The 55,618-nt window shown below is 68.7% G+C and carries 59 protein-coding genes and 1 tRNA gene (1 of these 60 cut by a window edge); 25 read left to right on the top strand and 35 right to left on the bottom strand.

Annotated elements, in window-relative coordinates; genetic code table 11:
- Window positions 1-1,257, top strand: partial view of an ATP-binding protein gene (locus ON30_RS08180; protein ID WP_040705456.1) — the 3' portion only. Its footprint begins 228 nt before the window's first position; the window shows 1,257 of its 1,485 coding nt (coding positions 229-1,485); its start codon lies beyond the left edge, outside the window; the stop codon is at window positions 1,255-1,257.
- 49 nt (window positions 1,258-1,306) lie between these two features.
- Here ON30_RS08180 and ON30_RS08175 read toward each other — a convergent pair whose 3' ends face one another.
- The 5 genes from ON30_RS08175 to ON30_RS08155 form a co-directional block, all read right to left on the bottom strand.
- On the bottom strand, window positions 1,307-1,660 hold the full coding sequence (locus ON30_RS08175; protein WP_040705482.1) for a DUF6086 family protein: 354 nt from the start codon (window positions 1,658-1,660) through the stop codon (window positions 1,307-1,309).
- Window positions 1,660-2,787, bottom strand: coding sequence for a hypothetical protein (locus tag ON30_RS38915; RefSeq protein ID WP_157183657.1), 1,128 nt, complete (start codon window positions 2,785-2,787; stop codon window positions 1,660-1,662). Before ON30_RS38915 ends, ON30_RS08175 begins: the two co-directional genes overlap by 1 nt.
- A 120-nt stretch (window positions 2,788-2,907) precedes the next feature.
- Complete coding sequence (locus tag ON30_RS08165; RefSeq protein ID WP_245553975.1) at window positions 2,908-4,257, bottom strand: hypothetical protein; 1,350 nt, start codon at window positions 4,255-4,257, stop codon at window positions 2,908-2,910.
- Window positions 4,258-5,561: 1,304 nt separating this feature from the next.
- Window positions 5,562-6,221, bottom strand: a complete 660-nt coding sequence (locus ON30_RS08160; RefSeq protein WP_040705452.1) for a YdcF family protein — start codon at window positions 6,219-6,221, stop codon at window positions 5,562-5,564.
- 13 nt (window positions 6,222-6,234) lie between these two features.
- Window positions 6,235-6,999, bottom strand: coding sequence for a GntR family transcriptional regulator (locus ON30_RS08155; RefSeq protein ID WP_040705450.1), 765 nt, complete (start codon window positions 6,997-6,999; stop codon window positions 6,235-6,237).
- Window positions 7,000-7,165: 166 nt separating this feature from the next.
- Between ON30_RS08155 and ON30_RS08150 the strand changes: the two genes are divergently transcribed.
- The 12 genes from ON30_RS08150 to ON30_RS08100 all read left to right on the top strand — a co-directional run bounded on the left by ON30_RS08150 (window position 7,166) and on the right by ON30_RS08100 (window position 14,383).
- Entirely contained in the window at window positions 7,166-7,600 is a 435-nt protein-coding gene (locus ON30_RS08150) for a hypothetical protein (RefSeq protein ID WP_040705448.1), read from the top strand.
- A 2-nt stretch (window positions 7,601-7,602) separates the two neighbouring features.
- Window positions 7,603-7,839 (top strand): hypothetical protein, encoded by a 237-nt coding sequence (locus ON30_RS08145; RefSeq protein ID WP_157183656.1) that lies wholly within the window; start codon window positions 7,603-7,605, stop codon window positions 7,837-7,839.
- A gap of 2 nt (window positions 7,840-7,841) precedes the next feature.
- Window positions 7,842-8,729 carry a DUF2637 domain-containing protein gene (locus ON30_RS35980; protein WP_051029074.1) on the top strand — a complete coding sequence of 296 codons (888 nt, stop codon included), beginning with the start codon at window positions 7,842-7,844 and terminating at the stop codon, window positions 8,727-8,729.
- Between the two features lie 31 nt (window positions 8,730-8,760).
- On the top strand, window positions 8,761-8,967 hold the full coding sequence (locus ON30_RS08135) for a hypothetical protein (RefSeq protein ID WP_157183655.1): 207 nt from the start codon (window positions 8,761-8,763) through the stop codon (window positions 8,965-8,967).
- Window positions 8,967-9,227 (top strand): hypothetical protein, encoded by a 261-nt coding sequence (locus tag ON30_RS08130; RefSeq protein WP_157183654.1) that lies wholly within the window; start codon window positions 8,967-8,969, stop codon window positions 9,225-9,227. The genes ON30_RS08135 and ON30_RS08130 overlap by 1 nt, the downstream gene beginning before the upstream one ends.
- Entirely contained in the window at window positions 9,224-10,591 is a 1,368-nt protein-coding gene (locus tag ON30_RS08125) for an FtsK/SpoIIIE domain-containing protein (RefSeq protein WP_051029073.1), read from the top strand. Before ON30_RS08130 ends, ON30_RS08125 begins: the two co-directional genes overlap by 4 nt.
- Window positions 10,588-10,836 carry a hypothetical protein gene (locus ON30_RS08120; RefSeq protein ID WP_040705440.1) on the top strand — a complete coding sequence of 83 codons (249 nt, stop codon included), beginning with the start codon at window positions 10,588-10,590 and terminating at the stop codon, window positions 10,834-10,836. Before ON30_RS08125 ends, ON30_RS08120 begins: the two co-directional genes overlap by 4 nt.
- Complete coding sequence (locus ON30_RS08115) at window positions 10,833-11,039, top strand: hypothetical protein (protein ID WP_040705439.1); 207 nt, start codon at window positions 10,833-10,835, stop codon at window positions 11,037-11,039. The genes ON30_RS08120 and ON30_RS08115 overlap by 4 nt, the downstream gene beginning before the upstream one ends.
- Window positions 11,036-11,212: a hypothetical protein gene (locus ON30_RS08110; protein ID WP_157183653.1), complete on the top strand. Its 177-nt coding sequence runs from the start codon at window positions 11,036-11,038 to the stop codon at window positions 11,210-11,212. The genes ON30_RS08115 and ON30_RS08110 overlap by 4 nt, the downstream gene beginning before the upstream one ends.
- A 152-nt stretch (window positions 11,213-11,364) precedes the next feature.
- Window positions 11,365-13,035, top strand: coding sequence for a replication initiator (locus tag ON30_RS08105; RefSeq protein ID WP_040705436.1), 1,671 nt, complete (start codon window positions 11,365-11,367; stop codon window positions 13,033-13,035).
- 11 nt (window positions 13,036-13,046) lie between these two features.
- Window positions 13,047-13,220, top strand: coding sequence for a helix-turn-helix domain-containing protein (locus tag ON30_RS40060; protein ID WP_169334890.1), 174 nt, complete (start codon window positions 13,047-13,049; stop codon window positions 13,218-13,220).
- Window positions 13,220-14,383, top strand: a complete 1,164-nt coding sequence (locus ON30_RS08100; RefSeq protein WP_040705434.1) for a site-specific integrase — start codon at window positions 13,220-13,222, stop codon at window positions 14,381-14,383. Before ON30_RS40060 ends, ON30_RS08100 begins: the two co-directional genes overlap by 1 nt.
- A 98-nt stretch (window positions 14,384-14,481) precedes the next feature.
- On the opposite strand, the gene ON30_RS08095 is transcribed toward ON30_RS08100, so the two are convergent.
- Window positions 14,482-14,554: transfer RNA gene (locus tag ON30_RS08095), tRNA-Asn, on the bottom strand.
- Window positions 14,555-14,795: 241 nt separating this feature from the next.
- Here ON30_RS08095 and ON30_RS08090 point away from each other — a divergent pair.
- Window positions 14,796-15,041, top strand: a complete 246-nt coding sequence (locus ON30_RS08090; RefSeq protein ID WP_040705432.1) for a hypothetical protein — start codon at window positions 14,796-14,798, stop codon at window positions 15,039-15,041.
- Between the two features lie 55 nt (window positions 15,042-15,096).
- Here ON30_RS08090 and dnaG read toward each other — a convergent pair whose 3' ends face one another.
- The 4 genes from dnaG to ON30_RS08070 form a co-directional block, all read right to left on the bottom strand.
- A complete protein-coding gene (gene dnaG / locus ON30_RS08085) occupies window positions 15,097-17,010 on the bottom strand; it encodes a DNA primase (protein WP_040705430.1) in 1,914 nt (637 codons plus the stop codon).
- Between the two features lie 19 nt (window positions 17,011-17,029).
- Window positions 17,030-18,292, bottom strand: a complete 1,263-nt coding sequence (locus tag ON30_RS08080) for a deoxyguanosinetriphosphate triphosphohydrolase (protein WP_040705428.1) — start codon at window positions 18,290-18,292, stop codon at window positions 17,030-17,032.
- Between the two features lie 6 nt (window positions 18,293-18,298).
- Window positions 18,299-18,919, bottom strand: coding sequence for a YdcF family protein (locus ON30_RS08075; protein ID WP_040705426.1), 621 nt, complete (start codon window positions 18,917-18,919; stop codon window positions 18,299-18,301).
- A 136-nt stretch (window positions 18,920-19,055) separates the two neighbouring features.
- Window positions 19,056-20,204 (bottom strand): serine hydrolase domain-containing protein, encoded by a 1,149-nt coding sequence (locus tag ON30_RS08070; RefSeq protein ID WP_040705424.1) that lies wholly within the window; start codon window positions 20,202-20,204, stop codon window positions 19,056-19,058.
- 109 nt (window positions 20,205-20,313) lie between these two features.
- On the opposite strand from ON30_RS08070, the gene ON30_RS08065 reads away from it, so the two are divergent.
- Together ON30_RS08065 and ON30_RS08060 are read left to right on the top strand one after the other, a co-directional pair.
- Window positions 20,314-20,724 carry a VOC family protein gene (locus tag ON30_RS08065; protein WP_040705422.1) on the top strand — a complete coding sequence of 137 codons (411 nt, stop codon included), beginning with the start codon at window positions 20,314-20,316 and terminating at the stop codon, window positions 20,722-20,724.
- A gap of 176 nt (window positions 20,725-20,900) precedes the next feature.
- Complete coding sequence (locus tag ON30_RS08060) at window positions 20,901-23,297, top strand: ATP-binding cassette domain-containing protein (protein WP_040705420.1); 2,397 nt, start codon at window positions 20,901-20,903, stop codon at window positions 23,295-23,297.
- A gap of 45 nt (window positions 23,298-23,342) precedes the next feature.
- Here the strand turns inward: ON30_RS08060 and ON30_RS08055 are convergent, their stop codons facing one another.
- The 4 genes from ON30_RS08055 to ON30_RS08040 all read right to left on the bottom strand — a co-directional run bounded on the left by ON30_RS08055 (window position 23,343) and on the right by ON30_RS08040 (window position 25,890).
- On the bottom strand, window positions 23,343-23,636 hold the full coding sequence (locus tag ON30_RS08055) for a hypothetical protein (RefSeq protein ID WP_040705418.1): 294 nt from the start codon (window positions 23,634-23,636) through the stop codon (window positions 23,343-23,345).
- Window positions 23,633-24,259 carry a 2OG-Fe(II) oxygenase gene (locus ON30_RS35975; RefSeq protein ID WP_051029071.1) on the bottom strand — a complete coding sequence of 209 codons (627 nt, stop codon included), beginning with the start codon at window positions 24,257-24,259 and terminating at the stop codon, window positions 23,633-23,635. The genes ON30_RS08055 and ON30_RS35975 overlap by 4 nt, the downstream gene beginning before the upstream one ends.
- A complete protein-coding gene (locus ON30_RS08045; RefSeq protein WP_051029070.1) occupies window positions 24,256-25,128 on the bottom strand; it encodes a GlcNAc-transferase family protein in 873 nt (290 codons plus the stop codon). The genes ON30_RS35975 and ON30_RS08045 overlap by 4 nt, the downstream gene beginning before the upstream one ends.
- 84 nt (window positions 25,129-25,212) lie before the next feature.
- Window positions 25,213-25,890 carry an MBL fold metallo-hydrolase gene (locus ON30_RS08040; RefSeq protein ID WP_040705416.1) on the bottom strand — a complete coding sequence of 226 codons (678 nt, stop codon included), beginning with the start codon at window positions 25,888-25,890 and terminating at the stop codon, window positions 25,213-25,215.
- 50 nt (window positions 25,891-25,940) lie between these two features.
- On the opposite strand from ON30_RS08040, the gene ON30_RS41685 reads away from it, so the two are divergent.
- Both ON30_RS41685 and ON30_RS08030 read left to right on the top strand, forming a co-directional pair.
- Complete coding sequence (locus tag ON30_RS41685) at window positions 25,941-27,902, top strand: TPM domain-containing protein (protein ID WP_040705414.1); 1,962 nt, start codon at window positions 25,941-25,943, stop codon at window positions 27,900-27,902.
- Window positions 27,903-28,447: 545 nt separating this feature from the next.
- The gene (locus ON30_RS08030) at window positions 28,448-29,779 is read left to right on the top strand and encodes an AAA family ATPase (RefSeq protein ID WP_157183652.1); all 1,332 of its coding nucleotides are present in this window, start codon (window positions 28,448-28,450) and stop codon (window positions 29,777-29,779) included.
- 233 nt (window positions 29,780-30,012) lie between these two features.
- Here the strand turns inward: ON30_RS08030 and ON30_RS40055 are convergent, their stop codons facing one another.
- The gene (locus tag ON30_RS40055) at window positions 30,013-30,522 is read right to left on the bottom strand and encodes a hypothetical protein (protein WP_169334889.1); all 510 of its coding nucleotides are present in this window, start codon (window positions 30,520-30,522) and stop codon (window positions 30,013-30,015) included.
- Window positions 30,519-31,787, bottom strand: a complete 1,269-nt coding sequence (locus ON30_RS08020) for a phthiocerol/phthiodiolone dimycocerosyl transferase family protein (RefSeq protein WP_245553974.1) — start codon at window positions 31,785-31,787, stop codon at window positions 30,519-30,521. Before ON30_RS08020 ends, ON30_RS40055 begins: the two co-directional genes overlap by 4 nt.
- Window positions 31,788-31,849: 62 nt before the next feature.
- Here ON30_RS08020 and ON30_RS08015 point away from each other — a divergent pair, with 62 nt between their 5' ends.
- On the top strand, window positions 31,850-32,458 hold the full coding sequence (locus tag ON30_RS08015) for a TenA family protein (RefSeq protein ID WP_040705408.1): 609 nt from the start codon (window positions 31,850-31,852) through the stop codon (window positions 32,456-32,458).
- A gap of 51 nt (window positions 32,459-32,509) precedes the next feature.
- On the opposite strand, the gene ON30_RS08010 is transcribed toward ON30_RS08015, so the two are convergent.
- Complete coding sequence (locus ON30_RS08010; protein ID WP_174387427.1) at window positions 32,510-33,910, bottom strand: glycine--tRNA ligase; 1,401 nt, start codon at window positions 33,908-33,910, stop codon at window positions 32,510-32,512.
- A 166-nt stretch (window positions 33,911-34,076) separates the two neighbouring features.
- On the opposite strand from ON30_RS08010, the gene ON30_RS08005 reads away from it, so the two are divergent.
- The 3 genes from ON30_RS08005 (at window position 34,077) to ON30_RS35970 (ending at window position 35,942) form a co-directional block, all read left to right on the top strand.
- A complete protein-coding gene (locus ON30_RS08005) occupies window positions 34,077-34,427 on the top strand; it encodes an ArsR/SmtB family transcription factor (protein WP_040705407.1) in 351 nt (116 codons plus the stop codon).
- A gap of 3 nt (window positions 34,428-34,430) precedes the next feature.
- Complete coding sequence (locus ON30_RS08000; RefSeq protein WP_040705405.1) at window positions 34,431-34,868, top strand: Fur family transcriptional regulator; 438 nt, start codon at window positions 34,431-34,433, stop codon at window positions 34,866-34,868.
- An 84-nt stretch (window positions 34,869-34,952) separates the two neighbouring features.
- Window positions 34,953-35,942, top strand: a complete 990-nt coding sequence (locus ON30_RS35970) for a hypothetical protein (protein ID WP_051029069.1) — start codon at window positions 34,953-34,955, stop codon at window positions 35,940-35,942.
- A gap of 66 nt (window positions 35,943-36,008) precedes the next feature.
- Here the strand turns inward: ON30_RS35970 and ON30_RS07990 are convergent, their stop codons facing one another.
- Entirely contained in the window at window positions 36,009-36,989 is a 981-nt protein-coding gene (locus ON30_RS07990; RefSeq protein ID WP_040705403.1) for an ABC transporter permease, read from the bottom strand.
- A 106-nt stretch (window positions 36,990-37,095) separates the two neighbouring features.
- Here ON30_RS07990 and ON30_RS07985 point away from each other — a divergent pair, with 106 nt between their 5' ends.
- Complete coding sequence (locus ON30_RS07985) at window positions 37,096-37,710, top strand: TetR/AcrR family transcriptional regulator (protein WP_040705401.1); 615 nt, start codon at window positions 37,096-37,098, stop codon at window positions 37,708-37,710.
- Window positions 37,711-37,712: 2 nt separating this feature from the next.
- On the opposite strand, the gene ON30_RS07980 is transcribed toward ON30_RS07985, so the two are convergent.
- The 4 genes from ON30_RS07980 to ON30_RS07965 all read right to left on the bottom strand — a co-directional run bounded on the left by ON30_RS07980 (window position 37,713) and on the right by ON30_RS07965 (window position 40,522).
- Entirely contained in the window at window positions 37,713-38,129 is a 417-nt protein-coding gene (locus ON30_RS07980; RefSeq protein ID WP_040705399.1) for a YbjN domain-containing protein, read from the bottom strand.
- A 14-nt stretch (window positions 38,130-38,143) separates the two neighbouring features.
- Window positions 38,144-38,965, bottom strand: coding sequence for an isoprenyl transferase (locus ON30_RS07975; RefSeq protein ID WP_085999292.1), 822 nt, complete (start codon window positions 38,963-38,965; stop codon window positions 38,144-38,146).
- A gap of 37 nt (window positions 38,966-39,002) precedes the next feature.
- Window positions 39,003-39,761, bottom strand: a complete 759-nt coding sequence (recO, locus tag ON30_RS07970; RefSeq protein WP_040705397.1) for a DNA repair protein RecO — start codon at window positions 39,759-39,761, stop codon at window positions 39,003-39,005.
- A gap of 170 nt (window positions 39,762-39,931) precedes the next feature.
- Window positions 39,932-40,522, bottom strand: coding sequence for a helix-turn-helix domain-containing protein (locus tag ON30_RS07965; protein WP_040705395.1), 591 nt, complete (start codon window positions 40,520-40,522; stop codon window positions 39,932-39,934).
- A gap of 84 nt (window positions 40,523-40,606) precedes the next feature.
- Here ON30_RS07965 and ON30_RS07960 point away from each other — a divergent pair, with 84 nt between their 5' ends.
- Entirely contained in the window at window positions 40,607-41,569 is a 963-nt protein-coding gene (locus ON30_RS07960; RefSeq protein ID WP_051029078.1) for an NAD(P)/FAD-dependent oxidoreductase, read from the top strand.
- 80 nt (window positions 41,570-41,649) lie between these two features.
- Here ON30_RS07960 and ON30_RS07955 read toward each other — a convergent pair whose 3' ends face one another.
- Both ON30_RS07955 and ON30_RS07950 read right to left on the bottom strand, forming a co-directional pair.
- Complete coding sequence (locus tag ON30_RS07955; protein WP_040705393.1) at window positions 41,650-42,249, bottom strand: TetR/AcrR family transcriptional regulator; 600 nt, start codon at window positions 42,247-42,249, stop codon at window positions 41,650-41,652.
- On the bottom strand, window positions 42,236-43,102 hold the full coding sequence (locus tag ON30_RS07950; RefSeq protein ID WP_040705392.1) for an alpha/beta fold hydrolase: 867 nt from the start codon (window positions 43,100-43,102) through the stop codon (window positions 42,236-42,238). The genes ON30_RS07955 and ON30_RS07950 overlap by 14 nt, the downstream gene beginning before the upstream one ends.
- Window positions 43,103-43,275: 173 nt before the next feature.
- Here ON30_RS07950 and ON30_RS07945 point away from each other — a divergent pair, with 173 nt between their 5' ends.
- Window positions 43,276-44,730, top strand: a complete 1,455-nt coding sequence (locus ON30_RS07945; protein WP_083911223.1) for an amidase — start codon at window positions 43,276-43,278, stop codon at window positions 44,728-44,730.
- An 18-nt stretch (window positions 44,731-44,748) separates the two neighbouring features.
- Here ON30_RS07945 and era read toward each other — a convergent pair whose 3' ends face one another.
- The 11 genes from era to hemW all read right to left on the bottom strand — a co-directional run bounded on the left by era (window position 44,749) and on the right by hemW (window position 55,095).
- A complete protein-coding gene (era, locus tag ON30_RS07940; protein WP_040705390.1) occupies window positions 44,749-45,675 on the bottom strand; it encodes a GTPase Era in 927 nt (308 codons plus the stop codon).
- Window positions 45,668-46,024, bottom strand: coding sequence for a cytidine deaminase-like protein (locus ON30_RS07935; protein ID WP_040705388.1), 357 nt, complete (start codon window positions 46,022-46,024; stop codon window positions 45,668-45,670). The genes era and ON30_RS07935 overlap by 8 nt, the downstream gene beginning before the upstream one ends.
- Entirely contained in the window at window positions 46,017-47,399 is a 1,383-nt protein-coding gene (locus ON30_RS07930) for a hemolysin family protein (protein ID WP_040705386.1), read from the bottom strand. Before ON30_RS07930 ends, ON30_RS07935 begins: the two co-directional genes overlap by 8 nt.
- Window positions 47,396-47,950, bottom strand: coding sequence for an rRNA maturation RNase YbeY (gene ybeY, locus ON30_RS07925; RefSeq protein ID WP_040705384.1), 555 nt, complete (start codon window positions 47,948-47,950; stop codon window positions 47,396-47,398). The genes ON30_RS07930 and ybeY overlap by 4 nt, the downstream gene beginning before the upstream one ends.
- A 71-nt stretch (window positions 47,951-48,021) precedes the next feature.
- Complete coding sequence (locus ON30_RS07920) at window positions 48,022-49,113, bottom strand: PhoH family protein (RefSeq protein ID WP_051029077.1); 1,092 nt, start codon at window positions 49,111-49,113, stop codon at window positions 48,022-48,024.
- Between the two features lie 144 nt (window positions 49,114-49,257).
- Window positions 49,258-49,998 (bottom strand): 16S rRNA (uracil(1498)-N(3))-methyltransferase, encoded by a 741-nt coding sequence (locus ON30_RS07915; RefSeq protein WP_040705380.1) that lies wholly within the window; start codon window positions 49,996-49,998, stop codon window positions 49,258-49,260.
- A 4-nt stretch (window positions 49,999-50,002) separates the two neighbouring features.
- Window positions 50,003-51,157: a molecular chaperone DnaJ gene (gene dnaJ / locus ON30_RS07910; protein WP_040705378.1), complete on the bottom strand. Its 1,155-nt coding sequence runs from the start codon at window positions 51,155-51,157 to the stop codon at window positions 50,003-50,005.
- A gap of 181 nt (window positions 51,158-51,338) precedes the next feature.
- Complete coding sequence (gene hrcA, locus ON30_RS07905; RefSeq protein ID WP_040705377.1) at window positions 51,339-52,370, bottom strand: heat-inducible transcriptional repressor HrcA; 1,032 nt, start codon at window positions 52,368-52,370, stop codon at window positions 51,339-51,341.
- Between the two features lie 217 nt (window positions 52,371-52,587).
- Window positions 52,588-53,406 (bottom strand): alpha/beta fold hydrolase, encoded by an 819-nt coding sequence (locus tag ON30_RS07900; protein ID WP_051029067.1) that lies wholly within the window; start codon window positions 53,404-53,406, stop codon window positions 52,588-52,590.
- Between the two features lie 183 nt (window positions 53,407-53,589).
- A complete protein-coding gene (locus ON30_RS07895; RefSeq protein ID WP_040705375.1) occupies window positions 53,590-53,799 on the bottom strand; it encodes a hypothetical protein in 210 nt (69 codons plus the stop codon).
- Window positions 53,800-53,886: 87 nt separating this feature from the next.
- Entirely contained in the window at window positions 53,887-55,095 is a 1,209-nt protein-coding gene (gene hemW / locus ON30_RS07890) for a radical SAM family heme chaperone HemW (RefSeq protein ID WP_040705373.1), read from the bottom strand.
- Window positions 55,096-55,618: the final 523 nt, after the last annotated feature.

The following is a 55,618-nucleotide window of genomic DNA, read 5'->3' as shown; positions in this document are numbered from 1 at the left end:
GTCGCCGAATTCACCGGCACCGAGGTGCCGATTTCGTTCCAGAACTGGGATCACGCGATCACCTACCTGTTCGGCTCGGCCGCGCGTGAACGCGCGAACGAGCCGCTACTCGTGGTGATCGATGAGTTCCCCTATCTGGTCAAAGCGGTCCCGGAACTCCCGTCGTTGCTGCAACGGGAGATCGACCGGTATCAGACGGAGCCGAGCGGAATCCGTTTGCTGCTCTGCGGATCCGCGATGTCGGTCATGGGCGGCCTGCTGGCCAGCAACGCGCCCCTGCGCGGGCGCGCCCAGCTCGAGATGGTGGTCCGTCCGTTCGGGTACCGCGCCGCCGCGTCGTTCTGGGGTGTCGCAGCAGACCCGTCGTTGGCGGCGCAACTGCATGCGGTGCTCGGGGGGACTCCCGCGTATCGGCGGCAATTCCTCGCCGACGACGTTCCCACTTCGCTGGACGATTTCGACGCGTGGGTGTCACGTACGGTGTTGTCGCCGCTCAGCCCGTTGTTCCGGGAGGCTCGCTACCTGTTGGCCGAGGAGGCCGAGATCCGCGATACCGCGCTGTACCACTCGGTCCTCGCCGCGGTCGCGCAAGGCAACAACACCCGCGGCGGAATCGCCGGCTACATCGGCCGCAAGGCCGTGGACATCTCCCACCCGCTCACCGTGCTGGAGGACTGCCACCTGCTGGTGCGCGAGCAGGATGTGTTCCGGGCCGGCAAATCCGTCTACCGAATCACCGAACCGTTGATCAATTTCTACGAGGCCGTCATGCGTCCCGCGTGGGCGCGCCTCGAAAGCGGTCAGGGCCGGCAAGTGTGGGCCAGGTCGAAAGAGCGGTTCGCCTCGCAAGTCGCCGGACCGCACTTCGAGTCGATGTGCCGAGAATACGTCCTGGATGACGGTGACGAACTACTCGGCCCGACCGCACTTTTCGGCGAAATCGGCTGCGGTGTCGTCACCGATCCGAAGGCTCGCAAACAGATCCAGATCGATGTCGCCGTCACTCACCCCGGCGACGGCGGGCGCAGCGCGGGCGTCCTGTTGATCGGCGAGGCGAAATGGGGAATCACCATGGGCATCGGCCACCTGGACCGACTCGCCCGCGCCCGTGAAGTATTGAGCGAGGGTTCGTTCGACACCTCGGCCTGCCGCCTGGCCTGCTTCAGTGGAGCGGGATTCAGCGACGCCCTGCGCCGACGGGCAGACCAAGACCCCGACGTATTGCTGATCGGACTCCCGCAGCTTTATGCCCGGTAGCCGGCTTCCACGATCGAGAATCGCACGCACCTCACGGCATCGACCAGCACTACCTGGGCATACGGAGGTCATTCGCCCAGGAGATGAAATCGCCTTCTTCGTCGGACCTCGGGATCAGAGGACGCTGACAGTAATTGAGGATATTGACCGCTGGGCCCAGCGTTGCACCCAGCATCGCCTTGAAAGTGGCATTCTGGGACGATGAGTATTCGTTGAAGATGACCATCGTCGCACGTTCGAAGACCTCGATATCTATTTCGTACATATCGCTGGCGATCGCTGTCAAGCCGGTTGCAGTACCCAATACCGAGCAAGTGTCGGTATGCATGCGTACGAACAGGTCGCCTACTCGCAACGACGGACTCCATACCGTCTTGTCGCCGACCTCGAATGCGTAACTCATCATGCCCACTCTACTAGGATCTGGACGCCTGGATTGTCGGCACGCATCTTCTCGACTGCAGCCTCCACCTGCGCTCGGAAACCAGGATCGACGCCCCGGGTCGTGAACCGCAGTCCGATGGGAGCCTGCTCATAACCATCGATATACTGTCGAGCCTCGATGTAGGAACCCAACTTCTTTTCCACCTGTTTCGCAACCCATTTTTCGACATCGGCGGCGTTCGTGGCCGACTTCTCCTCCCATAGAACTCCATTCTTGACCTCATCGATATCAGTGATTGTCTTGGATGTGTCGTTCGGATTGTCGATCTGCACTTCTCGATCCCCATCCTGCACATGATATTTCCCATCGCTACCCAGATGAGGTCGGCGTGGATCAGTGAACGTGACATCCTCTGTCGGGCTCGCTGTAGTGAGGAGTATCGGCAGCTCTACAATGCTCAGCAGCCCGCCGGTCGTGAGGACCGGCACGGAAAAGGTGAATCCGCCGAGCTTGGCGAGGAACGTGTTGGCGGGACCAGCCAGAGCTCCGGCAGCCTGATCAAGGAAGTCGATCTCTTCTCGGCGATCGTTGGATGTCTTCTTCTCGTGCGGTGTCTTCTGCTTGGCCTGCGGCTCTTCGACCCGCACCATCGAATGCCCGATCTGAATGGCGGTAACGACCACCACCATGGCGAATTGGGTGTTCATGTCCGAACGCATCGTGGTCAAAGCGACGTTGTGAGTGTCGACCGCAGCCGCGATATCGTGGGCTGCGGTGAAGATCTCGCGAAGGCTGCGGGCGAGCGCACGAAGGTTGCTGCGTGGTTCGGAATGTCCTTCGGAACGTCGGCGCCGTAGCCGCGTTCGAGCCCGGAGGCGACCGTCAGTAATCGTGACGCGTGACAGCATGTCCAGCATGTCGGCCCCGATTTGGTCCAGCTTCTCGACCAGCTCCGTGCAGCCGCCTCCGGAATCGAAACGAAGACGATCGATCGGATGCCAATCAGGCCATCGACGACTTCGAAGACGCTGCAAACCAGGAGAACCCGAGCCCGCAAACAGTGCGGAGCCGGTGGCGAGTCTTGAGTCGAACCGCCGCAGGATTCGGCGGTCTTTTCGCCGAGGCGGCGGCATCTGAGCTCGCACAGACGGCTGTTGGCGCCCTTACCGGAGGACTATAGCTTCCCCGCCGGCTTCAATGAGGGTTCGGATTCGCGGTGGTAATCAGGGAGCCGGATTACCTACCGAAGGTTGCTTGACGAGGCACTAACGACGAAACGGTCCGTGTGTGCTCCATCCGTTCATATGCGGTTGGAGTTCTTCATGGCCGCAGGATTCGACGCGAAGGACAGCCAGCGGTCCGTAGATAGGGTCAGTGCGCTCAGCGTGCCGACGGATCCAGTCAGCCCACTCGTGTGCGGCCTGGGCGTCGGAGGGTTCCAGCCGCGCGGCCCGCGCAACGATCTCGTCGGCGTAATCGCGCATCGCCGCAGCGGCATCACGCTGTGTCAGCTGATCGCGAAGCTGCTCGGCATTGCGTTCATAGGCAAGCTCAACGAAGGCTGCCTTCTTCACCTGCTCCCAGCGAAGCTCACGAATCTTGCTCCGGCGAGCCTCTTCCTTCCGTTTCCACTCGGCCTCCTTCTCGGCGATCTCGAGTGTGCGAATGAGCGTGGGCAACTGCTCGTCGAGAGTGTGTTCTCTCGTGTCGCGCAGTGTGAGGATCGGTTGCTGCTCCCATGCCTTCGTCAGCGTGAGTTCCAGCCTGCCGGAGCCCACGAAGTTGCGGTTCGCTCTCGTACGCTGCTCCCGCGTGTAGTAGTCGGTGTCGGACGTGAAGGCGCGCCCGCCGCGGCCTCGCTCGTCGAGCTCACGAACCGTGACGACAATCTCTTGCGAAGGCAACTTGAGTGACAGATCCGCGCCAGCTTCCTCGCGCCCGGTATAGGTGCTCGCGGCTTTGGCAGGCACCTTCCAACCCATTTCCAACGCAGCGGACACGAGTGCCTGGAGAATCCTCGCCGCCCGTGCGATCTGCGGCTTGGACACGTACGCGCGCTTGTCCCTGAAAACATCCACGGCAGGATGAGGGTCCCGAATCTGTTGTGGGACCTCGATAGCTCTCGGTGACGTCAACGCCGCGAAGTCCGGCTCCAGGTAGACCGTGACGCCGAGCACCGGGTCCATCAGTGTCGGCTCCTGCGCGAGGCGCTGCTCCGGCGGCAACAGCCTTTCCCTCGCCAAGAGATCAGCGATCTCCGCAACTCGATGGGACTCTACATCCGGCCCCAGCTCCAGGCGTCCGCCCGCCGCGACGACAGCCTCCAACATTTCGACGGCGTGCTTTCGCCGCTCTTGTCGTTTGCGCTCGCTTTCAGCCCGCGCTACTTCCTCGCGCAGCTGACGCTCTCGCGCCGCCTCGATACGTGCGGCGTGCTCCTCCAGGAGCTTTGTCCCCTTCGGAGTGATCGTCGCCGCCCAGTTCTTACCCTGCCCTTCGACCAGAACCAGACCTCGATTGTGCAGGGCGCGAGCGGAGACACGATGCGAAGTCCCCTCGTACACGCCTTCGGCACATCCATCGGCGATCCAGGTCAACAACTCGAACTGCGCCACGCTCACATAGTCAGGCGCGCGCCCCATGAGCCCTCCTGACCCTTACCAGTCTGCTGGGTGCCTTCAGGTTGCCAGAGTAACCAAGTGACTACGCGTATAGATCGAAATATTCCGAGCAGTCCGCTATCTGCGCGGCGCTCCCTACGGCGTCTGTTGCCCTTGACGGTCCGAATCCCAGTGAGGGGATCACCGAGCGGCATTGCATCCTGCCACCCACTCAGACACCGGGCTCATCGGCGGTGCTGGAGTTCAGCTTCAGCACGACGACCAGCTGACGAACGTTGTGGCGATGAACGTTGGCGTTTTCTTGGGAAATGGTCGAATCCAACGGATGAAATGAATCAGGCCCCTGACAAATTCAGCTGGTCAGGGGCCTAATTATGCTCCCCCATCTGGACTCGAACCAGAAACCTGCCGGTACTTTCGGCGCTCCATCTGTGTTCGCTGATGTCTGCCCAAACATGCTGCTACCAGCCACTATCCGGCTGCTAGATACGCCGTTGTCCGCTCGTATCCGTTCCGATTTCGGGCCGTTTGTAGTCTGAAAGTGGTCGGTGGGTCATGAGGTGACCACGGTGGCCCTGTGCTGGGTTGGGGTGCACATGAAGGGGGCTGGCTACCCGCCTGCCCCATAGGGCCTGCCCGTCACGCGCAGAGGCTCACAGGTCAAGGGTGGCCCTTGGGCCATCGGCGTGCCGACGCGACTTGTCGCGCCCTTGAGGTGTGAGGGGCGCGGGATCACAATGCAGGCCAACACAGTCCAGGGCCAAGCGACCGAAGGGCGCTCCACTCCCCCACACCACCGCCGGATTCTCTCAGCAATCCATCCACCCAGTTCAGCCGGTCCTTCGACCGCGCGGTCATGACCGGACTCGGGGCCGGTATCGAATCGGCTGGGACCGGCCACGGCTCGGTGTGCGGTAGGTGGTCTCCGAGGCAAGCGAGCGAAGCTCGTGCGGCAGCCCGTTTGTGAGTCGACCGGATCGCGGCGCCGACGATTTCGGCTCGACGGGGCCACTCCGATCGGGCTCGCCGGATTCTCTCAGCAATGCGGACTCGGGCGGCTGAGTGCCTGTCCACGCTTCCGGGGTGATGCGGATGTCCGCGCGGTGAGTCCGAGCGCCCTGGCGGCGATCCCGTCCGCCGACGCACCGCCGCGCCGGTGCCCGACGAGCCTGCGAGGAGGGTGCCGTTGCGTGGCGTGCGCGGCGGCGGCGCGGAGCGCCGCCGGGGTGCTCTTGACTCTATATAGCGAAATTCAGCAACCACTTTGGGAAGGTGCCGACCGTGCGAACTGTGCGGACCTATTCGGGAAGCAGCCGCTCGTTGAAACCCGCATCCACGAGTCGCGTGTAAGCCTCGTGGACGCGGTCGGGCACGTCCTGTTCGATGGCCCAGCCTTTGGCTGCGTAAACCCAGACGCGTTGAGTGTCGCCGACGAGCATGTTGACGACGCGATCCGCGTCCCCAATCTCGCTGACGTATTCATCGAGCGGCTGAGCGCTCGATGAGCACAAGACGTCGACCTCGGGCCACCGCTTCCGGCAGATGGCGTAGCTGCGGCGCTGCTGGTAGGGCCGTGAAACCAGCAACACCGATTGCACCGATGTCCTGTCCCGCAGGAGGTCTCGCGTGTAGTCGATGTTCTCGCCGGTATTGGTGGCGTCGGGCTCGACAAGGATCACCTCGGGCGGCACGTCGAGTTCGATGGCCTTCTCTCGGAAGTGCACGGCTTCACCACGCGGAAACCGTTCGACCGTGGTGGGGGCGTTGGCTCCGGTGAAGACGACCAAGGGGAATAGTCCGCGGTGGTAGAGGTTCGCGATATGGACTGCTACGCCGAGGTCGTGCCCGCCTAGTCCGATCCCGACATCGGTGGGCCGTAGTTGGTGGTGCATCTGGTTGTAGTCCCAGAGGGTTTCGACCTCCGGGCGCAACTGTTGTGCGACGGCCACCGATGTCATGGGACGGTCCCTCCTAGTCGGGCAGCTTGAAGTCGTAGGTCCACGCGAATCGCGAGGCCGCATGGACACCACGAGCAAACTCTACGAGCACATCTTCAGCGGTGAAGGTACGCCGCGTCAGGATCATCACCGGTTCGCCTGCCAACAGTTCCAAGGTGGTCATCTCGTCTGGCGTCGGCATCCGCGCGCAGATCGTCTCGGACATGTGGTCCGGCTCGTAGCCCTGCATGGTGAGAACTGCCAGACCACCGCCACGCCCTGCCGGTCCTGGCGTCGGGTCTACCAGGGGCGTGCCTTCCACGATTTCGGGCAGGTAGTAGCTGCTGAGGGTGTGCGTCGGGCGTCCGCCTTCACGCACGATCCGTGCACGCTCGTACACGGGCGTGTTCGGCGCGATGTCATACGCCTCGGCCACCTCCGCGTCTGCCTCGATAAGGGCGACCTTCTGCGTCTGATCAGTGAGTTTCCACGGACGGCCGGACGCTTCCCGGTCTGCGACAAAGGCAACGGTGTCGCCGAACTTCCACTTGCTCTTGGCGTAGCGCTCGATGCCCAGCCGTTTCATCGCGGGGCGCTCGCGTACAACGGTCCCGCGTCGCCGTATCGGAGTGACGAGCCCTTCCGCCTCCAGTTGCGCGACGGCTAGACGGATCGTTTTGACGTTGACTCGGAACCGCTCGGCTAGTTCGTTCTGCTTCGGCAACGTGGTTCCAGGCGCGTAGTCGCCGCTCTGGATGTCCTCGCGCAGGCTGGCCGCCACTTCGCGGTATCCGCTCATGTCGATCCCGTCCTTTCCTATGCCAACGCTTGCCCGTTAAGGGTAGCTCTAACCGAGAAATCGGTATTTTCGGCCGAATAGAACCACCTCTATTGCAGACTGGAGCGGGCAGTGTTCCTATAGAGGTGGTTCTATTCACCGCGCATGAGCGACAGGAGATGACGAGATGGCTTTGAAGGACATGTGGATTCCGACGGATTTCCGTGCTGTGTTCCCCAAGGGCGTGTTGCTGATGGGCGACATCGAGCCGCAGACGGAGTTCAGCGAGAACCGTGACGCGCCGAAGCGTCAGGCGGTCGATTTCGACCGTGAGGGTCGCGGGACCGGTAAGCGCCTGTGGAAGGCCACGATCATGGACCGGACGGGCGGCAAGGCGGCTCAGGCGGGTTTCGACATCACTTTCGTCGCCGATCAGATGCCGGTGCCTTCGGAACCGGAGGTGTTGGAGGGTCTGCGTCCGATCGAGTTGGAGGGCTTGCTGCTCAAGCCTCGGGTGGTCGGCAACGGGCAGTTCAAGTCGATCGGCTTCATGATCCGCGCGACGGGGATCAAGGGCGACAACTCCGGCGCGAAGTCGGCTCCGGCCGGTAAGGCGGCGTGATCATGTCGTTCATCAGTTCGGTGGTGTCGGGCTACGACGGCGTTTCCGCGTCGTACCACCCGGCCCGTAAGGGTGAGGGCTACCCGGTCGCGGCGGCGGTGTACGTCGAGTTGGACGGCACGTCGGTTTGGCTGTCGTTGAGCATCGAGGACGCGCGCCATCTGGCCGAGCGGTTGCCGGTGGTCCTGGCCGAGCACGATGCCGCTGAGGCTGTGTCGTCGTCGGATAGGGCGGCGTGATCATGGCGGCGGATCAGCGGTTGTCGGGGGCGGGTATGCGTTGGGCGCGCTGGTCCGCCGCTGTCATCATCGTGGCGGTCGGGGTGGCGGCGTTCCGCCTGTCCTTCACCACCCTGGCCGATCTGGCCGTGTTGGCGCGGGTCCCGGCTCGGGATGCGTGGCTGTTCCCGTTGATCGTGGACGGAACGATCCTGCTCGCGACCTTCGGTGTCCTGGTCTCACCGGGACGGTCGGAGCGTCGGTTCTTCCTGGCGGTGTTGGTGATCGGCGCGGCGGTCAGCGTGGCGGGCAATTCCCTGCACGCGGTCGCCTCCGGTCACCCGCTACCGGGCTGGGCGGCGGCGATCGTCGCGGCGGTGGCCCCGATATCGCTGCTCGCGGATACGCACGGGTTGGCGCTGCTGTTCCGAGCCTCGCAACGCTCCGCAGAGTCGGTGGTGGTGCCGGTGTCGGTTGCGGGTGAGCTTGCCTCGACCGATCCCGTCCCGGTTCCTCCCGCCGACCCCGCACCCGCACCCGCGCCGGTGCCGGTGCCGGTGCCGGTGCCGGTGCGTCGCGCGAAGCCTGTCCGTAAGCCGTCGTCGTCTCGTCGTGATCCGGCGGTGGTGGCTCGCGCTGTCGAACTGCGCGCCGCCGGGAAGTCGTTCGCCGAGATCGCTCGGGAACTCGGGGTGTCGGCCGCGACGGCGGCGAAGTACGCCAAGTCCGCCACCCCGAAACCTGCTGTCGCTGAGCCGGTTCCGGCTCCCGAATCCACTCTCGTGCCTGAACCCGCGCCGTTGCGGGTGGCCGCTGCGCCGGTCCCGGTGGCTCGGGTGGTTCCTGTTCGTCCCTCGCGACCGGTGCATCAGCCGATGTTGCCGATCGCTATCCCTGCTGGGAGTCACTGACATGTACTCGTTGCCCTCGATGTTGACCGCGATGCCCGACATCACTATCGGGCGGGTCGTCTACCGTCCGCACGCCCTGGCCGAGGACCCGGCTTCCCCGCCCCGCGTCGTCGCCGAACTCGGCGGGCTCGGCTCGGCGCTCTCGCTCACGATCGCTGATGCCCGCACCCTCGCCGCCGGTCTGGTCGCCGCTGTCGCCGAACACGACCGCCGCGCCGCTGTGAAGGCGGTGGCGTGATGCGTACCCCCGCTCTGGTGACGGCGGTGTGCGCGTCGGTGACCGTGATCGCCGGTGCCGGGGTCCTGGCCACCCCGCCCGCCCGCGAACCCGTCCGCCCCGCCGCGACCGTGACCGAAACTCCGGCCCCCGCCCCGGCCGACACGACCACGCCGACCACACCCGCCACATCCGCCGGGCCTGTCGCGCCTGTCGCGCCGGTGGTGTCGGGGTGCGTGATGTTCTGCCGGGCCACCGAATTCGATGGGAGCGCGCGATGAGTATCACGGAAACCGTCATGCTGGCCAGCGGCCTTGCCACCGGTGCCTCGGGTCTGTGGTGGCTGCGCACGATCGCCGGTGAGGGCGTGTCGCAGTCGGCGCAGAACGCCGAGGTCGCCGAAGCCGTGGAATTGGCTCCGCTGGATCTGCGGTTGGCGGTGGCGGTGTTGGCCGATCCCCAGCGCCGCGCCCACCTGTTCAAGGCGCTGAAGCTCGGGTCGCTGGATGCGGGGTTCCCGCCGGTGGAGGACTGGGTGTACACCGCCCACGGTCTGCGGGTCGATCTGCTGATGCTGGCGGGTCAGTCGTCGGAGGACTGGGCGAGCGAGACTGTCTGCGACAAGCTGTCCAAGGCCCTCGCGGTGCCGGAGGTGTCGGTGTCGTTCCCGCACCCCGGCGCGGTCCGCCTGGACCTGCGGACCTTCGACACCCTCGCAGCGGCGGTGCCGCTCCCGCCGGTCGACTCGTCCTCTTCGGTTGATCTGGAGGCGGTGCCGGTCGGGGTGACCGAGGACCACGACCTGTGGCGGCTTCGGGTCCTCTACGGCCACATCCTGCTCGCGGGGGCCACCGGCGCCGGGAAAGGCTCGGTCCTCTGGTCGGTGCTGGCCGGACTCGGCCCCGCCATCGCTGCCGGGTTGGTGCGGGTGGTGATGTGCGATCCGAAGGGCGGCGCGGAGTTCGGGCGCGGGGAAGACCGGCTGTTCGCCGAGTTCGCCACCGATGTGCCCTCCATCCTCGAACTGCTCGCCGGGGCGGAAACGACCCTGCGGAACCGGTTGGCGCTCATGCGGTCGGAAGGCGTCCGCAAGCACGTCCCGACACCGGACGCCCCGCTGATCGTGATCGTCATCGATGAGGCTGCGGCACTGTCGGCCTACGCCTCACGCGAGGAGCAGGCCGAGTTCAAACGAGTCATGGGCGTTCTGCTGTCGCAGGGCCGGGCGGCGGCGGTGTCGGTGATCGCGGCGTTGCAGGACCCCAGCAAGGAGACCATGCCGGTCCGGCAACTGTTCCCGGTCCGCATCGGGCTCCGGTTGGACGAACCCTCACAGGTCGCCATGGTCCACGGGCAAGGCGCTCGGGCTCGCGGCGCGCGCTGCGACAAGATCAGCGCGACCAGACAGGGCGTGGGCTACGTCGGTCACGACGGCTCGACCGAATTCGTCCGCGTCCGCGCGTTCTGGGTGTCCGACGACACCGCCGACGCCATCGTTGACACCTACACCCCCACCCCGGTCGCCGCCGCTGCTCCCGAGGTCGCCCCGCCCGCCACCGCCGAGGAACCCGAACCGCTCGGCGTGCACGACGAGTTCGCCGCCGACGGCATCCCCGGTGACGGACAGGGCTCGGTGGCGGCATGAAACGGGGATTCGTGGCCGAAATCCACGTCGTCGTCTACTGCGACTGCTGCGGCGACATCTACAGCGAGCACGAGGCCGAGGGCATCTGCTTCGACTCCATCCCCCAAGCCGTGAGCTACCTCGATGACCGCTCCGCGCAGGTCGGGTGGGTCTACGACGGCGACCGCGTCCTGTGCGACGCCTGCCGCGCCATCCAACGCGACGAAACCGACTACACCGATCCGACCGGAGGAACCCAACCATGAAGCGACACAACAACACCCGCCGCCCGGTCGACGGCTACGTCGACAACGTGATCGACCTCGCCGCCCGTCGGCGCGGGCACCTGGAACGGCGCGGTGCCGATCCGCTGTCGGTCGCGGTCGCCCTGGTCGCGGAGACCGGACACTTCCTGGTGTGGGATCTCGAGGCCACCGACGACACCGATGACGGCGGGTGGGCGGCATGACCGAGACCTCGAAACCGGCTACGGCGAAGGCGAATCCGATCGTGGCGAAGGCTGCGGCCGGTGTCCGGAAACGTCGACGGACCACCGCGCCGAACGGGCTCCCGGCCAAGCTCTACGCCCCCACCGACGGCCAGATGTCGCTATTCGATCCCCCGAGCCAGGAGGCCGAGTGAACTCGACCGACGGCGCGTCGGTGCCGGTCCGGCAGACTGCGGCCCCAGGTCGTAGCCTGCCGGATTTCCGGTCTGTCACCCCCGGCACGGCTGTCTCGGCTCCGCTGGGTGCTGTCGCCCCGAATCGACAGACAGCCGCCGAACGGCGTGCGATGCCAGACCTTCGCGATATCGCCGAAGCCGCCGCCGAGAAACACGACGTGTGCGCGCGGGTGGTGCCGATGCGAGCGTTCGACCCGAACACCGCCCGCGTCTCCTACGTCGGTGCCCCGTGCAAGGCCACCGTGGCCTCCACCTGCCCGGCGTGCGCGAAGGCGAACAAGGGCGTGCGGGTGATGCAGCTGCGCGAGGGCTGGTGCGCCGAACACGAACCCGTCACCCCAGAACCCGTGGTCACCGAAGCCCAAACCGAGGTGCTCGGCGCTCGCGCGGCACTGTTCGATGCCTTCCACGACGCCCGCCGCGACGGTGACGACGAACTCGCGGAGGCGGTCAAGGCTCTGGTGGCCGACCTCGACACCGAGCTACGCGAACTCGGTGTGCGTGGCCGCCTCCCAGCCCTGGAGGAAAAGCCGCGTCGTAGGGCGAAGTCGACCAGGCGGCGTGACGATCTGCCGGACCTGCCGCGTAAGAAGGTCGCCCGGACCACGGTCGGGACCGCCTACGCCGACGGCAGATACCGGCCGTCCACGTTCTGGACGATGACGATGGACTCCTACGGTCAGATCAACCGGGTCTGGGTCCCCGAGGGCGGCAAGGACAAGCGCGGCGAGTGGGTCTCCGACGGCTCTCCGGTCGACCCGGACTCCTACGACTACCGGCGCGCCGCCCGCGACATCATGCACTTCAAGGCCCTGTTCGAACGGTTCGTGCAGAACCTCCGTCGGGCGGTCGGCTGGAACGTGCAGTACTGGGGCAGCGTCGAACCGCAGAAACGCGGCGCACCGCACATCCATCTCGCTATCCGGGGTTCGATCCCGACGAAACTGCTCTACGCGGTCACCGACGCGACGTTCGTCAACATCTGGTGGCCCCACTTCGACCACGAGGTCTACACCGACGACAACATGCCGGTCTGGGACCACCAGGCGGGCACCTTCACCGACCCGAACACCCGGCGGGCGTTGACCTACTGGGACGACGCCCTGGACGTGATCGCCTCCGTCGATGAAATCGAACCCGCCCACACCATGACCTTCGGCGGTCAGTCCAAACCGGTCCAGATCCTCGCCGGGACACCGGAAATGGATCGCAAGGTCGCCTACCTGACCAAATACCTCACCAAGTCCGTGACCGAGGTCCTCGAATCCGACAGCGCACGGGTCAACCGCCACTACGACCGGCTCCACCAGGAGTTGCAGCGCACGCCGTGTTCGCCGACCTGCGCGGTGTGGCTGCGCTACGGCATCGTCCCCAAGGGCGCGACCGAGAAGACCCAACCCGGCCACTGCCGGGGCAAGAACCACCGCCGTGACCTGCTCGGCGTCCCCGGCAAACGCTGCGTGGCCTCCACCAAATGGACCGGCAAGACCCTGCCCGACCACAAAGCCGAACGCCTCGACTACGTGCGTGAGCGCCTGGCCGAGATCGGGATCATCCCGCCCGACACCTCCCACCTGCGCATCACCCCGGTCGGTCCCGGCGACCGTGACGCGCCCCCACGCTCACACCTGGTCATGGCGGCCGTCGCGGCCCAGATCACCCGCCGCGCCCAATACGCCACCGCCCAACTCGCCAGAGACGAGAGACCACCGGGCGACCCGGTTTCACGTGAAACCGTTGCAGCACAACAGAACTCGACCGGCCACCCGGTCGCGGCATAAGGAGAAACGCCATGTCCAAACTGCTCAACGAGACCGAGGTTCGCAAGCTGATCCCGATCGGGCACAGCAAGTACTACGAACTCATCGGCACCGGGCAACTCCGCTCGGTCAAGATCGGACGCCGCCGATTCGTCACCGAACAGGCCGTGACCGACTACATCGCCGGTCTCGACCAGGCCGCGTGATGCCGCGTCAGAGGATGGCCCCGGGTGAATGGGGCAAGATCACTGTCACGCGGACCGGCCCCGGCCAGTCCACCGCCTACACCTACGTCCGTGACGATGACGGGAACCGGCGAAAGGTCAGGCGCACCGGGGCCACCGATGAAGCGGCACGCCGAAACCTGCTGCGGCACCTGAAAGAGCGGACGACTCCGCTCGCGGATGCCCAGATCACTGACCGCACCACGCTGGCCGAACTGTTCCCGGTCTGGCTCGCTTCCAAGGCCAAGCTCAAGCGCCAATCTCGCGACCTGTACTCGCAGTCCTGGAAGCGACATGGACGCAAACAGCTTGGTGCACTGCGCATTCGGGAGTTGTCTACCAGTCGCGCCGAAACACATCTCGGCAAGATCGCGGCCCGCTCCGAGTCGAATGCGAAAACGTTTCGGGTGGTGCTGCTCGGCATGATGGGTTTGGCGGTGCGGTGCGATGTGATCGCGGTGAATCCGATCCGCGAGACCAGCAGGGCAGGCGGTAAGCGGTCGGGTGTACGGGCGCTCACTCCCGACGAGTTCGCGCAGGTACGTCGGGCTGTCCACGCCTATCGCGACCGAGAAAGCGGGTTCGGCCCCCGGCCTGGTCGTCAGCTGCCGGAGTTCGTTGACGTGTTGGTGTCGACGGGATGCCGACCGAACGAGGTGTTGTCGCTGCGCTGGTCCGATGTGGACCTGTTGGCCGATCCGCCCACCATGACGATCAGCGGCACCATGATCGACCACGGCGCGGTCAAGGGTGAGGCGTTGCACCGACAGGATGAGCGGAAGGGCGGCGCTCCCGCGCACACGTTGATTCTGCCTCGCCTCGCGGTGGAGGCGCTGACCGTCTTGTTCGGCGATGCCGACGGCCCCGACAGTCCGGTGTTCACCAATCGCGAAGGCGGCTGGATGAGTCTGGCGAATCTGCGTCGTTCGCTGCGCGCCGCGTTGCCCGAGGAATTGAGGTGGATCACTCCGCGCAGCTTCCGCCCCACGGTCGCGACAGTGGTTCGCAATGACCTCGGCGCGACCGAAGCTCAGGCCCAGTTGTCGCACTCGAAACTCGCCACGACCGAACGGCACTATCTCGAACGTCGAACGATGGGACCGGACGCGAGAAAGGCCCTCGACCAGTTCACGAAGGGAAAGTAGTCCCGCGTTTGTAGTCGGAAAGTAGTCGATTCGCGGTGGTTGTTCCCGGAAACAGAAAGGCCCTCTACCTGTTGACGCAGGTAGAGGGCTTTTTTGCGCTCCCCCATCTGGACTCGAACCAGAAACCTGCCGATTAACAGTCGGCTGCTCTGCCAATTGAGCTATAGGGGATTATCCTTGTGGGTCGGACTTGGCGGTTCGACCGAGATGAAACTTTAGCGCACGGGTGGTCCGGTTCCCAAATCGCGGGTCTACCTGGGGGGATGTGGGTGGTGGGGTCACAGGGGTCTCAGGGGTTGACTGGCGACTCGCCGGGGCGGGTGGGGCGGCGTGCCGGAGTCGGATCGACAGGTGTCGGTGGTGTCGGGCAGGATGGTAGCCGCGGATCGGCTAGTGGGAGGAGCTCTCGGAGATGCTGCGGTTGGTCATCGGCCTTGCGGCCGGGTATGTGCTCGGCACGAAGGCCGGGCGGGCTCGGTATGAGCAGATCAGCTCGGCTACCCGCGCGGTGGCGGGCAGCCCTGTCACGCGCAAGTTGGTGTTGATCGGGCGGCAGCGGTTGTCGGACAAGCTCAGTACGCGCCCGCAGTTGGAGCCGATGGAGCCGTTGGACGAGCGGACCACGGTGTTGGTGCCGCAGGACCAGTTGCGGCGCTGAGCTTTTCGCGGGGTCCAAGGCCCCGCGTCTCAGCTGGCTGAGGCCCGCGCGCCCCTCAGTTGGGGACGAAGTCGTCGGAGTTGCCCATGGCCTGCGTGAGCAGGCTCTTGCGGTATTGCTCGAGTGCCACGAGGTCGCCGAACAGCGACATGTAGGTGTCGGTCTCCTCGGTGGAGGAGACCCGCTGGAGTTTGGATTTCAGTTCCGCTACCTGGCGGCCGACCCAGGCTTCCTGGGCGCGCGCGAGTACGCCGGTGACGAAGCGGGGGATGTCGTCGGCGCGTTTGACCGGGAGCGGTTCGCTCGCGAGTTCGGAGATCAAGGCGCGGACGGTGAGGTCGTCCACGCGATCGGAGACGGCGTTGACCCATTCCGCGCCGCCGAGGCCCGCGGACGCGCCGCCCGCTTCGGCGATGACGGTGCGGATGGCGACGTAGGCGGGGTGGGTGAAGGCTTCGGGGTCGAGGGCGTCGAAGACGGTGCCCGCGATGGCCGGGTATTGCAGGGCGGCGCACAGGACTTGGCGTTGCGGCCGCAGCACCGGGTCGTTCGGGTTGGGGCGGGACGCGACGTGTTCGGTGACTTCCGGGGCCGCTTGGGGGCGGCGGGCGGTGGTGGCGGGGCCGCCGGTGCGGGCGCGTTTGGCTTCTTCGCCGACGCGGCGGACCACGGTCTGGATGTCGTCCCAGCCGACCCAGCCCGCCAGGCGGGTGGCGTAGGCCTTGCGGGTGGCGTGGTCCTTGATCTGGGCGACGACCGGGACGGCGCGGCGCAGCGCTTCCACCTGGCCTTCGACCTGGTCGAGGTTGTATTCGGCGAGCAGGCCGCGGATCACGAACTCGTAGAGGGGGGTTCGGCGGGCGACGAGGTCGCGCACGGCCCCGTCGCCGGAGCGCTGCCGCAGATCGCACGGGTCCTGGCCGTCGGGGGCGACGGCGATGTAGGTCTGGCCCGCGAGTTTCTGGTCGCCCGCGAAGGCTTTGAGGGCGGCGGCCTGGCCCGCTGCGTCACCGTCGAAGGTGTAGATGATCTCGCCGCGCCAGAAGTTGTCGTCCATGAGCAGGCGGCGCAGGATCGCCATGTGTTCGTCGCCGAAGGCGGTGCCGCAGGAGGCGACGGCGGTCTTCACCCCGGCCAGGTGCATGGCCATGACGTCGGTGTAGCCCTCGACGACCACGGCCTGATGCCCCTTGGCGATCTCGCGTTTGGCCAGGTCGAGGCCGAAGAGGACCTGGGATTTCTTGTACAGGATGGTTTCCGGGGTGTTGACGTATTTGCCCGGCATCGTGTCGTCGTCGAAGAGTTTGCGCGCGCCGAATCCGATGACCTCGCCGCCGAGGTTCCGGATCGGCCACAGCAGGCGGCGGTGGAAGCGGTCGATGGGGCCGCGTTTGCCCTGTTTGGACAGGCCGGCGGCCTCGAGTTCCTTGAACTCGAAACCCTTGCGCAGCAGGTGTTTGGTCAGGACGTCCCAGCCGTCGGGGGCGTAGCCGCAGCCGAAGTGCAGCGCGGCCTGACCGTCGAAGTTGCGTTCGGTGAGGTAGCGGCGGGCCGCTTCGGCCTCGGGTTCGCGCAGTCGGGCCATGTAGAACTCGTGCGCGGCGGCGTTGGCGGCGACCAACCGGGAGCGGGTGCCGCGGTCGCGCTGCACGGAGGTGCCGCCGCCCTCGTAGTTGATCTGGTAGCCGACGCGGTCGGCCATCTGCTCGACGGCCTCCACGAAGCCGATGTGGTCGATCTTCTGGAGGAATTTGTAGACGTCGCCGCCTTCACCGCAGCCGAAGCAGTGGAACAGGCCGTGGTTGGGGCGCACATGGAACGACGGGGACTTCTCGTCGTGGAAGGGGCATAGGCCCTTCATGGAATCGGCGCCCGCGCGTTTGAGGGCGACGTACTCGCCCACCACGTCTTCGATCCGGACTCGGTCGCGTATTGCCGCGATATCGCGATCTGGGAGTCGTCCGGCCACTAGGCGAGTCTAGCGCCCGCTAGCGGGACAGTTCGTCGGCGATCCGTTCCAGGCGGCTCTCGGTGTAGGAGGCGATCTGGTCGACGACGACCCGCACGCGCGCGGTGTCGTCCTCGGCCTGCCGCCACCACGGCAGCAGGACCGGATCGAGGTGGGCGGGGGCGTCGCGGCGCAGGCGTTCGGCGACCTCGAGCACGCGTTCGCGCTGCACGGCCTGGCGGCGTTTGTGGGTCTCGTCGGACATCACGTAGCGCAGCGCGACCGTCTTGAGGATCGCCACCTCGGCTTTGGCCACGGCGGGCACGCTGAGGTCGGCGTCGTAGCGCGAGAGCGGTTCGGGCCCGGCGACGTCGCGGGTGGCGATGATCGCGGCGGTGGCGAAGCGGCCGACGAGTTCGCTGGTCAGGCGTTTGAGGGCGACCGAGGCGGCGAAACTGCCGTCGTAGCCGGTGACGTCGGCCACCACGGGCAGTTCGGACAGTCGCTGCGCGGCGGCGACGAGTTCGTCCGGCGACAGGCCGCGGTGCTGGAAGTGGCCCGTCCCGGCCAGGGCCCGCTGTTCGGCGGGGTCGGCCAGGGCGCGCAGGTCGATGCGGCCCGCGATGACGCCGTCCTCGACGTCGTGCACCGAGTAGGCGACGTCGTCGGACCAGTCCATGATCTGGCATTCCAGGCTCTGGACACGGTCGGGGGCCTCCGCGCGGATCCAGTCCAGGATGTCCACGTCGATGTCGTAGGCGCCGAATTTCGCGCCGGGGCGCGGTCGGACCCACGGGTATTTGATGGCGGCGTCCAACGCGGCGCGGGTCAGGTTCAGCCCCGCGCTCGTGCCGTCGACGGAGAGCACTTTCGGTTCCAGCCGGGTCAGGATGCGCAGGTTCTGCGCATTGCCCTCGAAGCCGCCGTGCGCGTCGGCGAACACGTCGAGCGCCTTTTCGCCGTTGTGGCCGTAGGGCGGGTGGCCGATGTCGTGGGCCAGGCCGGCGAGGTCGACGAGATCGGGATCACAGCCGAGGCCGTCGGCGATGCTGCGGCCGATCTGGGCGACCTCGATCGAATGGGTCAGGCGGGTGCGGGGGGTGTCGCCGTCGCGCGGGCCCATCACCTGGGTCTTGTCGGCGAGTCGGCGCAGGGCGGCCGAATGCAGGACGCGGGCGCGGTCACGGGCGAATTCGGTGCGGTGCCCGGTCTCGAATTCGGTGCGCGGCGGGCCCAGACCCGCCGTCTTCGGTCCTTCGTGCACCCTGCGTTCCCGGTCGCGACCGGTGTAGTTGTCTCTCATCGGATCTCACTGGCCCGCGTCGTATTGGAAGTCCGCGGAGAAATGGGTCAGCTGGTACCACAGCAGCGCGCCGGTCTCCCGGGCGATGCCGTGGGCCTGGGATTCGCGGGTGTAGACGGCGGGGCCGGTGCGGGTGGGGGCGGTCCACGCCTCGAGACCGGCGTCGCGGGCCATGGTGCGGGTGCGCAGCGAATGCCACGGATCGCTGACCAGCACGGCGGCGTCGAGGCCGCGCGAATGCATCTGCGCGGCGACGGCCTCGATGCTGCGCAGCGTGTCCGATCCGGTCTCCACCGCAAGGATGCGGTCGGACGGGACGCCGCGCGATTCCAGATAGTTCTTGCCGGAGGCGGCCTCGGTGTAGAGGTCGCCTTCCTGTTTGCCGCCGACGGTGATCACGGTCGGGGCGACGCCGAGCCGGAACAGCTTGTACGCCTGGTCCAGTCGGGCCTCGAACACCGAAGAAGGTGTGCCGGAGTATTGCGCCGCGCCGAGCACCACGATCGCGTCGGCCTTGCCGTAGTCCTCGATCCGCGCGACCTGCCACACCCGGAACGCCGTACCGCCGACCAGCACCGCACCGGCCACGATCGCCCCGACGACCAGGCGCGCGATCCACCGCAGCACGCCCGCCCCGAAACCTCTGGGCACGCCGGAATCTCGGACCGATCCGGGCGCGGCGGGTTGGGGTGGGGTACGCACGCCCCAAGTCTGCCAGGCGTGCGCGACACTCCGCTGAACGGCGGGGGTCGCCTCGGCGTGGTCACAGGGCCGCGTAGACCGCCGCGAGCAGATCGTGGGCCCGGCGGTCGCCGGCGAGGCCGTCGCGCAGCAGGTTGGGCACGAACGCGAAGGCGAGGTCGTGCTCCAGGTCGCCGACGCCGATCGACCCGCCCGCGCCGGGGTGGCCGAAGGCGGTGTGCCGTGCCGCCGCGGGGAGCCGGAAGTTGGGTGAGGGCAGCATGTAGCCGAGGCCGTAGGCGCTTTCCAGCAGCAGCACGGCGTCCGGGCCACGCACCCGTTCGCGGGTGGCCTCGCGCAGGCGTTCGGGGGTGAGGAATTCGCCGCGCAGCAGGTCGCGGTAGAAGCCGGCCAGCGCGCGGGCGGTGGTGACCAGGCCCGCGCCCGGCCAGCCGCCTGCGAGGACGGCGGGGTTGTTGAAGGAGCCCGCGGGATTGCCGGTGGCCCGCATGATCAGCGATTCGGGGTCGGTGAAGGCGGCGGCGAGGCGGCGGACCTGGTCGGCGTCACCCGGCAGGTTCTCCGGGGACCAGGTGGTCTGGGCAGGCTGACCGACGCGGGCGGCGCGGGCGATGACCTCCGGCGACGCGCCGATCCAGAGTTCGGGGCCGAAACGTTCGCGGACGAATTCGCGCAGCGGGGTCCGGTTGTGGCGGCGGACGATCTCGGCCGCCAGCCAGCCCATGGTCAACGCGTGGTAGCCGTGCTCGGTCCCCGGTTCCCACAGCGGGGTCTGGGCGGCCAGCAGGCCGGCGGCCGTGGCCTGGTCGGCGGCCTCGTCCAGGGTGACCGGTCGGTCGAAAGCCGGGACGCCCGCGCGGTGGGTGAGCAGATCCTCGCCGGTGGTGTCCTGTTTGCCCGCCGCGCCGAATTCCGGCCACCAGTCGGTGACGGGCGCGCCGAGGTCCAGGTCGTGTTCCTGGGCGACGAGCAGCGCGGCGGTCGCGGTGACGGCCTTGGTGGAGGAGAACACCACGCACGGGGTGTCGCGTTCCCAGTCGCGGCCCTGTTTGTGGTCGGCCACGCCGCCCCACAGGTCGACGACGGGTCGGCCGCCGACGCACACGGCCACGGCTGCTCCCCGGTCGAGGCCGTCGGCCAGGTTGGCCTCGAACAGTTCCCGGACCGGGGCGAAGGCCCGATCGCAGGTCCCGGATACCGCGGTGGTCACCGCAGAATTAGAACACGTTTCACCTGCGACGGTGCGGGGTCCGAGAATTCCGCACAACGATCAGGAATCGAGAAGCGGGGGCTACCCGGCCGCAACTAGCCTTTTCTTCATGAACATCACCATTCATTCGAGCTTCCTGCCGCACAACGACCCCGACGCCGCGCTGGCCTTCTACCGCGACACCCTCGGCTTCGAGGTCCGCAACGACGTCGGCTACCAGGGGCTGCGCTGGATCACCGTCGGCCCCGCCGACCAGCCCGCCACCTCCATCGTGCTGCACCCGCCCGCCGTCGACCCCGGCGTCACCGACGAGGAGCGGCGCACCATCGAGGAGATGATGGCCAAAGGCACCTACGGCGGCATCCTGCTCGCCACGAAGGATCTCGACGACGCCTTCGAGCGCATCCAGGCGGGCGACACCGAGATCGTCCAGGAACCCACCGACCAGCCCTACGGCGTGCGCGACTTCGCGGTACGCGACCCAGCGGGCAACCTGATCCGCATCCAGCAGACGCGCTGAGCGGCTCGTAGCGGTCGACGCGATCGACTCGGCCCCCCATCCCCCGTCGTCCGAGTCCCGTTGCTGGTTGGATCGAACCAGTCCGCCGCCGACCGTCCGAGCAGGCACCGCAGAACCGATGCGCCGGGACGCCGGAGACCACCCGAGCCGCCCACCCGACAGAGGAGACACCCCCCATGAGCACGGCCGCCAAGAAGACCAGGAGCGCCGCCGCCGCGCCGGTCGCCGACAGCCACGACGTCATCCGCGTGGTGGGCGCGCGGGTCAACAATCTGAAGGACGTCAGCGTCGAGTTGCCCAAGCGCAGGCTGACCGTGTTCACCGGGGTGTCGGGGTCGGGCAAGAGTTCGCTGGTCTTCGGCACGATCGCCGCCGAATCGCAGCGGCTGATCAACGAGACCTACAGCACCTTCGTGCAGGGGTTCATGCCGTCGCTGTCCCGTCCCGAGGTCGACGTGCTGGAGGGGCTGACCACGGCGATCATCGTCGACCAGCAGCGGATGGGCTCGGACCCGCGCTCCACGGTCGGCACTGCCACCGACGCCAACGCCATGCTGCGCATCCTGTTCAGCCGGATCGGCGACCCGCACATCGGTTCCCCTGGCGCCTTCGCGTTCAACGTGCCGTCGGTGCGGGCGGCGGGCGCGATCACGGTCGAACGCGGAGCCGGCAAGACCAAAGCGGTCAAGGCCAGTTTCAGCCGGACCGGCGGGATGTGCGTGCGCTGCGAGGGCCGCGGTGCGGTCTCCGATATCGACCTCACCCAGCTCTACGACGACACCAAATCGCTGTCGGAGGGCGCGTTCACCATTCCCGGCTGGAAATCCGACAGTTTCTGGACCGTGCGCGTCTACGCGGAATCGGGTTTCGTGGACCCGGACAAGCCGATCAAGAAATTCACCAAGAAAGAGATGCAGGACTTCCTGTATCGGGAGCCGACCAAAGTGAAGGTCGACGGCGTCAACCTCACCTACGAAGGTCTGATTCCCAAGATCCAGAAGTCGTTCCTGTCCAAGGATCGCGAATCGATGCAGCCGCACATCCGGGCTTTCGTGGACCGCGCGGTCACCTTCACCACCTGTCCGGAGTGCGAGGGCACCCGGCTCAGCGCCGAAGCGCGCTCCTCGAAGATCGCGGGCATCAATATCGCCGAAGCCTGCGCCATGCAGATCAGCGACCTCGCCGACTGGGTGCGCGGCCTGCGCGAACCCTCGGTCGCGCCGCTGCTGAGCGCGCTCACCCAGACCCTCGACTCGTTCGTGGAGATCGGCTTGGGCTACCTGTCGCTGGAACGGTCCTCGGGCACGCTGTCGGGCGGAGAAGCCCAGCGCGTCAAGATGATCCGGCACCTCGGCTCCGCGCTCACCGACATCACCTACGTCTTCGACGAGCCCACCGCGGGCCTGCACCCGCACGACATCCAGCGCATGAACGACCTGCTGCTGCGCCTGCGCGACAAGGGCAACACGGTGCTGGTGGTCGAGCACAAGCCGGAGACGATCGTCATCGCCGAACATGTGGTCGACCTAGGGCCGGGCGCGGGCAGCGGCGGCGGTCAGGTGTGCTTCGAAGGCACCGTCGACGGGTTGCGCGAGAGCGGGACCGTCACCGGGCGACACTTCGACGACCGCGCCTCGGTCAAACAGACGGTCCGCGAAGCCACCGGAGCGCTGGAGATCCGGGGCGCGAACACCCACAACCTCCGGGACGTCGACGTCGATATCCCCCTCGGCGTGCTCGTCGTGGTGACCGGCGTCGCGGGCTCGGGCAAGAGTTCGCTGGTGCACGGCTCTATCCACTCCGACGCGGGCGTGGTGTCGGTGGACCAGAGCCCGATCCGCGGATCGCGACGCTCCAACCCCGCCACCTACACCGGACTGCTGGAACCGATCCGCAAGGCGTTCGCCAAGGCCACCGGCGCGAAACCCGCGCTGTTCAGCGCGAATTCGGAAGGCGCGTGCCCGAACTGCAACGGCGCGGGCGTCATCTACACCGACCTCGGCATGATGGCGGGCGTCGCCAGCACCTGCGAGGAGTGCGAGGGCAAGCGGTTCCAGGCGGCGGTGCTGGAATACAAGCTCGGCGGTCGCGACATCAGCGAGGTCCTGGGGATGTCGGTGGCCGAGGCGCTGGAGTTCTTCGCCGACGGCGAGGCCCGCACCCCCGCCGCGCACACCGTGCTCGAACGTCTGAACGACGTCGGCCTCGGCTACCTCAAACTCGGCCAGCCGCTGACCACCCTGTCCGGCGGCGAACGGCAGCGCCTGAAACTGGCCACCCACATGGGCGACAAGGGCGGCGTCTACGTCCTCGACGAACCGACCACCGGCCTGCACCTCGCCGACGTCGAACAACTGCTCGGCCTGCTCGACCGCCTGGTCGACTCCGGCAAATCGGTGATCGTCATCGAACACCACCAGGCCGTGATGGCGCACGCCGACTGGATCATCGACCTCGGTCCCGGCGCGGGTCACGACGGCGGCCGGATCGTGTTCGAGGGCACGCCCGCCGATCTGGTCGCCGACCGGTCCACGCTCACCGGTCAGCATCTCGCGGAGTACGTGGGGGCCTGAGTCTTTCGCGCCCGCGCGGCCCGGAGGTGGTGCGGGCGCGCTCGACTAGCCTTCCGACTCGCGAACCAGCAGGGCGCGCAGGGACCCCACCTCGCGGCGCAGATCGAGGATCGCGCGCAGCAATTCCTGGGTGGTCGGTTCCTGCTCGAGGTGCAGCGACGCGGGCGGCGGAGGCGGGGGCGGCGGGGGTGCGCCGCCGGGCGTGCCGCCGTCGAGATCCTCGGTCAGCGAATAGCGCTGGAGGATGTCGATGAGGATCTCCGGGGATTCGCGCAGATCCAGTACGGGTCCGTGTTTGGCGATGACCGCGTCGATGATCTTCTGGGGTGAGGTGGTCACGGGTGTTCCCTTCCGTGGGCTGGGGCGCGGTGCGCCCAGGTCGTCAGGATGAGCTTGCGTCCGTCGAGCAGGGGTTCGGCGGCGTGCACCAGTGCTGGGTCCGGGCGGCCGTCGATCAGGTTGCGCCACAACAGGAGTCGGCCGGTTTCGGCCCGTACGCGACGGCCGAGGCGCGGGAAGGCCGTCGCCCCGCCCGCCTGGGCGGTGCACATGTGCACCAATATGGTGACGTCGCGATCGCGGGCCGGTTGGTCGTCGCGGTCGCCCGCGTCGTGGTGCAGGTCGAATTGATCGCCCGGGCGGTAGTCGACCGCCTGCCAAGGTTCCAGACGGAAGGGATCGGCATCGATCAGGGCGCAGATTCGGGCGGTGAGATCGGCCAGCAGCGGCACGATGGGCGTCCCGAACCACTGTTCGCCGGTCGAGAGGCTGCTGCGGCGCACGGTGCGGCGCTCCTCGGTGCCGCCGTCGTCACGCGGATAGGCGACGCGGCTCGGTCGCCACAGCGCGTAGGTCAGATCCTCCGCGATCACCGCGCAGGTCGCCGCGTCCAGGAAACCGTCCACGACGACCAACCGGTCCCGGTCGAGCCGGACGCGGACCCGCTCGACCTCGGCGATCACCGCGCGACCAACTCGGTCATGATGGCGGCTTCGAAGTCGGCGATCCCGCGCACCGACCCCAGATGATCAGGCAGCCGACCGGTGAACAGCGCCCGCAACCTTTCGAACGAATGTTCCTGGCGCGCGACCCAATCCGGGTGGTCGTCCCAGTGCGCGACGCGTTCGGTGCGGCGATACCGGTGCCAGCCGACGACGACGTGCGGATGGAACAGGTCGTAGCCGTGGGTGTAGCACAGCAGGGAGGTCGCGACCTCGTCGCCTAGGAAGTAGACCTCGGGGTCGAAACTCACCTCCTCGGCGAAACGGCCCGCGGTGAAGACGAAGTGCAGCGAGAGGAATTCGGCGGGCACCGGCCCCTGTCGCGGTGCGTGCGGCAGCGGATAGCTCATCAACCGCACCAGCAGTCCGCGTTGCCGGCGGTAGGGGCCGAGTTTGGTCGGTGTCGTGCCGCGGCGGGAATCGCCGGGTTCGTAGGGCGGCAGGTAGGCGGTCAGCAGCGGTTTCGACACACCCGTGCGCGCCAACCGCTCGTACATGTCGATCAACCGCCGATCCCAGCCGGGCGCGAATCGGTGGTGGGAGTCGATGAGCAGCGTGTAGGGCTCCCCGTCCCAGCGGCGCTGCGCGATGGCGCGCGCCCAATTGCATCCCTCGGACCGCTCGGCGGGCACCGCGACGAGGTCGAGATTCGGCAACGCCGTCGTGGGTTCCGGCAGCCCCTCCCCCGGCCCGTACTGCCACACCACACAGGTGCGCAGCGCGGCCGGATCGGCGGCGTTGTCGTAGAGGCTGTGCAGCGTGGGAGCCAGTTCGGCGTCCCGGTAGGCGGGGATCTGCACGAAGATCCGCCGATCGGTGCCTCCGCGCATCGCTCACCCCTTCGCGCCGTCACTTGCCCGCACCACGATGGTCCCAGGTGCGGGCCCGTCCGGCGGGCGTATCCGACTACCCGATCACCACCCGCGCTCGCGCCATTCGTCCAGGTGCGGACGTTCCGCGCCGAGAGTGGTGTCATCGCCGTGCCCGGGGTAGATGACCGTGTCGTCGCCGTAGCGTTCGAAGAGCTTGTCGGTGACGTCGTTCAGCAGGGAAGTGAACTCCGTCGGGCCCGCGGTCTTGCCGACGCCGCCCGGGAACAGGGAGTCGCCGGTGAACAGGTGGGTGCGGCCGGAGGGATCGGTGAGGGCGAGGGTGACCGAACCGGGAGTGTGGCCGCTGAGGTGGATGACCTCGAAGCGGAGTTCGCCGATCTCGACGGTGTCGCCGTCGGCGAGCAGGCGGTCCGGCACGACCGGCAGCGGGGCCGCGTCGAGTTCGTGCGCCGCGGTGGGAGCGCCGGTCTCCTCGCTGGTGGGTTCCAGCGCCTGCCAGTGGTCGGCGTGCTGGTGGGTGGTGACGATCAGGCGGACCTTGCCGGGCGCTTCCTGGGCGATCAGCTCGGCGAGGCGGTCGGGCTCGTTGGCGGCATCGATGAGCAGGGCCGCGCCGGTCGCGGCGTCCTGGACGAGATAGCAGTTGTTGTCCATCGGGCCGACCGACATCTTGACGATGCGGGCCTCCGGGATGTCGCGTTGTTGCGGATTCGATCCGGGGGACACGTGGCCGGTGTAGGGGCGCTCGATCGTGATCACACCCCGATGCTAACCACTTCCGCGCGCCGATCCGGGGATACATTCATGGCATGCCGCTGACGTCGTTCCGCCCCGTCCGCCTCCTGCTCGGCGCGCTGTCGATCGCACTGCTGCTGACGGGCGCGCCCCTGGCCTCGGCCGAGCCTCCGTCGCGGCTGGACACCTACGTGGTGGATTCGGCGGGCGCGCTCGAAGGCGACCAGGGCGACCGGGTCCGCGCCGCCGTCGACCAGCTCTACGCCGACCATCAGGTCCGGCTGTGGATCGCCTACGTCGGCGATTTCGACGGCCTCGACCCGCAGGCGTGGGCCGAGCGGACCGCGCGGGAATCGCGGTTCGGGCCACGGGATCTGCTGCTGGCGGTGGCCACGCAACCCCGCGAATACTGGTTCGACGGCGACCTGCCCGACGGCGTCACCGGAGACGAACTGGATTCGCTGCTGGTGCGCGAGGTCGAGCCCGCGCTGCGCGAGAGCCGCTGGGCCGACGCGGGTATCGCCACCGCCGACGGGCTCAACGCCGCCCTGCGCGCCGGCGGGGTGAGCGGGTGGACGCTGCTCGTCCTCGCGCTGGTGGTGGTCGCGGCGGTCGGCGGGCTGGTGGTGTGGTCGCGCAAACGGTCGCGCGACCGGGTCGGCAGCGCGGTCGCGGCCGCGCGGAACCTGGCCCCCGACAACAGCACCGCGCTCGCGGCGCTCCCGCTGGAGGCGTTGCAGGTGCGGTCGCGGGAGGTGCTGGTCGAGATCGACGACGCGATCCGGACCAGCGCGGCGGAACTCGAACTGGCCACCGGCGAATTCGGCGCCACCGCCACCGCGCCGTTCACCGCCGCCCTCGACAACGCGAAAGCCGCCGCCGCCCAGGCATTCCAGATCCGGCAGCGGCTCGACGACGACATCCCCGAGACGCCGGAGGAACAGCGGACCCTGCTGGTGGAGCTGATCGGCGTCGTCGGGCGGGCCGATCACGAACTCGACTCGCGCGTAGCCGAATTCGACGCCATGCGCGACCTGCTCATCGACGCGCCCGCCCGATTGGACGCGCTGACAAGGGATCTGGTCGAACTCACCGGCCGGGTGCCCGCCTCGGAAGCCGAATCCGCGCGGTTGCGCGCCGAGCAGCCCGAGAGCGTGCTCGCCCCGATCCGCGACAACGTCGCCATGGCGCGGGAACGAATCGCGTTCGCGGAACAGAACATCGACGCCGGACGCGCCGCCGTCGCGCGGCCGGTCGGTCGACAGGGGGCGGCGGTCGCCGCGATCCGCGCGGCCGAAGGCGCGATCGGCCAGGCCCGCACCCTGCTGGACGCCGTCGACAACGCCGCCGCGAACATCCAACAGGCCCGTGACGGCCTGCCCGCCGTCCTGGACGAACTGCGCCGCGACATCGCCTCGGCCGTCGAACTCGCGGTCTTCGGCGGGCCCGAACTCGCCACCGCGCGCGTGACCGCCCAGACCGCGCTGGACGCGGCCACCGCCGCGGCGCCGTCGAATCCGCTCGACGCCTACCACGACGCCGTCGCCGCCGACGGCGCGCTCGACCAGGCGATCGCCGCCGCCACCGACCGTAAACTCGCCGCCGAGGACCTGCGCCGCCGCCTCGACCAAGCTCTCACCGACGCCCGCGCCCGCCTCGGCGCGGCCACCGACTTCATCACCACCCGCCGCGGCGGCGTCGACGCCGACGCCCGCACCCGCCTCTCCGAAGCCCAACGCCACCTCGACACCGCCACCGGCCTCGCCGACACCGACCCCACCCAGGCCCTCACCCACGCCCGCACCGCCGCCGACCTCGCGGGCCGCGCCCTCACGGAAGCCCAGACCAGCGTGCGCGCCTACGAATCCACCCGCGCCCCTTCCGGTTCCGCCCAAGCAGGCGCGGTCCTGGGCGGCATCCTCCTCGAAGGTCTCCTGCGCGGCGCAGCTTCCGGCGGCCGCCGCGCCGGCTACAGCGCGGGCAGCTACGGCGGTTCCTCCGGTTCCCGCCGAGTCAGCCGCGGCGGCCGCTTCTGACCGCGTTCCCCCGACCACCGAGGCATGTCAGGCCGCAGCGCCGCGCCTGGTTGTCGTTCATCGGCTGACGGCGGTACCGGATGTTACTAACCGCAATGTTACTAACATTGCGGTTAGTAACATGAGTGTTGGCAAAAGCCTATTTCACCTGTTACACAGCAGAGCTCGCGGATCGCGATCGACTCGGATGAGTGAGCCCGCCGTGCTGGTGCGGATGCCGATGACCGGCACATCGCGCGCTCCGGTTGGATCCGGTTCGAGTTGGCGCTACATCGCCTCCTGCCGCCGGTCTGTAGCGCGCACGGCCTGCCGCTGTCGGTCATCGGTCCGAGCCGGTGTACTTCCACGAAGAAGCGGAAGGACGCGAACAGCTCACATCGAGTCCGATGATGCGGACGTACACCCTGGATTCGCCGCCGCGATCACGACACCTCCCGTGACGCCGGCCGGCCACGATGCTGCGCTGCTCAGCAGTTGGCGAGGGTGCGGTGGGCATGACAGCGGGTTCGCCGGGACTGCGCACCCGACTGGGTAGCCTGACCTACATGTCCGAACCCGGCGACTGGCACATCGATCGTCTCGAAGTCGCGAACTTCCGCTGCTTCGAGTACCTCGACGTTTCCTTCGATCCGTCGTTGACGGTCCTGGTAGGCGCCAACGGCACAGGCAAGACGGCGGTGTTGGACGCGCTCGCGATCATGTTGTCGCCGATCATCAGGGAGTTCGACGGCGATACGCGCGGCTTCGTTACGGAGGATGCGCGGGAGGTGCCGAGGGATCTCGATTCCCGCTCATCGGTGGCGCGGATGGAATCCGAATACCCGGTCTGGGCCGGGGTGACCGCGACGCTCGCGGGAGGTGAATCACGGTGGCTGCGGGAAAGAATCAGTGCGAAGGGGCGTACAACTTGGGGTAGTCGAGAGGTCGGGTTGAGGGCCGCAGAAATCTGGCGCGCCTCGGACCGCTCATCGGACCATTTCGCGAGTCGTCCGCCGTTGTTACCGGTTTTGGCGTTGTACGGTGTCGAGCGTTTGGTGGGTGCGCGGAAATCCGGCGCGAGCGCGGTGCGTTCCCGATCCGCGGCCTATCACTCTGCGTTGGATGGAAAGTCCGATCTCTCGCGACTGTCGCCGTATATCGAGGCGCTGACACTAGCCGATTTCTTGGCAGATTCTCGCGGTGATCAGGCACAGGCCGCCCGCGATCAACTCGAGGCAATCGCGTTGGCGTGCAACACGCTGTTGCGCGAGACGGGCTGGCGTGATCCGACCTGGAACCCGATCGTGAACGGGCTGACCCTGCGACATGAAGACCGGGGCGAACTACCACTGTCCTATCTGTCGAGTGGGATCAAGATCGCCGCGGGTCTGGTGATCGATCTGGTGAGCCGCATGGCCCGTGCGAATCCCGCTCTCGGCGCGGAGACCTTGCTCGCCGAGGTGCCCGGGGTTGTACTGATCGACGAGATCGACCTGCATCTACATCCCACTTGGCAGCAGCGGATCGTCCCTTTGTTCCGGGTGATCTTTCCTCGTGTCCAATTCGTCGTCACCACCCACAGCCCGCAGGTGCTGTCCACTGTCGAGGCAAGGTGCATCAGGGTGCTGGACGGCACGGCCATTCGATCCGTCCAGTATTCGGCGGGGCTGCGCAGCGACGTCGTACTGGCCCATGTCATGGGAACTCGTCCCGAGCCCCGACTGGCCATCAACGCCGATCTCGATCGCTATCTCGACCTCGTGGACCGAGGGCTCGGACGATCGGACAGCGCGCGAGAACTGCGTCGCCGGTTGGACGAGGAACTGGGGGGTATCGCGAACGTTCCGCAGTTGGCGGAAGCCGACGCGAGCATCGCCTTCTTCGACCCGGACGAGTGATGCGTCGAATCCAGGCCGCCACCCCTCCTCCGAGTCACAGCGCCCACCGCGCCGCGAGAGCCACCTTCGAGGCGTTGTCGTCGGATCCATCGATCCGACGGGCGCTGTGGCGCGAGCAAGGCGGGCGTTGCGCCTATTGCGAGCGGACTCTGCGAGACCCCGCGCGCCCCGATCATCACACCAGGATCGAGCACTTCCATCCGCAATCGGGGCGCGCGTGGACACCGGATTGTCTACAGTGCAGCGGAGCCGTCGACTTCCGGGACGCGACGACGAAGTGGACGAATCTCCTGCTGTGCTGTGATGGGAACCAGGGTGCTGGTTCCGACTTCACCTGCGACAAATCCAAGGCAGCCACCGACATCTGCTTCGATTTCCGAAATCCGAAGCTCTGGAGGCACGAACAGTTGGTGGTGGTGGATCGTGGCGGCCGAGCCTCGCCGATCGGCGGCCTCCCGGCAGGTGCCGCCACGACGGTCGACGCCGTCCTGAATCTCAAAGCACGACACCTGGTCAGGGCTCGTCGAGCGGTGATCGCGGCACGTCAGCGCGAACTCGAACGCCTCAAGACGCTGCACCGCGGCTTGAGCGCCCAGCAGCGGCGCAGGATCGCCGCCGCGATGGTTCGAGAGGCGGAGACCGCCGAGTTCGCGTCGGCGCTGTTGATGCTGGCGGCAGCCCTGATGCGCGACGAACGGCGATAGGAACGGTCGGCCGGGGTGGTGCCCACTGTCGTTGCTCACGCTCCTACGGGTTCGACGGCCAGCGCGCGCAGGTGGTCGGCGACAGCCTCGGTCAACCGGTCGGCGACCGCTCCGCCGCCGAGGATTCCTACGGTCATGTGGTCGCCGAAGGTGTAGACGAGGAAGGTGACGGCGGCGGAGGCGCCGGTGGAGGGGCGGGGGTGGGCGGAGAGGTAGAGGATTTCGTAGTCGGTGAGGGTGAGGCCGGGGGGTACGCGGAAGTCGGGGACGCGGCCGGTGTTGGTGACGGCGATGTGGCCCGCGGTGGAGCGGGTGCGGTGGGGGCCGAAGTAGTCGGGGAAGTGCAGGGCGGATTGGGCGATGAGGCCGGAGTCCAAATCGGCGCGCAGGCGGGCGGAGATGCGGCTGCCGAGATCGCCGAGGTCGGCGGCGGGATCGATGTCGGCGCTGAAGCAGGCCAGGCCGGCCATGTTGGTGCCTGCGGCGGGTTGGACGGGGGGTTCGAGTCGGGTGCGCAGGTCGACCGGGTAGAGGCAGTGCGCGGTGGTGGTCACGCCCGCGGTTTCGGCGATGTAGGCGCGCAGCAGGGCTGCGGTGACGAGTCCGTTGACGCTGACGCGGGTTCGGCTGCCGTGGGCGACGACACGCGCGGTGGTGTCGGCGTCGAGGACGACGCGTCGGGGGCGGGCCAGCGAGGGCGGTGCGGGGGTCGCGGGGTCGGCGGGCACGGTCTGTTCCGCGGGGGTGAGCGCGCGGGCGGCGGGTTCGAGGCCGGAATGCGGGCCGCGTGCGATGCCGCGATCGGCGGCGTACCACTCGAGCGAATTCGGATAGTCGTGCGGGACGACGGTTGTCGCCTCGGATTCGATCCGGTCGGTGTAGTGGTCCCAGAGTCGGGTGAACAGTTCCACGCAGAAGCGCGCGTCGGCGACGGCGTGGTGGGCGAACAGGGTGACGCGGGCGTGGTCCGCGCCCGAGGTGGTCACGTCGAGGTAGGCCAGGCGGGTGCGCGGGTCGACCGGGTCGGCCGGGATTCGGATCTCGGCGGTGTTGCCGTCGGCGATCGAGGCGGCGACGGGCGCGCCGCTGGGCCGCAGCAGGCGCCCGGTTCCGTCGTCGTCCTCGGCGATCCGGCACACCAGCACCGGGTACTCCAGCGCCAGCGCTTTGAACGCCTGGTCCAGTACCGCCGTGTCCAGGTCGCCTTCGACGCGCACCGATCGTCCCGTATAGGTCGCGTGCCGGACGAAACGCTGTTCCGACGGCGACAACACCCGCACCACTTCACCTTCGTGCCACTCCACCGGACAAGGGTGCGTCCCCACCGGATTCCACGCAATTCCGCGGATGGGACAGACTTGCCGGCATGAGTCTCGTGGCACATCTGGAACAGCTCGGCCGTCCGCTGGTCGAGCGGCAACTGACCCACCCGACGGTGGCGGGCATCGCCTCGGGCGCGCTGCCCGAGGCCGTATTCCGGTCCTGGCTCGAGCAGGACTACCTGTTCCTGCTCGATTACGTCCGGGTGTTCAGCAGGCTCGCCTGGCAGGCGCCCGCGGGGCATCTCGGTGATCTGGTCGACTTGGCGCACGCGACCTTCCACGACGAACTGGATCTGCACCGGTCGTTGGCGGCGGAGTTCGGCGCGGATCTGGCGGGCGCGGTGAAAGGTGCGCCGTGCGTGGCCTATACGACGTTCCTGTTGGAATCGGCGGCCGACTACGCCGACGGTCTGGCGGCGCTCTACCCGTGTATGTGGGGCTATTCCTCGCTCGGCGCGATCCTGGCCGAGAATCCGCCCGCCGACCCGCGCTATCGACGGTGGATCGACACCTACGCCGATCCGGGTTTCGCGAAGCTGACCGAACGCTGCGCGCAGATGCTGGACGAGGCGGCCACCGATCCGCGCCGGGCGCGCACGCTGTTCCTCGAGGGGATGCGCCACGAGTACGCGTTCTGGGATGTGCCGCTGTGAGACGCGCGAACAGGGCCGGTGCGCGCGCACCGGCCCTGTTCGCGGTATGAACTACGCGCCGATCAGGTGCTGGGCGAGGTAGCTCTCGACCTTGTCCAGTGCGATGCGCTCCTGGGCCATCGTGTCGCGTTCGCGGATGGTGACGGCCTGGTCCTCGAGGGTGTCGAAGTCGACGGTGATGCAGAACGGGGTGCCGATCTCGTCCTGGCGGCGGTAGCGGCGGCCGATGTTGCCCGCGTCGTCGAATTCGACGTTCCAGTTGCGACGCAGCGCGGTGGCCAGATCCTTGGCCTTGGGCGTCAAGTCGACGTTGCGCGAGAGCGGCAGCACCGCCGCCTTGACCGGGGCGAGCCTGCGGTCCAGGCGCAGCACCGTGCGGACGTCGACGCCGCCCTTGGTGTTCGGGGCCTCGTCCTCGGCGTAGGCGTCGACCAGGAAGGCCATCAGCGAGCGCGTCAAACCGGCGGCCGGTTCGATGACGTAGGGGACGTAGCGCTCGTTGGTGGTCTGGTCGAAGTAGACCAGCGCGGTGCCGGAGTGTTCGCCGTGGGTCTTGAGGTCGTAGTCGGTGCGGTTGGCGATGCCCTCGAGCTCACCCCATTCGCTGCCCTGGAAGCGGAAGCGGTACTCGATGTCGGTGGTGCCCGCCGAGTAGTGCGACAGCTTCTCTTTCGGGTGCTCGAACAGGCGCAGGTTGTCCGGGTCGATGCCGAGGTCGGTGTACCAGGCGAAGCGGGTCTCGATCCAGTACTTGTGCCATTCGGCGTCCTCGCCGGGCTTGACGAAGTACTCCATCTCCATCTGCTCGAACTCGCGGGTGCGGAAGATGAAGTTGCCGGGGGTGATCTCGTTGCGGAAGCTCTTGCCGATCTGGGCGATGCCGAAGGGCGGCTTCTTGCGCGCGGTGGTCATCACGTTGGCGAAGTTGACGAAGATGCCCTGGGCGGTCTCGGGGCGCAGGTAGTGCAGGCCCTCTTCGTCATCGACGGGGCCGAGGAAGGTCTTGAGCAGGCCGGAGAAGTTCTTCGGCTCGGTCCACTTGCCGGGCTGGCCGGTCTCGGGGTCGTTGATGTCGGCCAGGCCGTTGGCGGGCGGGTGGCCGTGCTTCTCCTCGTAGGCTTCCAGGAGGTGGTCGGCGCGGTAGCGCTTGTGGGTGTGCAGCGATTCCACGAGCGGGTCGGTGAAGGTGGCGACGTGGCCGGAGGCTTCCCAGACCTGACGTGGCAGGATCACCGAGGAGTCGAGACCGACGACGTCCTCGCGACCGGTGACCATCGAGCGCCACCACTGCTTCTTGATGTTCTCCTTGAGTTCGACACCGAGCGGACCGTAGTCCCATGCCGACTTGGTGCCTCCGTAGATCTCACCGCACGGGTACACCAGACCCCGGCGCTTGGCGAGGTTGGCAACGGTGTCCACCTTCGACTTGGGTGCCACGCGAGAATTCTCCATCCACTGCGAGTCGGAATTCGTCTCCATTCGGAGACCACGAGTGCCTTCAGCCTATCGGCACCCGTCGAACGAATTTCCACCGCACGCCGCGACACCGCGCGCCGGGTTTGACATGCGCACCCGTGCATATCAAAATGGGATCGCTTTCCATTAAGGAGTTGGTTCGATGACAGCCGATGCCGCCACCGCTCACAGCCACAACCCGTACCGGTCCCCCGGTCCCGCGCCGGTCCCGACCAGGGCCGTCCTCGAGGACGCGGGTGAACTGTTACGCGCCCTGGCGGCCCCCGTGCGCATCGCCATCGTGCTGCAACTGCGGGAATCGCCGCGCTGCGTGCACGAACTGGTCGACGCGCTGGGCGTCACACAACCTCTGGTCAGCCAGCATCTGCGCATCCTGAAGTCCGCGGGCGTCGTCCACGGCGAACGGTCCGGCCGCGAAGTGCTCTACGAACTCGTCGACGACCATCTCGCGCACATCGTCGTCGACGCCGTCGCGCACGCCGAGGAAGGGTGATCCGTGCCTGACCAGACAGTGGATCCGGCCAAATCGGTCGGCGTCCGCAGCACCCGTCAGCGCAGCGCCATCGCGGCGCTGCTCGACGACATCGAGGAATTCCGCTCCGCCCAGGAACTGCACGACGAACTGCGCCGCCGCGGTGAGGGAATCGGGTTGACCACCGTTTACCGCACGCTCCAGTCGCTGGCCGACGCGGGCATGGTCGACGTGTTGCGCACCGACACCGGCGAATCGGTGTACCGGCAGTGTTCGCACGGCCACCATCACCACTTGGTGTGCCGCCACTGCGGGCGCACCGTGGAGGTGGAGGGCCCGACCGTGGAGGCGTGGGCGGAAGCCGTTGCGGGAGAACACGGTTTCACCGAGGTCAGCCACACCATGGAGATCTTCGGCAGCTGCCGCGACTGCACCGCCGCGGGGGCACGGAAGACGGACTGAAAATCCCCGGTTAACATCCGCGCGACCGGCCACTATCCACTGGGGAATCGATCCACAATGGAGATTCCAACCCAGGGAGGAAGCGTGCGTACATCACTGCGCAGCGCACGGGGAATTCGCGCCACCCGGATCACCGCGATCGCGTTCGCGAGCGTGTCACTGCTGTTCACCTCCGCCTGTCTGGACGAGGACCCGCCGGGCACGCCCGTGGCCTCGCCGACGGCGGCCGCACCCGGCGGGCAGGCCACCGCGGCGCCCGGCGGCGGCAACGCCACGGGCGCGCCGGATTCCGGGCGCGCGGTGGTCCGCACGGTCGGGAAGACCGGCTGGTTCGAAGGATTCGAGATCACCGTGGACAAGGCCACCGTGGTCCCCGACGAATACGGCGGCGGTCAGGTGCTCATCGACATCACCTACAAGAACACCACGAACGAGAACCTCACCCTGAGCAACAACTCCCATCTCCAGGTGGGCAAGGAAGTCGACGGCGGCGCCGGTTTCGACAACCCCACCGTGCCCGGCAACGGGTCGGCCGGCGGCAGTGTGCGCACGCCGGTGCAGGCGCTCAAGGACGCTGAGCACCTGCTCGACACGATCACCGTCGTGTACGGCGAATCCACCGACAACCAGACCAAGATCCCGCTGGCCGCCTCGGCGAAGGTCGAGAGCGTGCAACCGCGCACGCTGCCGGTCACCGGAACCCTGGTCCAGGATCAGACCACGGTGCAGGTCACGGGGGCCACGCTGCATCCCAGCTACGCCGTGGGCGAGCGCGGCAAGGACGAACTCGCGCTGCGGGTGAAGTTCGTCGGCGGGCCCGGGATCGCCGCGGGCGGAACGAATATCTACTACCAGTACTTCAGCCTGCGCACGCCCGGCGGGGAGACGTTGGTCGCCGACTTCCGCGGCACCATCAACGAACTGCTGAGCAGCAACCAGACCATCGACAAGGCCGACAACTACGCCATCTTCGTGGTGCCCTCGCCCGCGAACGGCTCCTACACGGTCAGCTACAACGCGGCGGGCGAAGAAGGCGCGGCCGGCGCGCCGACCTTCACCTTCACCGTGTCCTGAACCGATTTTCGAACGCCGAACGGGCGGGGCGTCATTCTCGACGCCCCGCCCGTTCGGCGTTCCGACTCAGGTGGCGGGCACCGGTTCCGCCGCGGCGGGCGCGGCCGCCGCTTCGGCCGGGCGGCGTTCGCGCAGCACGCCGACGGCCAGCAGGGCCACGGCCCCCGCCACCCAGATCGCCAGCACCGTCACCGGTCCGGCCGAACGCGCGCCGTCGAAGAAGGCCACCGAACGCATCAGCGAGGACGCCGCGCCGGGCGGGAGGAACTGTCCGATCGCGCCCCAGGGCTGCGGGAGCAGTTCGGGAGCCGAGGTGGCGGCCGAGAAGGGATTGCCGATCAGCAGCATCGCCAGCGCGGCGACGCCGATTCCGGGCGGACCCGCTATCGCCGTCATCCCGACGACCGAGCCCGCGACCGCCAGCGACACCAATCCGGCCACGCCCGCCAGCAGCAGGTAGGAGCCGGGCACCACCGACATCCAGCCCTGGATGATGGCCATCGACAGGAATCCGCCCGCGACGCCGAAGGTCAGCAGACCGACGATCCGCGCGGCGACCAGCGGGACCAGGAAGGTGAGCAGGACGCCCGCCGCGATGCCCGACATCACCAGCGGCAGCACCATCGCGCCGAAGGCGGCGCCGCGCGGATCGTCGGAATCGGCGGCCACCACGTCCTCGACCTGGGCGCCGGGTGTGCGGGTGATCGCCTGGGCCACGCCCGTGAGCTGTTGGGCCACCGCGGGACTCGCGCCCGAGGCGACCAGCATCCGGGGCGCGCCACCGCCGGTGACGACCGCGCCGTAGACCTCGCGTTCGGTGAGAGCGGTGCGGGCCGCGGCTTCGTCGGCGACGGTGGTGATCTCGTAGGCGCCGGGTTGGGCGGCGTTCAGTTGCGCTTCGATCTGACTCGCCTGCGGGCCCGTCACGGCCAGCGGTAGATCGCGCGGCGCGATATTGGCCGCAGGCCACGCGAACGCGATCAACATCAGTGCCTGGAGCAGGGCCGCGCCGAGACCGACGGCCAGGGCCCGCTGCGTGGAGTTCATGAGCTGTGTCTCCCCTAAATCGAATGGTCGTTCTCTTTCGATGGGACAACGGTCGCACTTCGGCTCGACAGTTGTCAAGAACGAATATTCGTTTTATTTTGGACACATGCCAAGAGTCAGCGAGGAACACCTGGAACGCCGCAAGCAGCAGATCCTGGACGCGGCACGGGTGTGCTTCGCGCGCAAGGGTTTCCACAACACGTCCATGCAGGACGTGTTCGCCGAGGCCGACCTGTCCGCCGGAGCCGTCTACCGGTACTTCAAGAGCAAGAACGACATCATCGCCGCGCTGGCCACCCAGGCCATGACCGGACTGCGCGGGGCCATGATCGAGGCCATCCACGCCGACCCGCTGCCCACCCCCGCCGAACTGATCACCCTGCTCACCGAGCGCATCGTGACGCTCAGCGGGCCGGAAGGACCCATCCGCCTCGCCCCGCAGGCATGGTCACTGGCCGTGGTCGACCCGGAGGCCACCGGCTACATCCGCGACGCGATCCGCTCGCTGCGGGCCGCATGGTACGAGTACGCCGAACGCATGCTGGCCGCCGGATGGCTCCCCGAGGACGCCGACACCGAAGCCGTCGGAGCCACCCTCATCGGCCTGCTGCCCGGCTTCATCCTCCAGCACCTGATCATCGGCGACATCGCGCCGGAGACCTTCGCCCGCGGAGTGCGCACCCTGTTCCCCTACGGCGAGCAGGTCGCCCCGAGCGCGTGAGATCAGGCGGGCGCGAGCAGACCCGTGCGCGCCCGGCCCGCGCCGGAGAGCACCAGCAGCAGCATCGTCGCCAGCGCCTGATCGTCCAGACCGGCGGCGGGAAAGGTGTAGCGCAGGATGACATCGGCGAGCTTGCCGTGCCCGATCACCGTCAGCGAACCGAATTGCAGCGCGTTGTTGCGCTCGGCGACCCGCTTGTGCAGTTGCGGCTTCAACGGGCGGTCCCAGGCCAGCACACAGGTCAGCGTCAGCACGTCCAGACCCGGCGCGAGATTCACCGCGCGCAGCGAACTCAGCGCGCCCTCGTACTCGAATCCGATCGACCCGTCGGCGTCGACGCGCACGTCCACGTCGTAGAGCGACAGGCAGGCGCCGGCCCGCGCCTGCAACTCCTGCTCGGGGGTGACCGCTGCGTCCATATCCGTGCCGCCGTTCACTTCGTGCCGCCGAAGCGGCGGTCACGCGAAGCGTACTGGAGACAGGCGGCCCACAGGTTGCGCCGATCGAAATCCGGGAACAGGGTGTCCTGGTAGACGAATTCGGCGTAGGCCGACTGCCAGATCAGGAAGTTGGAACTGCGGAACTCCCCCGAGGGACGCAGGAACAGGTCGACATCGGGCATATCCGGTTCGTCCAGATACCGGGCGACGGTCTCCTCGGTCACCTTCTCCGGATCGATCTCCCCCGCCGCCACCCGGCGCGCGATCTCCCGTGCGGCGTCGGCGATCTCGGCGCGCCCGCCGTAGTTCACGCACATCGTCAACGTCATGACGGTGTTGTCGCGGGTCATCTCCTCGGCGATCTCGAGTTCCTTGATGACGCTGCGCCACAACCGCGGCCGCCGCCCCGCCCAGCGGACCCGCACGCCCATCTCGTGCATCTCGTCGCGACGGCGGCGGATCACGTCGCGGTTGAAGCCCATCAGGAAGCGCACCTCGTCGGGGCTGCGCCGCCAGTTCTCGGTGGAGAAGGCGTAGGCCGAGAGCCACTTCACGCCGATCTCGATACAGCCCTCGACGGTGTCCATGAGCACCGCCTCGCCGCGTTCGTGACCCGCGGTGCGCGGCAGACCGCGCTCCTGGGCCCAGCGACCGTTGCCGTCCATGACCAGCGCGACGTGACGGGGAACCAGGTCGGCGGGGATCTCCGGCGGGCGCGCGCCCGAGGGATGCGGCGACGGCGGACGCACCGAACGTTCGGTGCCGGGGTTCGGCTTGGTGGTCGTGGAGTCGCGGCGCAGGATCACGGGCTCCATCCTGCCTGATGCGCCGCGACCGTCGAGCAGGTCCCCGCTACCCCACCGCGGGGGCGCGGACCGACGCCGAACGCTCGATCAGCGGCAGTGTGCGCAACTGCCGTTCCAGATGCCATTGCAGATGCGCGGCCACCAGACCCGACGCCTGTTTGCGCACCGATTCGGGCGCCGACTCGACGTGTTCCCACTCCCCGCGCCGCAGCGCGGTCAGCAGTTCGAGGACGCCGGAGGCCGGGGTGGCCGCGCCCGGCGGACGACAGTGCACGCACACCGCGCCGCCCGCGGCGACGTGGAAGGCGCGATGCGAACCGGGAGTCGCGCACTTCGCGCACTCGTCCAGGGCGGGCGCCCAACCGGCGAAACCCATGGCGCGCAACAGGAACGCGTCCAGGATCAATTCGTGCGGACGCTGCTTGGCGGCGATGGCGCGCAGGGCGCTCGCGGTCAGCGCGTGCAGTTTCGGCGCGGGGGCGCGCTCCTCGCCCGCCAACCGTTCGGCGGTCTCGAGCACCGCGCACGCGGTCGTGTAGCGGCCGTAGTCGTCGATGATGTCGGCGGCGAAGGCTTCCACGGTGTGCACCTGGGTGACCACGTCGAGGGTGCGGCCCGGATGCAACTGCACGTCGATGTAGGCGAAAGGCTCGAGTCGGGCCCCGAATCGCGACTTGGTGCGCCGGACCCCTTTGGCGACCGCGCGCACGAGCCCGTACCGGCGGGTGAGCAGCGTGACGATGCGGTCGGCCTCACCCAGCTTGTGCTGGCGAACCACCACGGCCTCGTCCCGGTACAAACGCACGGGCCCCATCTTTCCACGCGCGCCCGACACCGATCGGGTCGGCGCGCGCGATCCCCCGCCGGTGATCGGCCTCGGCCGGTGCGCACAGGCCGGACGACGCGGCGCGTCAGCGGTCGGCGCGCTCGGGGCGGGGCCGCAGCCGGGCATCAGCGAGGCGACGCAGGCGGCGCTCAGCGGTCCGCGCGTTCGGGGCGGGCGCGCAGGTGGGCGCGTTCGCCCTGTTTGCCGAACAGGCTGAGGAATTCGACGGGTTCGGGGTCGGCGGCGCCGAACCAGTGCGGGAGTCGGGTGTCGAATTCGGCGGCTTCGCCCGGGGCCAGCACCAGGTCGTGTTCGCCGAGGATCACCCGCAGCCGTCCGCTCAGGACGTAGAGCCATTCGTAGCCCTCGTGGGTCTTCGGGTCGGGATGACGGCGGGAGCTGTCGGCCGCGATGACGATCTTGAACGCCTGGATGCCGCCCGCGCGCTTGGTCAGCGGGACCATGGTCATGCCGCCGCGTACGACCGGGCGCAGGTGGATGCGCGGGTCGCCGGTGGGCGGGGCGTCGACGAGTTCGTCCAGGGTGACGCCGTGCGCGCGGGCCAGCGGCAGCAGCAGTTCCAGGGTGGGTTTGCGCGCGCCGGATTCCAGTCGCGACAGCGTGCTGACGGAGATGCCGGTGCGGGCGGACAGGTCCGCCAGGGTGGTTTCGCGTTGTCGGCGCAGGGCGCGCAGCCGTGGGCCGACCGCGTCGAGCGCGTGGTCGAGGTCGGTGTCCATGCCGTACAGTTTGCCACAACGGCAAATGCACTTGCCATATTCGCGGGATCGGACGCAAGGTGGTCGGCGAAGGAGGTGGTCACGATGACCGAGGAACTGGAACAGGGTTACGACGTGGTGGTCGTCGGCGGTGGGGCCGCGGGACTCAACGGGGCGCTCATGCTGGCGCGTTCACGCCGCTCGGTGGCGGTGATCGACGCGGGACAGCCGCGCAACGCGCCCGCCGAGGGCATCCACGGACTGCTGGGGCACGACGGCTTGCCGCCGGCCGAACTGCTCGCGCGGGGACGGGCGGAGGTGCGCCGCTACGGCGGACAAGTGGTCGACGGTGAGGTGGTCGACGTGGCCCGCGACGGCGCGGGGTTCACCGTCACCCTGCGCGACGGGCGCGCGGTCGGCGCGCGCCGACTGCTGGTCACCACGGGACTGGTCGACGAACTGCCCGAGGTCCCCGGCGTGCGCGAGCACTGGGGGCGCGCGGTCGTGCACTGTCCGTACTGCCACGGCTGGGAGGTCCGCGACACGGCCATCGGCGTACTCGGCAGCGGGCCGATGTCGACCCACCAGGCGCTGATGTTCCGTCAGCTCAGCGCGGACGTCGTCTACTTCACCCACACCGTGCCGCCGACCGCCGAACAGGCCGAGCAGTTGACCGCGCGCGGCATCAGGATCGTGGCCGGCGAGGTCGCCGGACTGGTGGACGCGGACGGCACGCTGACCGGCGTGCGACTCACCGACGGCGCGGTGGTCGACCGCGAGACGGTGGTGGTGGGGACCCGGATGGTGGCCCGCGCGGAATTCCTGTCCGGGATCGGCCTGGTTCCGGTGGAACACCCGTCGGGCGCGGGCGTGCACCTGCCGGTCGACCCGACGGGACGCACCGAGGTCGCCGGGATCTGGGCGGCGGGCAATGTCACCGAGCCCAGCGCGCAGGTCGGGGCGTCGGCGGCGGCGGGCGCGATGGCGGGCGCGATGATCAACGCCGATCTGGTCATGGCCGAGACGCGGGAGGCGGTCGAACAGGCCACCCCCGTCCCGGCGACCTGAGCCGCGACTCCAAGCGCGGCCCGACCTCGACGCGATAGGCGACGGTGCAGGCCCGGAGGCGTGCACGGGAAGCCGTGCGCTCAGGAGCGCAGCAGGCCGGAGACCAGCAGCATCAGCGACTGCTGCGCCTGCGCGCGGGCGGCGTCGCGGTCCTCGGCGTGGGCGACGACCAAGCCGGCTTCGGCGACCGCGCTGAGGACGAGTTGGCCGAGGACGCGGACGGGGACGTCGGGGATCAGCCCGGCGTCCTTGGCCTTGTCCAGTTCGGTGACGATGAGTCCGAGGCCGTGGCGCATCTCGATCTCGCGCCACTGTTCCCAGCCGAGGACTGCGGGCGCGTCGTAGAGGGCGATCCGGATCATCTCGGGGCGCTGGCAGATCTCCAGGAAGGCGTTGAGGCCCACGGCCATGCCGACCATCAGGTCCTCGCCCTCGACGGCGCGCATCGCGGCCCTGATCTCGGCGGTGTTGTCCACCTCGAGTTGTTCGAGGACGGCCAGGAACAGTCCGCGTTTGTCGCCGTAGTGGTGGTGCAGCGCGCCGCGGGTGACACCGGCCTCGGCGACCAGCAGTTCCGCCGAGGTGGCGGTGAAACCCTTGTCCGCGAACAGGCGGCGGCCCGCCTGTTCGAGCGCGGACCGGGTGGTGCGCGAGCGGTCCTCCTGGCTACGGCGTGGCATGCAGCCGAGTGAACTCCAGGATCGCGGCGGTGAGCAAACCGGGCTGGTCCTCGGGGATCAGCGTGTAGGAATCGGCGACGAAAGTGGTGCCGACCACGGGCAGATCCCGGGCGAGCCGTTCGGCGTGGGCGACGGGGAACAGGCGGTCCTCGCTCGCCCACACCAGGTGCACCGGCACCCGCACCCGATCGAAGTGCTCGGCCGCCGCGAGGGTGTAGCCGTTGTCCAGCGTCGCCAGGAAGCGGCGCAGGTCGGCGCGGATCGCGGCCGAACGGCGACTGGGCAGCAGGTAGGAGTCGGTGACCTCGCGCGCCACCGGATATTTCGTGATGAGGCCGAAGACCAGCGGCAGGCGGTGCAGCGCCCGCACCCGCAGGGTTTCGGTGATCACGCGCGCCATGCCCGGCAGTTGGGCCAGGCGGCCCAGGGTCGCGAACGGCTGCGGCGGGAAGGTCTCGTAGCTGTCCACGGCGGCCAGCACCACGCGGCCGATCCGTTCCGGCGCGCGCGTCAGCAGGATCTGGGTGAGCGCGCCGCCGGTGTCGTTGGCGACGAGGGTGACATCGCGCAGGTCGAGGCGTTCGAGGAATTCGGCGAGCAGGTCGGCCAGACCGGTCGGGGTGAGGTCGGCGTCGGGGGTGGGGATGGTGTGCGCGCCCAACGGCAGGGTCGGGACCAGGCAGCGGTGACCGGCGCCGGCGATTTCCGGGGCGACCTCGCGCCACAGGTCGGCGTTGACCAGCAGGCCGTGTACGAAGACGACCGGCCGGCCCGCGCCGAGGTCGTGGTATTCGACGCGGGCGCCGGTCAGGTCGACGGTGCGGGCGGGACCGAGGGCGGGGCTGACGGCCATGGGAATCACCTTTCGTTGACTGCGACCACTGTTACATACATACGGTATGTATGTCTATGTCGACCGTGCGCTTCGGGGCCCGCTCGCGATAACCCTTGTAGAGGATCGACTTATGGACGGACGACCATTAGCGGCGCTACCGTTCACCCACGCGACAACGAGAGGTGGCTCACATGACCGCGGCCGAACGTGGGCGGCTCATCCCGGTACCCGATCCGGCGGCGCCGCATGCCGCGCCGGACCTCGGACTCGCCGCGAGCGCCGCCGCGCTGGCCGCCGGGACGCACACCGCCGTCGACCTCGTCACCGCCGCCCTCGACCGGATCGAGGCCAGTCAGCCGACGCTCAACGCGTTCCGGATCGTCCGCCGGGACAAGGCCCTCGCCGAAGCCGCCGCCGCGGACCGCCGCCTCGCCGCGGGGGAAAGACTCCCCCTGCTCGGCGTGCCCATCGCGGTCAAGGACGACACCGACATCGCGGGCGAACCCACCGCGTTCGGCTGCGGCGGCGACCTGCCCACCCAGACCGCCGACGCCGAATCGGTGCGCCGACTGCGGGCCGCCGGCGCGGTCATCGTGGGCAAGACCAACACCTGTGAACTCGGCCAACTGCCTTTCACCAGCGGCGCGGCCTTCGGCTACACCCGCAATCCGTGGGCGGAGGACCGCACGCCCGGTGGGTCGTCCGGCGGATCGGCGGCCGCGGTCGCCGCCGGACTCGTCCCCGCCGCACTCGGCTCCGACGGCGCGGGATCGGTGCGCATCCCCGCGTCGTGGACCAACCTCGTCGGCATCAAACCGCAGCGCGGCCGGATCTCCACCTGGCCGCACCCCGAACTGTTCCACGGGCTCACCGTCAACGGACCGCTCGCGCGCACCGTCGCCGACGCGGCCCTGCTGCTGGACACGGCCGCGGGCGCGCACCTCGGCGACCGGCACACCCCGGACCCGCTCACCGTCTCCGACGCCGTCGGCCGCGATCCCGGCCGCCTGCGGATCGCCCTGTCGCTGCGCATCCCGTTCACCGCGACGAAGACCGCACTCGACCCGCGGGTCGAGGCCGCCGTCCGGCGGATGGCGGCCACGCTGCGCCGCCTCGGTCACACCGTCACCATCGCCGACCTGCACTACGGCCTGCTGCTGGGCGCGTCCTTCCTGCCCCGCTCGATGGCGGGCATCCGGCAGGTCGCGACCCGGATGCCGGGCGCGGTGGTCGACCCGAGGACCACCGCCAACGTGCGCATCGGACGTCTGCTCGGCGGTCCGGCGCTGGCCGCCGCGCGCCACGCGGAACCGTTGCTGCGCAAGCGGATCGGCGGCTTCTTCCGCGACTACGACGTGGTCCTGGCCCCCACCACCGCCACCCCGCCGCCGCGCGTGGAACAGATCGACGGCATCGGCGTCGGCGCGACCAACGGTCTGATCACCGCCGCCTGCCCCTACACCTGGCCGTGGAACGTGCTGGGTTGGCCGAGCGTGAACATTCCGGCGGGCTTCACCCACACCGGCCTGCCGGTCGGCGCGCAACTCATGGGCACGGCCGACACCGAACCGCTGCTGGTGTCGCTGGCCGCGCAGGTCGAGGAGGAACTGCACTGGGAGCGCCTGCGCCCCGAACGATGGTGGTGACCGGATTTCCCGGCAGGCTCAGAAACCCAAGCGCCCCAGCTGTTTCGGATCGCGCTGCCAGTCCTTGGCGACCTTGACGTGCAGGTGCAGGTAGATGCGCACCCCGAGGATGTGCTCGATCTGCTGACGGGCGGCCGTGCCGACCTCCTTGAGGCGCGCGCCCGCCTTGCCGATGATGATGGCCTTCTGACTCGGGCGCTCGACGTAGAGCAGGGCGTGCACGTCGAGCAGATCCTCGTTCTCCTCGCGGGGCAGCACCTCCTCGATGACCACGGCCAGCGAATGCGGCAGTTCGTCGCGCACGCCCTCCAGCGCGGCCTCGCGGATCAACTCCGCCATCAGGGTTTCCTCGGGCTCGTCGGTCAACTCGCCGTCGGGATAGAAGGCGGGACCTTCGGGCATCTTCGAGGCGATCACCTCGACCAGGACCTCGACCTGTTCGCCGCGCACCGCCGAGACCGGCACCACCTCGGAATCGGGCCCCAGCAACTGCGAGACCGCCATCAACTGCGCGGCGACCTGGTCGCGCCCGACCTTGTCGATCTTGGTGACCACGCCCAGCAGCGTGGTCTTCGGGGCCATCTGCCGGATCTGCTGCACGATCCAGCGGTCGCCCGGCCCGATCTTCTCGTCGGCCGGGATGCACAGCGCGATCACGTCCACCTCGGAGTAGGTGTCGCGGACCAGATCGTTGAGCCGCTGCCCCAGCAGCGTGCGCGGACGGTGCAGGCCGGGGGTGTCGACCAGGATCAACTGGGAGTGCTCGCGGTGCACGATGCCGCGGATGGTGTGCCGGGTGGTCTGCGGCCGCGAGGAGGTGATCGCGATCTTCGCGCCGACCAGCGCGTTGGTCAGCGTGGACTTGCCGGTGTTCGGCCGTCCGACGAAACAGACGAAACCCGAACGGAATTCGGCGGTGTCACCCGCGAGGCGACCGTCAGCCACCCTGCACCTCGGCGGCGGCGTCATCGATGATGTCGAAGACCGCGCCGTCACGATCGGTGAACACGATGCGGGCCGCGGGCGAGACCTCCCGCACCGCCGTCACGCCCTTGTCGGAGAATTTGCCGCCCACCACGACCGCGGCCTCGAAACCCTCGGCCCCGCTGGACAGCGCCGCCGCGACCGCGGACTGCAACGCCGTCAGGCGCAGCGCTTCCAGGGCGACCTCCCCCGCGGCGTAGGTGCGTCCGTCGGTGTCGCGCACCGCCGCGCCGCTGCCGCCGCCGGTGCGGCCGAGCGCGCCACGAGCCAGCACGACCAGTTTGTTGTCCTCGGAATCCAGTTCAGCCATCGGTGTCTCCGTCCTCGTGACGATCGTCCGGGGTGCCCGGTTCCGATCCGTTGGTCTTGCGTTTGCCGTTCTTCTCGCCCGCGGCCCGCTCCGCGCCGACCTCGGCCGGACGCGCCTTGACCGACTCGCGACGCACCACGACCGTGTTGACCCGCATCCGCCCGCGCGCGTCGGGACCGCCTTCGCCGCGCAGCACCAGACCGTGCGCGGTGACCTTCGACCCGGGCAGCGGCACGCGCCCGAGTTCGTGCGCGAGCAGACCGCCGACGGTGTCGACGTCCTCGTCCTCGATCTCGAGGCCGTACAACTCGCCCAGATCCTCCACCGACAATCTGGTGGACACCCGGTAGCGGCCGTTGCCCAGATCCTCCACCGGCGGCGTCTCGTCGTGGTCGTATTCGTCGTTGATCTCGCCGACGATCTCCTCGAGCACGTCCTCGATCGTCACCAGGCCCGCGATGCCGCCGTACTCGTCCACCAGCAGCGCCATGTGGTTGCGACGGCGCTGCATCTCGTCGAGCAGTTCGTCCAGGGGTTTGGAGTCGGGCAGGAACACCGCGGCGCGCATGACCTCGCGCACCTTGACCTTGCGGCTGCGATCCGCGTACGGCACAAGGTCTTTGAGGTAGACCACGCCGAGGATGTCGTCGACGTTCTCACCGACCACCGGGATGCGCGAATGACCGCTGCGCACCGCCAGCGACGTCGCCTGGGCCGCGGTCTTGTCCGCCTCGATCCACACCATCTCGGTGCGCGGCACCATCACCGCGCGCGCCGCCGTGTCGCCGAGTTCGAAGACCGACTGGATCATGCGCCGCTCGTCGTCGGCCACCACCCCGCGCTCCCCCGCCATCTCGACCACTTCGCGCAACTCGATCTCCGAGGCGAACGGGCCGTTGCGGAACCCCTTGCCGGGGGTGATCGCGTTGCCGATCAGGATCAGCAACCTGCTGACCGGGCCGAGCACCAAACCGATGAACTGCAACGGCAGCGCCGCGACGAGCGCGATGGAATAGGCGTGCTGGCGGCCCAGGGTACGGGGGCCGACACCGATCACCACGTAGTCGACCAGGACCATGACCGTCGCGGTGATCAGCAGCGCCAACTGCTCGCGCTCCCAGATGTCGAGCAGGGCCGCCGCGAGCAGCACGGTGGAACTGATCTCGCACAGGATGCGCAGCAGCACCATGAGATTCACGTAGCGCGCGCGGTCGTCGATGATGCGGCGCAGCCGCGACGCGCCCGCCCGCTCGGCGCGCACCATATCGTCCACCCGCGCGGGCGAGACGGTGTTCAGCGCGGAATCGATGCCCGCGAACAGACCGCCGACGGGCACCAGCAGACAGGCGAACAGGATCAGCAGCGAAACGCTCACGCGGGGCCCAGTGCGTCACCCGGCGCGGTGAACCCCGCCTTGCCCAGCAGTCTGGCGTCGCGTTCGGCGAGCTCGGCCCGCACCCGCGCCTGCCGCAGACTCTCGTACCACTCCTCGAGCAGCCGGGCCTGCAAGGCGAACATCTCCTTCTCCTCCTCCGGCTCGGCGTGGTCGTAGCCGAGCAGGTGCAGGACGCCGTGCACGGTGAGCAGCGCGAGTTCGTGCTCGAGCCCGTGCCCCGCCTTGCGGGCCTGGGCCGCGGCGAACTCCGGGCACAGCACGATGTCACCGAGCATGGAGGGGCCGGGCTCGGGGCTGTCCGGCCGACCGCCCGGCTCGAGTTCGTCCATCGGGAACGACATGACGTCGGTGGGACCGGGCAGGTCCATCCAGCGCATGTGCAGGTCGGCCATGGTGTCGAGATCGACCAGCACCATCGACAGTTCCGCCGCCGGGTGCACGTCCATGCGGGCGATCACGAAGCGCGCGACACTGACCAGGTCTTCTTCGGGTACGTCGATCCCCGACTCGTTGGCGATCTCGATGCTCACCTGAACAGGGTATTCGGTGCGGCCGCCGGAGCCGCTATCGGCTCACGCCGAGCGGGCTCCGGCGGCCTGCCTCAGCGCCGACCGCCACGATCGGCCGCCCGTCGCTGCGCCCGGTTGCCCGGGTAGTGCTGACCGACGGCGGGCCGGGTGTCGGCCTCGAACTTGTCGTAGGCGTCGACGATATCCGAGACCAAGCGGTGCCGGACCACGTCGCTGCTGGTCAGGTAGGCGAAGTGGATGTCCTCGATCTCGGTGAGGATCTCGGTGGCCGCCCGGAGGCCAGACCGCGCCCCGGAGGGCAGGTCGACCTGCGTGACGTCACCCGTCACCACGATCTTCGAGCCGAAGCCCAAGCGGGTGAGGAACATCTTCATCTGCTCGGCCGTGGTGTTCTGCGCCTCGTCCAGGATGATGAACGAATCGTTGAGCGTACGGCCGCGCATGTAGGCCAGCGGCGCTACCTCGATGACGCCCGCGGCCATGAGCTTGGGAATGGCCTCGGGATCCATCATGTCGTGCAGCGCGTCGTAGAGCGGGCGCAGATACGGATCGATCTTCTCGTTGAGCGTGCCCGGCAGGAAGCCGAGCCGCTCGCCCGCCTCCACCGCGGGACGGGTCAGGATGATCCGGTTGACCTGCTTGGATTGCAGCGCCTGCACAGCCTTGGCCATACCCAGATAGGTCTTGCCGGTACCGGCCGGACCGATGCCGAACACGATGGTGTTGGCGTCGATCGCGTCGACGTAGCGTTTCTGGTTCAGGGTCTTGGGCCGGATGGTCTTACCGCGCCGGGACAGGATGTCCAGGCTCAGGACCTCCGCGGGCGACTCCGTGGAGCCGTCGGTCAGCATGGACACCGTGTGGCGCACCGCCTCCGGGGTCACCACTCGATTCCGACCGGTCAGCGCGACGAGCTGCTCGATGACCCGCTCGGCCAGGGCGACGTCGGCCGCCTTGCCGGTGAGGGTGACCGAATTGCCGCGGACGTGGATGTCGGCGGCGAGCAACTGCTCGAGTTCACGCAGATTCTGGTCGGCCGAACCGAGGAACGGGAACACGGATTCGGGAGCGAGCTCGATGCTCGAACGCACGGTGCGCGCTGCGGGGCCCGAACCGTGGTCGCCGGCCTCTGTGCCTGCTGCGGGGTTGGTCGGGTCGCCGATCTCGCCTTGTGTTCTCAAAAGTGGCTATAGCCTGCTTTCCGGTCTCGAGGAGTCGTTGACCAAAGTTTAACGCGCCCCACCGACAGGGCACAGTGAATAATCGGCGGCGGAACGCCCCTTCCGCGCCCGTCGGGCGGTATTTCGCTACCAGCGAGCGGTGAGCGCGCCCAGTGCGCCGAGAGCCACCGCCGCCGCCGTGGAGGTGCGCAGCACCGTCGGCCCGAGCAGGACGGGACGCGCGCCCGCCGCCGTCAACGCGGCCAGTTCGGCCTCGTCCAGACCGCCCTCGGGCCCGACGACGAGCACCACCGCCGCGGCCGAGGCCAACGGCAGCGCGGTGAACCGGTCGAGGCCGGATTCGTGCAGGGCGGCCACCACCGCGCCCGCCGCGACCGCCGCGCGCACCCGCTCGACCACGTCGGCGGTGCGGTGCAGGTCGGCGACCTCGGGGATGTAGGGACGGCGCGACTGCCGCGCGGCCGAACGGGCCGCGGCCCGCCACTTGTCGACGGCCTTGGCGGCCTTGCCCTCCCAGTTGGCCACGCAGCGCGCGGCCTGCCACGGCACGATGACGTCGGCGCCCGCCTCGGTCATCAGTTCCACCGCCAATTCCGAGCGGTCGGATTTCGGCAGGGCCTGCACCACCGTCACCGGCGGGGCGACCGGCGGCGCGACCGCGCGGTCCACGATCCGCAACTCCAACCGATCCCGTTGGGCCGCGACCACTTCCGACGCGGCGAGCAGGCCGCGACCGTCCGAGAGCGTGATCGGTTCGCCGACCCGGATGCGCCGCACCGTGGCCGCGTGCCTGCCCTCCGGGCCGTCGAGGACCGCGACCGCCCCCGGTTCCGGGATCTCGTCGAGATAGAAGACGGTGGCGGCCAACGGATCAGCGTCCGCTGAAGGAGGCGCGCAGCCGCGCGAACAGTCCGCTGTTGTGCTCGGACTGCGCCGTCATGACCTCCGCGCGGTCGCGCTCGCGCAACCCCTTGTACTTGCGCAGCAGATCGCTCTGCTTGCCGTCGAGTTTGTTCGGCACCACGATGTCCAGGTGCGCGAGCAGATCGCCGCGAGTGCCCGACCGCAGTTTGGGCATGCCGTGCCCGCGCAGCACCGACACCTCGTTGGGCTGGGTGCCCGGCGCGATGTTCAGCTCGGTCGGCCCGTCCAGGATGGTGTCGATGACCACGGTGGTGCCCAGCGCGGCGTCCACCATCGGCACCCGGATCGTGCAGTGCAGATCGTCGCCGTCGCGCACGAACACGTCGTGCGGTTGCTCCACGATCTCGACGTACAGGTCGCCCGCGTGGCCGCCGCCGGGGCCGACCTCGCCCTGCGCGGCCAGACGCACCCGCATACCGCTGGCCACGCCCGCCGGGATGGGCGCGGCGATCTCGCGGCGGGCGCGCACCCGGCCGTCGCCGCCGCACTTGTGGCAGGGATCGGGGATGGTCTCGCCCGCGCCGCGGCAGGTCGGGCAGGGACGCGAGGTGAGCACCTGCCCCAGGAACGAACGCTGCACCGACTGCACTTCGCCCGCGCCGGAACAGGTTTCGCAGCGCACCGGCTTGGAGTTGCCGTTGGTGCCCGCGCCGTGGCAGGTGTCGCACAGGATCGCGGTGTCCACGGTGAGGTGCTTGGTGACGCCCACCGCGCACTCGGCCAGGCTCAGCCTGGTGCGCAGCAGCGAATCGGCGCCCGGTTGCACGCGACCGCGCGGTTTGCGCTGACCGCCGCCGCCGTTCATCCCGCCGAAGAACGCCTCGAAGACGTCGCCGAGGCCGCCGAAGCCCTGGCCGGAGAAGCCGCCACCGCCGCCACCGCCGGATTCCAGCGGGTCGCCGCCCATGTCGACGATGCGGCGCTTGTCCGCGTCCGACAGCACCTCGTAGGCGGCCGAGACCTCTCGGAACTTGGCCTGCGCCGCCTCGTCGGGGTTGACGTCGGGATGCAGTTCGCGCGCCAGTTTGCGATAGGCGCGCTTGATCTCCTGGTCGGTCGCGTTCTTGGCGACGCCGAGCAGTGCGTAGTAGTCCCGTGCCACGTGAGTCTCTAGTCCTTGGTCGCTCTCCATCGCCCGACCGGCAGGCCGGACGCGGGCTCTTCCTTGTCCACAGCGCTCCGACCGCATACGCCCCCGCACGATTCCACGAGCGGTCGAGCATTAGTCGGATACACTCAACTTTATCCGGCCGGAGGTTCGAGGGTAGCAGCGCCACCGAACCTCACCGTTCTGCCAGTACCTCACCGATGTAGCGAGCCACCGCCGCCACCGAGGCGATGGTGCCCGGATAGTCCATCCTGGTGGGTCCGAGCACGCCCATCCCGCCCAGAATCGCCCCGGAGGCACCGTAGCCGGTGGACACCACCGAGGTGCCGCGCATCTGTTCGACCTGGGTCTCCTCGCCGATGCGCACCGTCACCGTGCCCGGTTGCTGGGCGGCGGCCAGCAGTTTGAGCACCACCACCTGCTCCTCGAGCGCCTCGAGGACCTGGCGCAGCGACCCCGGCAGGCCGAAATCGGCGGCATTGCGGGTCAGGTTGGCGGTGCCGCCCAGGACCAGACGCTCCTCGGGATGTTCGACCAAGGTCTCCACCAGCACGGTCGAGACCCGGATCAGCACGTCGCGCAGCTTCGGCGGGGCGTGTTCGGGGAGTTCGGCGACCGCGGCCGAGGCCGAGGCGAGCCGTTTGCCGTCCATCGCGCCGCCGAGCATGCCGCGCAGGGCGGCCAAATCCTCGTCGTCGACCAACGCGCCCAGTTCCACCAGACGCTGATCGACGCGCCCGGTGTCGGTGATCACGACCAGCAGCAACCGGGCCGGATTCAGCGCCACGACCTCGATGTGGCGGACCGTGGAGGCGGACACCGTCGGGTACTGCACCACGGCGACCTGCCTGGTCAATTGGGCCAGCAACCGCACGCCGCGGCGCAGCACGTCGTCCAGGTCGACGCCGGATTCCAGGAATTCCATGATCGCCCGGCGTTCGGCGCCCGAGAGCGGTTTGACCTCGGAGATCCGGTCGACGAACTGCCGGTAGCCCTTGTCGGTGGGGATACGGCCGGAACTGGTGTGCGGTTGGGTGATGTAGCCCTCGGCCTCCAGCACGGCCATGTCATTGCGCACGGTGGCGCTGGACACCCCCAAGTTGTGCCGTTCGACCAGGGTCTTGGAGCCGATCGGCTCCTTGGTGGCGACGTAGTCCGCGACAATGGCGCGTAGGACCTCGAAGCGCCGGTCCTCGGTGCTCGACATCGGGCCTACCTCCTCGCTCATCGGAGCGCCGCCCACGCCACCGCTGCGCCCGTGTGACAGGCCGACGCCCCCCGGGCGACCGCCGCAACGCCGATCTCCCGGTTCCGTCCGAGTATCCAGTCTAAGTGCCCGTACACCCGATCGCGCCGGTAGCGCGGTGCTCGCCCACGCCGGGACCGGGCCGCGCCGGACGCGCGACCCGGTCCCGTGGCGCGGTTCAGTTCGCGGCGGCGGCCTCGACCACGGCCGCCACCTCCCCCGGGCGCGAGACCAGCGAGGCGTGCGAGGCGTCGAGTTCGGCGCTCCTGGCGCCCATCCGCTGGGCCATGAAGCGCTGCGCGGCGGGCGGGATCACCCGGTCGTTCGCCGAGACCAGGTACCAGGTCGGCACCTCGGCCCAGGACGGGGCGACCGACGGTTCGAGGTTGGCGGCCAACGCGATCGAGTGTTGGTGGGCGATCATCGTCGCCGCGGTGGCGTCGTCCACGTCCTGGGCGAAGACCTCGTGGAAGCTGGTCGGCGCGACGTAGCCGTCGACATTCTTGCCCGCGATGCCGGTGGGGTCGTCGACCAGTTCCAGTTGCAGCACCGGCGGCAGCAGCCTGCTGCCCGGGTACTGGAACGGATTGAGCAGCAGTTGCGCGAATTCGCCCGCCTGCGGCGCGAAAGCGGCCACGTAGACCTGGGATTCGACGTCCGGGTCGTGGATCTGGCTGATGACGAATCCACCGTAGGAGTGCCCGACCAGAACGATCGGGCCGTCGATGGTGTCGAGCACGCGCTGCACGGCGGCGGCGTCGTGGGCGGGGCCGCGCAGCGGGTTCTCGGCCACCACCACGGTGTGCCCGTCGGCGCGCAGTCGCGCCGCGACGCCGTCCCAACTGGTGGTGTCGGCGAACGCGCCGTGCACGAGCACGATGGTGGGTTCGGCCTGGGCGTGCGCGGGCGCGGCCAGGACCGCGGCGCCCAGCGTGAGGGTCAGGGCCGCGAGCGCGGCGCGCAGGGCGGCGCCGAATCGTGTGCTACCGGTCGACATTGCGGATCTCCTCGATGGTCATCGATGGATACGGAACTGCCGGGACATCATGGTGCGGCGCCCGCGGGACGCGCGGAATCCTCGGAGCGACCGCCGCGGGGCGGGGTCGAGCCTAGGGGTAGAGCGACCGACCGCCGCCCAGGAGATCCGGGCGCGCCGGCCGTGTCGTGACGCGGCGAGCGGTCAGTCCGGGAAGCCGGCCTGCTTGCCCGCGAGCGCGTCGAGACCGAGCATCGCGAGCAACGCCTGGCAGTCGGCGGCGTTCTCGGCGTGACCCGCGACGGTTCGGGCCGCGATCGCGCTCTGGCGCGCGTTCTCGGCCTTCTCCGCGGCGCGTGCCTCGGCGAATTCGTTGGGCTCGTGGACGAGGGTGATATTGCGTGCCGCAGGCATGGCATGAACTCCTTGGGGTTGCTCGGAGCCTATACGGCCCACCCCGACCCGCGATAGGGACGACTACGGCCAATCGGCCGCGCCGTCTCACACCAGCAGGTCGCGGACCACCCCGTCGGCGAGCAGCCTGCCGCGATCGGTGAGGACCAGGCGCTCGCCCGCGATCTCGGCGTTGCCGCGCGCCACGATCCCCGGCACGGCGGCGCGGCCGTCGGCGTCCAGGTCGCGCAACGGAAGTCCCTCGCGCAGGCGCAGGGCCAGCATGACGCGCTCGGTGTAGCGCTCGGCGTCGGTCAGCGCCTCCCACCCCGCGGCGGGCAGACCGTCGGCGGCCACCCGGTCGACGTAGCGCGCCGGATGTCTGACGTTCCACCACCGCACGCCGCCGACGTGGCTGTGCGCGCCCGGTCCGGCGCCGAGCCAGTCGCCGCCGTCCCAGTAGCCGAGGTTGTGTCGGCACCGCGCGGCCGGACCGGTCGCCCAGTTCGACACCTCGTACCAGTCGAATCCGGCGGCGCGCAAACGCGCGTCGAGGCGTTCGTAACGGGCGGCGAGGACGTCCTCGTCGGGGGCGGGCAGTTCGCCGCGGCGGACCCGGCGGGCCAGCGCGGTGCCGTCCTCGACGATCAGCGAGTACGCCGAGACGTGGTCGACCCCCGCCGCGAGCACGGCGTCGATGCCCGCGTCGAGGTCGGCGTCACGTTCGCCGGGGGTGCCGTAGATCAGGTCGAGGTTGACGTGCTCGAAGCCCGCCGCGCGGGCTTCCCGGGCGGCGGCGACCGCGCGCCCGGGGGTGTGGGTGCGGTCGAGCACCTTCAACACGTGTTCGGCCGCGGACTGCATGCCGAGCGAGACCCGGGTGTAGCCGGCGGCGCGCAGGCGCGCGAAGAAGGCCGGGTCGGTGGATTCGGGATTGGATTCGGTGGTCACCTCGGCGTCGGCGGCGAGGGTGAAGTGTGCGCGGATCGCGTCCAGCACCTCGGCCAGGCCGTCGCCGCCGAGCAGCGAGGGCGTGCCGCCGCCGACGAAGACCGTCGAGACCGGCGGCGTCGGGCTCGGGAGTTCGGCGAAGCGGACGGCGGCGGCGCGCAGTTCGCCTTTCAGTCCCTCCAGCCAGGAGGCGGGCGAGGCGGAGGTGCCGAGTTCGCCGGCGGTGTAGGTGTTGAAGTCGCAGTATCCGCAGCGCGTCGCGCAGAAGGGGACGTGCACGTAGACGCCGAACGGGCCGCCGCCGAAATCCCGCAGCACCGGTCGGTCGGTGGCGGCGGGGACGGAGGTCGCGGCGGGGGAAGTCACCTCACCAGTGTGCCGGGCCGACCGGCTCGCGGATCCGTGGGCCGGTCGGCGCGAGGCCGAGGGGCGGCGGGCACGGCGCGGCGGGAAGTCGGCAGGTCGCGTGTCCGTGCGACCGGATTCGGACGATCCGGATGCCCTGCGGTCGGTCGCGGCCGGCAGGACTATGACTGCCGTCACAAATCGGACCATCGTCCAGGGCATTTCCCCCGCCTTCGCGGGAAATACTGGCAGGGCGGTCGGAACCGACGATCGTACATGGCACAATAGGCCCCATGCGCGGATCCGGAGTACGACTTGTGGCGCGTCGCCACGTCGACTTCAAGCGCGTCTGCAGTGCCTGTTGTCTGTCCGGTTCCCACCGGTAGTCCAGCGGCGCGCGTTCCGGGATTCCGCCCCGGAATCCTTCCCGATATCGCATCGGTCCGCTGACCACCGCGGGCGCGAGTTCAGCCCCTCGCGTCGACAGCCAGGATGACGAAACCACCCAGCAGGAGCGACCACATGACGTCGACCACCGACGCCG

The organism is Nocardia takedensis NBRC 100417 (genome assembly GCF_000308695.1).
Classification (GTDB): Bacteria; Actinomycetota; Actinomycetes; order Mycobacteriales; family Mycobacteriaceae; genus Nocardia; species Nocardia takedensis.
This window is presented reverse-complemented; position numbering and strand designations above follow the sequence as displayed.

Coding starts and splice junctions, on each gene's coding strand:
- ON30_RS08175 (WP_040705482.1), bottom strand. CDS start 1,660: ATGAGTTACGCATTCGAGGTCGGCGACAAGACGGTATGGAGTCCGTCG.
- ON30_RS08160 (WP_040705452.1), bottom strand. CDS start 6,221: ATGACATCGGTGGCCGTCGCACAACAGTTGCGCCCGGAGGTCGAAACC.
- ON30_RS08155 (WP_040705450.1), bottom strand. CDS start 6,999: ATGAGCGGATACCGCGAAGTGGCGGCCAGCCTGCGCGAGGACATCCAG.
- ON30_RS08150 (WP_040705448.1), top strand. CDS start 7,166: ATGGCTTTGAAGGACATGTGGATTCCGACGGATTTCCGTGCTGTGTTC.
- ON30_RS08145 (WP_157183656.1), top strand. CDS start 7,603: ATGTCGTTCATCAGTTCGGTGGTGTCGGGCTACGACGGCGTTTCCGCG.
- ON30_RS35980 (WP_051029074.1), top strand. CDS start 7,842: ATGGCGGCGGATCAGCGGTTGTCGGGGGCGGGTATGCGTTGGGCGCGC.
- ON30_RS08135 (WP_157183655.1), top strand. CDS start 8,761: ATGCCCGACATCACTATCGGGCGGGTCGTCTACCGTCCGCACGCCCTG.
- ON30_RS08130 (WP_157183654.1), top strand. CDS start 8,967: ATGCGTACCCCCGCTCTGGTGACGGCGGTGTGCGCGTCGGTGACCGTG.
- ON30_RS08125 (WP_051029073.1), top strand. CDS start 9,224: ATGAGTATCACGGAAACCGTCATGCTGGCCAGCGGCCTTGCCACCGGT.
- ON30_RS08120 (WP_040705440.1), top strand. CDS start 10,588: ATGAAACGGGGATTCGTGGCCGAAATCCACGTCGTCGTCTACTGCGAC.
- ON30_RS08115 (WP_040705439.1), top strand. CDS start 10,833: ATGAAGCGACACAACAACACCCGCCGCCCGGTCGACGGCTACGTCGAC.
- ON30_RS08110 (WP_157183653.1), top strand. CDS start 11,036: ATGACCGAGACCTCGAAACCGGCTACGGCGAAGGCGAATCCGATCGTG.
- ON30_RS08105 (WP_040705436.1), top strand. CDS start 11,365: ATGCCAGACCTTCGCGATATCGCCGAAGCCGCCGCCGAGAAACACGAC.
- ON30_RS40060 (WP_169334890.1), top strand. CDS start 13,047: ATGTCCAAACTGCTCAACGAGACCGAGGTTCGCAAGCTGATCCCGATC.
- ON30_RS08100 (WP_040705434.1), top strand. CDS start 13,220: ATGCCGCGTCAGAGGATGGCCCCGGGTGAATGGGGCAAGATCACTGTC.
- ON30_RS08090 (WP_040705432.1), top strand. CDS start 14,796: ATGCTGCGGTTGGTCATCGGCCTTGCGGCCGGGTATGTGCTCGGCACG.
- ON30_RS08080 (WP_040705428.1), bottom strand. CDS start 18,292: ATGAGAGACAACTACACCGGTCGCGACCGGGAACGCAGGGTGCACGAA.
- ON30_RS08065 (WP_040705422.1), top strand. CDS start 20,314: ATGAACATCACCATTCATTCGAGCTTCCTGCCGCACAACGACCCCGAC.
- ON30_RS08060 (WP_040705420.1), top strand. CDS start 20,901: ATGAGCACGGCCGCCAAGAAGACCAGGAGCGCCGCCGCCGCGCCGGTC.
- ON30_RS08045 (WP_051029070.1), bottom strand. CDS start 25,128: ATGCGCGGAGGCACCGATCGGCGGATCTTCGTGCAGATCCCCGCCTAC.
- ON30_RS41685 (WP_040705414.1), top strand. CDS start 25,941: ATGCCGCTGACGTCGTTCCGCCCCGTCCGCCTCCTGCTCGGCGCGCTG.
- ON30_RS08030 (WP_157183652.1), top strand. CDS start 28,448: ATGTCCGAACCCGGCGACTGGCACATCGATCGTCTCGAAGTCGCGAAC.
- ON30_RS08015 (WP_040705408.1), top strand. CDS start 31,850: ATGAGTCTCGTGGCACATCTGGAACAGCTCGGCCGTCCGCTGGTCGAG.
- ON30_RS08010 (WP_174387427.1), bottom strand. CDS start 33,910: ATGGAGAATTCTCGCGTGGCACCCAAGTCGAAGGTGGACACCGTTGCC.
- ON30_RS08005 (WP_040705407.1), top strand. CDS start 34,077: ATGACAGCCGATGCCGCCACCGCTCACAGCCACAACCCGTACCGGTCC.
- ON30_RS07990 (WP_040705403.1), bottom strand. CDS start 36,989: ATGAACTCCACGCAGCGGGCCCTGGCCGTCGGTCTCGGCGCGGCCCTG.
- ON30_RS07985 (WP_040705401.1), top strand. CDS start 37,096: ATGCCAAGAGTCAGCGAGGAACACCTGGAACGCCGCAAGCAGCAGATC.
- ON30_RS07980 (WP_040705399.1), bottom strand. CDS start 38,129: ATGGACGCAGCGGTCACCCCCGAGCAGGAGTTGCAGGCGCGGGCCGGC.
- ON30_RS07975 (WP_085999292.1), bottom strand. CDS start 38,965: ATGGAGCCCGTGATCCTGCGCCGCGACTCCACGACCACCAAGCCGAAC.
- ON30_RS07965 (WP_040705395.1), bottom strand. CDS start 40,522: ATGGACACCGACCTCGACCACGCGCTCGACGCGGTCGGCCCACGGCTG.
- ON30_RS07960 (WP_051029078.1), top strand. CDS start 40,607: ATGACCGAGGAACTGGAACAGGGTTACGACGTGGTGGTCGTCGGCGGT.
- ON30_RS07955 (WP_040705393.1), bottom strand. CDS start 42,249: ATGCCACGCCGTAGCCAGGAGGACCGCTCGCGCACCACCCGGTCCGCG.
- ON30_RS07950 (WP_040705392.1), bottom strand. CDS start 43,102: ATGGCCGTCAGCCCCGCCCTCGGTCCCGCCCGCACCGTCGACCTGACC.
- ON30_RS07945 (WP_083911223.1), top strand. CDS start 43,276: ATGACCGCGGCCGAACGTGGGCGGCTCATCCCGGTACCCGATCCGGCG.
- ON30_RS07935 (WP_040705388.1), bottom strand. CDS start 46,024: ATGGCTGAACTGGATTCCGAGGACAACAAACTGGTCGTGCTGGCTCGT.
- hrcA (WP_040705377.1), bottom strand. CDS start 52,370: ATGTCGAGCACCGAGGACCGGCGCTTCGAGGTCCTACGCGCCATTGTC.
- ON30_RS07900 (WP_051029067.1), bottom strand. CDS start 53,406: ATGTCGACCGGTAGCACACGATTCGGCGCCGCCCTGCGCGCCGCGCTC.
- ON30_RS07895 (WP_040705375.1), bottom strand. CDS start 53,799: ATGCCTGCGGCACGCAATATCACCCTCGTCCACGAGCCCAACGAATTC.